This window comes from Ruegeria sp. P8 (assembly GCF_056534665.1).
Genome location: NZ_JBQERC010000003.1, coordinates 220,797 through 276,753 on the forward strand (window position 1 = coordinate 220,797; position 55,957 = coordinate 276,753).

55 protein-coding genes and 2 tRNA genes (1 of these 57 running past the window's edge) are annotated in these 55,957 nt (G+C 58.9%); 31 read left to right on the top strand and 26 right to left on the bottom strand.

The genetic code is table 11. From position 1 onward, the window contains the following. From ACR0BZ_RS07440 to ACR0BZ_RS07465, 6 genes are all read left to right on the top strand, one after another. Nucleotides 1–467, top strand: the end of a protein-coding gene (locus ACR0BZ_RS07440) for a lysine--tRNA ligase (RefSeq protein WP_480919877.1). 1,108 nt of this gene lie to the left of the window's left edge; the window shows 467 of its 1,575 coding nt (coding positions 1,109–1,575); its start codon lies beyond the left edge, outside the window; its stop codon occupies nt 465–467. A 48-nt stretch (nt 468–515) separates the two neighbouring features. After that, nucleotides 516–917 (top strand): DUF4864 domain-containing protein, encoded by a 402-nt coding sequence (locus ACR0BZ_RS07445; protein WP_480919878.1) that lies wholly within the window; start codon nt 516–518, stop codon nt 915–917. Nucleotides 918–1,055: 138 nt separating this feature from the next. Further along, a complete protein-coding gene (locus tag ACR0BZ_RS07450) occupies nt 1,056–3,344 on the top strand; it encodes a glycosyl hydrolase family 28-related protein (protein WP_480919879.1) in 2,289 nt (762 codons plus the stop codon). A gap of 141 nt (nt 3,345–3,485) precedes the next feature. Beyond that, nucleotides 3,486–3,812: an antibiotic biosynthesis monooxygenase family protein gene (locus ACR0BZ_RS07455; protein WP_209507893.1), complete on the top strand. Its 327-nt coding sequence runs from the start codon at nt 3,486–3,488 to the stop codon at nt 3,810–3,812. Between the two features lie 64 nt (nt 3,813–3,876). Continuing rightward, nucleotides 3,877–4,284 (top strand): universal stress protein, encoded by a 408-nt coding sequence (locus ACR0BZ_RS07460; protein ID WP_209507891.1) that lies wholly within the window; start codon nt 3,877–3,879, stop codon nt 4,282–4,284. A 132-nt stretch (nt 4,285–4,416) separates the two neighbouring features. Beyond that, nucleotides 4,417–4,845 carry an excalibur calcium-binding domain-containing protein gene (locus tag ACR0BZ_RS07465; RefSeq protein WP_480919880.1) on the top strand — a complete coding sequence of 143 codons (429 nt, stop codon included), beginning with the start codon at nt 4,417–4,419 and terminating at the stop codon, nt 4,843–4,845. 21 nt (nt 4,846–4,866) lie between these two features. Here ACR0BZ_RS07465 and ACR0BZ_RS07470 read toward each other — a convergent pair whose 3' ends face one another. Next, entirely contained in the window at nt 4,867–5,574 is a 708-nt protein-coding gene (locus ACR0BZ_RS07470) for an ORF6N domain-containing protein (RefSeq protein WP_480919881.1), read from the bottom strand. Between the two features lie 110 nt (nt 5,575–5,684). Then, on the bottom strand, nt 5,685–6,512 hold the full coding sequence (locus ACR0BZ_RS07475) for a formate/nitrite transporter family protein (protein WP_480919882.1): 828 nt from the start codon (nt 6,510–6,512) through the stop codon (nt 5,685–5,687). Between the two features lie 220 nt (nt 6,513–6,732). Here ACR0BZ_RS07475 and ACR0BZ_RS07480 point away from each other — a divergent pair, with 220 nt between their 5' ends. Beyond that, nucleotides 6,733–7,023, top strand: coding sequence for an antibiotic biosynthesis monooxygenase family protein (locus tag ACR0BZ_RS07480; protein WP_209507883.1), 291 nt, complete (start codon nt 6,733–6,735; stop codon nt 7,021–7,023). 286 nt (nt 7,024–7,309) lie between these two features. Here ACR0BZ_RS07480 and ACR0BZ_RS07485 read toward each other — a convergent pair whose 3' ends face one another. Continuing rightward, a complete protein-coding gene (locus tag ACR0BZ_RS07485) occupies nt 7,310–7,840 on the bottom strand; it encodes a hypothetical protein (protein WP_480518571.1) in 531 nt (176 codons plus the stop codon). Between the two features lie 2 nt (nt 7,841–7,842). After that, nucleotides 7,843–10,029 (bottom strand): excinuclease ABC subunit UvrB, encoded by a 2,187-nt coding sequence (gene uvrB, locus ACR0BZ_RS07490; RefSeq protein WP_480919883.1) that lies wholly within the window; start codon nt 10,027–10,029, stop codon nt 7,843–7,845. Nucleotides 10,030–10,299: 270 nt separating this feature from the next. Between uvrB and ACR0BZ_RS07495 the strand changes: the two genes are divergently transcribed. The 12 genes from ACR0BZ_RS07495 (at nt 10,300) to ACR0BZ_RS07550 (ending at nt 21,350) form a co-directional block, all read left to right on the top strand. Then, nucleotides 10,300–10,611, top strand: a complete 312-nt coding sequence (locus ACR0BZ_RS07495; RefSeq protein WP_209507877.1) for an ETC complex I subunit — start codon at nt 10,300–10,302, stop codon at nt 10,609–10,611. Then, nucleotides 10,612–11,088 carry a GNAT family N-acetyltransferase gene (locus tag ACR0BZ_RS07500; protein WP_480919884.1) on the top strand — a complete coding sequence of 159 codons (477 nt, stop codon included), beginning with the start codon at nt 10,612–10,614 and terminating at the stop codon, nt 11,086–11,088. 21 nt (nt 11,089–11,109) lie between these two features. Continuing rightward, nucleotides 11,110–11,186 (top strand) — tRNA-Arg (locus ACR0BZ_RS07505). A gap of 388 nt (nt 11,187–11,574) precedes the next feature. Beyond that, nucleotides 11,575–12,588 carry an inositol 2-dehydrogenase gene (gene iolG, locus ACR0BZ_RS07510; protein ID WP_480919885.1) on the top strand — a complete coding sequence of 338 codons (1,014 nt, stop codon included), beginning with the start codon at nt 11,575–11,577 and terminating at the stop codon, nt 12,586–12,588. 124 nt (nt 12,589–12,712) lie between these two features. Further along, a complete protein-coding gene (locus ACR0BZ_RS07515; protein WP_267364100.1) occupies nt 12,713–13,633 on the top strand; it encodes a sugar ABC transporter substrate-binding protein in 921 nt (306 codons plus the stop codon). 68 nt (nt 13,634–13,701) lie between these two features. Continuing rightward, entirely contained in the window at nt 13,702–14,808 is a 1,107-nt protein-coding gene (locus tag ACR0BZ_RS07520; protein WP_480506793.1) for an ABC transporter permease, read from the top strand. Nucleotide 14,809: 1 nt separating this feature from the next. After that, nucleotides 14,810–15,631, top strand: coding sequence for an ATP-binding cassette domain-containing protein (locus tag ACR0BZ_RS07525; protein ID WP_267364097.1), 822 nt, complete (start codon nt 14,810–14,812; stop codon nt 15,629–15,631). 151 nt (nt 15,632–15,782) lie between these two features. Continuing rightward, the gene (gene iolD / locus ACR0BZ_RS07530) at nt 15,783–17,615 is read left to right on the top strand and encodes a 3D-(3,5/4)-trihydroxycyclohexane-1,2-dione acylhydrolase (decyclizing) (RefSeq protein ID WP_480919886.1); all 1,833 of its coding nucleotides are present in this window, start codon (nt 15,783–15,785) and stop codon (nt 17,613–17,615) included. Continuing rightward, on the top strand, nt 17,612–18,511 hold the full coding sequence (gene iolE, locus ACR0BZ_RS07535) for a myo-inosose-2 dehydratase (RefSeq protein ID WP_480773279.1): 900 nt from the start codon (nt 17,612–17,614) through the stop codon (nt 18,509–18,511). The genes iolD and iolE overlap by 4 nt, the downstream gene beginning before the upstream one ends. 47 nt (nt 18,512–18,558) lie before the next feature. Continuing rightward, nucleotides 18,559–19,740, top strand: a complete 1,182-nt coding sequence (locus ACR0BZ_RS07540) for a phytanoyl-CoA dioxygenase family protein (protein WP_480483299.1) — start codon at nt 18,559–18,561, stop codon at nt 19,738–19,740. Nucleotides 19,741–19,788: 48 nt separating this feature from the next. After that, complete coding sequence (gene iolB, locus ACR0BZ_RS07545; protein ID WP_480919887.1) at nt 19,789–20,595, top strand: 5-deoxy-glucuronate isomerase; 807 nt, start codon at nt 19,789–19,791, stop codon at nt 20,593–20,595. Continuing rightward, nucleotides 20,592–21,350: an SDR family NAD(P)-dependent oxidoreductase gene (locus ACR0BZ_RS07550; RefSeq protein WP_480870002.1), complete on the top strand. Its 759-nt coding sequence runs from the start codon at nt 20,592–20,594 to the stop codon at nt 21,348–21,350. The genes iolB and ACR0BZ_RS07550 overlap by 4 nt, the downstream gene beginning before the upstream one ends. Nucleotides 21,351–21,365: 15 nt before the next feature. Here ACR0BZ_RS07550 and ACR0BZ_RS07555 read toward each other — a convergent pair whose 3' ends face one another. From ACR0BZ_RS07555 to iolC, 3 genes are read right to left on the bottom strand one after another with little or no spacing between them, the layout of a single operon-like run. After that, nucleotides 21,366–22,205 (bottom strand): class II fructose-bisphosphate aldolase, encoded by an 840-nt coding sequence (locus tag ACR0BZ_RS07555; RefSeq protein WP_480919888.1) that lies wholly within the window; start codon nt 22,203–22,205, stop codon nt 21,366–21,368. Further along, nucleotides 22,202–23,038: a 5-deoxy-glucuronate isomerase gene (locus ACR0BZ_RS07560; protein ID WP_480919889.1), complete on the bottom strand. Its 837-nt coding sequence runs from the start codon at nt 23,036–23,038 to the stop codon at nt 22,202–22,204. Before ACR0BZ_RS07560 ends, ACR0BZ_RS07555 begins: the two co-directional genes overlap by 4 nt. A gap of 9 nt (nt 23,039–23,047) precedes the next feature. Next, entirely contained in the window at nt 23,048–24,016 is a 969-nt protein-coding gene (iolC, locus tag ACR0BZ_RS07565; protein ID WP_480870031.1) for a 5-dehydro-2-deoxygluconokinase, read from the bottom strand. A 124-nt stretch (nt 24,017–24,140) separates the two neighbouring features. Here iolC and ACR0BZ_RS07570 point away from each other — a divergent pair, with 124 nt between their 5' ends. Next, nucleotides 24,141–25,244 carry a Gfo/Idh/MocA family protein gene (locus ACR0BZ_RS07570; RefSeq protein WP_480919890.1) on the top strand — a complete coding sequence of 368 codons (1,104 nt, stop codon included), beginning with the start codon at nt 24,141–24,143 and terminating at the stop codon, nt 25,242–25,244. Between the two features lie 37 nt (nt 25,245–25,281). Next, a complete protein-coding gene (locus ACR0BZ_RS07575; RefSeq protein ID WP_480919891.1) occupies nt 25,282–26,415 on the top strand; it encodes a Gfo/Idh/MocA family protein in 1,134 nt (377 codons plus the stop codon). On the opposite strand, the gene ACR0BZ_RS07580 is transcribed toward ACR0BZ_RS07575, so the two are convergent. The 5 genes from ACR0BZ_RS07580 to ACR0BZ_RS07600 all read right to left on the bottom strand — a co-directional run bounded on the left by ACR0BZ_RS07580 (nt 26,416) and on the right by ACR0BZ_RS07600 (nt 31,864). After that, nucleotides 26,416–27,414 (bottom strand): LacI family DNA-binding transcriptional regulator, encoded by a 999-nt coding sequence (locus tag ACR0BZ_RS07580; protein WP_480919892.1) that lies wholly within the window; start codon nt 27,412–27,414, stop codon nt 26,416–26,418. A 225-nt stretch (nt 27,415–27,639) separates the two neighbouring features. Continuing rightward, entirely contained in the window at nt 27,640–28,422 is a 783-nt protein-coding gene (locus ACR0BZ_RS07585) for a dimethylarginine dimethylaminohydrolase family protein (RefSeq protein WP_480773273.1), read from the bottom strand. A gap of 3 nt (nt 28,423–28,425) precedes the next feature. Beyond that, nucleotides 28,426–30,030: a 5-guanidino-2-oxopentanoate decarboxylase gene (locus ACR0BZ_RS07590; protein ID WP_480919893.1), complete on the bottom strand. Its 1,605-nt coding sequence runs from the start codon at nt 30,028–30,030 to the stop codon at nt 28,426–28,428. Then, entirely contained in the window at nt 30,027–31,211 is a 1,185-nt protein-coding gene (locus ACR0BZ_RS07595) for a pyridoxal phosphate-dependent aminotransferase (protein WP_480919894.1), read from the bottom strand. Before ACR0BZ_RS07595 ends, ACR0BZ_RS07590 begins: the two co-directional genes overlap by 4 nt. Beyond that, nucleotides 31,208–31,864 (bottom strand): TetR/AcrR family transcriptional regulator, encoded by a 657-nt coding sequence (locus ACR0BZ_RS07600; RefSeq protein ID WP_480475304.1) that lies wholly within the window; start codon nt 31,862–31,864, stop codon nt 31,208–31,210. Before ACR0BZ_RS07600 ends, ACR0BZ_RS07595 begins: the two co-directional genes overlap by 4 nt. Nucleotides 31,865–31,941: 77 nt before the next feature. On the opposite strand from ACR0BZ_RS07600, the gene ACR0BZ_RS07605 reads away from it, so the two are divergent. From ACR0BZ_RS07605 to ACR0BZ_RS07620, 4 genes are read left to right on the top strand one after another with little or no spacing between them, the layout of a single operon-like run. Continuing rightward, entirely contained in the window at nt 31,942–32,739 is a 798-nt protein-coding gene (locus ACR0BZ_RS07605; RefSeq protein ID WP_480483321.1) for an ABC transporter ATP-binding protein, read from the top strand. Between the two features lie 44 nt (nt 32,740–32,783). Continuing rightward, nucleotides 32,784–33,548: a transporter substrate-binding domain-containing protein gene (locus ACR0BZ_RS07610; protein WP_480475308.1), complete on the top strand. Its 765-nt coding sequence runs from the start codon at nt 32,784–32,786 to the stop codon at nt 33,546–33,548. A gap of 9 nt (nt 33,549–33,557) precedes the next feature. Further along, nucleotides 33,558–34,310, top strand: a complete 753-nt coding sequence (locus ACR0BZ_RS07615) for an ABC transporter permease (RefSeq protein ID WP_480475310.1) — start codon at nt 33,558–33,560, stop codon at nt 34,308–34,310. Next, complete coding sequence (locus tag ACR0BZ_RS07620) at nt 34,307–35,104, top strand: ABC transporter permease (RefSeq protein ID WP_480538898.1); 798 nt, start codon at nt 34,307–34,309, stop codon at nt 35,102–35,104. Before ACR0BZ_RS07615 ends, ACR0BZ_RS07620 begins: the two co-directional genes overlap by 4 nt. Before the next feature lie 327 nt (nt 35,105–35,431). Here the strand turns inward: ACR0BZ_RS07620 and ACR0BZ_RS07625 are convergent, their stop codons facing one another. The 4 genes from ACR0BZ_RS07625 to ACR0BZ_RS07640 all read right to left on the bottom strand — a co-directional run bounded on the left by ACR0BZ_RS07625 (nt 35,432) and on the right by ACR0BZ_RS07640 (nt 41,053). Continuing rightward, nucleotides 35,432–36,847 (bottom strand): FAD-binding oxidoreductase, encoded by a 1,416-nt coding sequence (locus ACR0BZ_RS07625; protein WP_480919895.1) that lies wholly within the window; start codon nt 36,845–36,847, stop codon nt 35,432–35,434. A gap of 103 nt (nt 36,848–36,950) precedes the next feature. Further along, the gene (locus ACR0BZ_RS07630) at nt 36,951–37,208 is read right to left on the bottom strand and encodes a DUF4242 domain-containing protein (RefSeq protein WP_267366859.1); all 258 of its coding nucleotides are present in this window, start codon (nt 37,206–37,208) and stop codon (nt 36,951–36,953) included. A 26-nt stretch (nt 37,209–37,234) separates the two neighbouring features. Beyond that, nucleotides 37,235–40,831: an adenylate/guanylate cyclase domain-containing protein gene (locus tag ACR0BZ_RS07635; protein WP_480919896.1), complete on the bottom strand. Its 3,597-nt coding sequence runs from the start codon at nt 40,829–40,831 to the stop codon at nt 37,235–37,237. Nucleotides 40,832–40,977: 146 nt separating this feature from the next. After that, nucleotides 40,978–41,053: transfer RNA gene (locus ACR0BZ_RS07640), tRNA-Val, on the bottom strand. Nucleotides 41,054–41,296: 243 nt separating this feature from the next. Between ACR0BZ_RS07640 and modA the strand changes: the two genes are divergently transcribed. The 3 genes from modA to modC are packed head-to-tail and all read left to right on the top strand — an operon-like array spanning nt 41,297 to nt 43,871. Next, on the top strand, nt 41,297–42,076 hold the full coding sequence (gene modA / locus ACR0BZ_RS07645; RefSeq protein WP_480919897.1) for a molybdate ABC transporter substrate-binding protein: 780 nt from the start codon (nt 41,297–41,299) through the stop codon (nt 42,074–42,076). A gap of 5 nt (nt 42,077–42,081) precedes the next feature. Next, nucleotides 42,082–42,774 (top strand): molybdate ABC transporter permease subunit, encoded by a 693-nt coding sequence (modB, locus tag ACR0BZ_RS07650; RefSeq protein WP_209507842.1) that lies wholly within the window; start codon nt 42,082–42,084, stop codon nt 42,772–42,774. After that, nucleotides 42,771–43,871, top strand: coding sequence for a molybdenum ABC transporter ATP-binding protein (gene modC / locus ACR0BZ_RS07655; RefSeq protein ID WP_480919898.1), 1,101 nt, complete (start codon nt 42,771–42,773; stop codon nt 43,869–43,871). The genes modB and modC overlap by 4 nt, the downstream gene beginning before the upstream one ends. A gap of 2 nt (nt 43,872–43,873) precedes the next feature. Here the strand turns inward: modC and ACR0BZ_RS07660 are convergent, their stop codons facing one another. Together ACR0BZ_RS07660 and ACR0BZ_RS07665 are read right to left on the bottom strand one after the other, a co-directional pair. Then, nucleotides 43,874–44,761 (bottom strand): Hint domain-containing protein, encoded by an 888-nt coding sequence (locus ACR0BZ_RS07660; RefSeq protein WP_480919899.1) that lies wholly within the window; start codon nt 44,759–44,761, stop codon nt 43,874–43,876. 39 nt (nt 44,762–44,800) lie between these two features. After that, the gene (locus ACR0BZ_RS07665; RefSeq protein ID WP_480919900.1) at nt 44,801–45,313 is read right to left on the bottom strand and encodes a toxin-activating lysine-acyltransferase; all 513 of its coding nucleotides are present in this window, start codon (nt 45,311–45,313) and stop codon (nt 44,801–44,803) included. A gap of 140 nt (nt 45,314–45,453) precedes the next feature. Here ACR0BZ_RS07665 and ACR0BZ_RS07670 point away from each other — a divergent pair, with 140 nt between their 5' ends. Then, a complete protein-coding gene (locus tag ACR0BZ_RS07670; RefSeq protein WP_480483337.1) occupies nt 45,454–45,903 on the top strand; it encodes a hypothetical protein in 450 nt (149 codons plus the stop codon). A 3-nt stretch (nt 45,904–45,906) separates the two neighbouring features. On the opposite strand, the gene hemF is transcribed toward ACR0BZ_RS07670, so the two are convergent. Genes hemF through clpS form a run of 4 tightly spaced genes read right to left on the bottom strand, consistent with a single transcriptional unit; the run spans nt 45,907 to nt 48,986 of the window. Continuing rightward, nucleotides 45,907–46,791 (bottom strand): oxygen-dependent coproporphyrinogen oxidase, encoded by an 885-nt coding sequence (gene hemF, locus ACR0BZ_RS07675; RefSeq protein ID WP_480919901.1) that lies wholly within the window; start codon nt 46,789–46,791, stop codon nt 45,907–45,909. Nucleotides 46,792–46,796: 5 nt separating this feature from the next. Continuing rightward, a complete protein-coding gene (locus ACR0BZ_RS07680) occupies nt 46,797–47,597 on the bottom strand; it encodes an SDR family NAD(P)-dependent oxidoreductase (RefSeq protein WP_480910124.1) in 801 nt (266 codons plus the stop codon). Nucleotides 47,598–47,634: 37 nt separating this feature from the next. Continuing rightward, a complete protein-coding gene (locus ACR0BZ_RS07685) occupies nt 47,635–48,600 on the bottom strand; it encodes a class I SAM-dependent methyltransferase (protein WP_480483343.1) in 966 nt (321 codons plus the stop codon). Nucleotides 48,601–48,644: 44 nt separating this feature from the next. Continuing rightward, nucleotides 48,645–48,986 carry an ATP-dependent Clp protease adapter ClpS gene (clpS, locus tag ACR0BZ_RS07690; RefSeq protein WP_209598551.1) on the bottom strand — a complete coding sequence of 114 codons (342 nt, stop codon included), beginning with the start codon at nt 48,984–48,986 and terminating at the stop codon, nt 48,645–48,647. 93 nt (nt 48,987–49,079) lie between these two features. Here clpS and ACR0BZ_RS07695 point away from each other — a divergent pair, with 93 nt between their 5' ends. Together ACR0BZ_RS07695 and ACR0BZ_RS07700 are read left to right on the top strand one after the other, a co-directional pair. Beyond that, on the top strand, nt 49,080–49,781 hold the full coding sequence (locus tag ACR0BZ_RS07695) for an HAD family hydrolase (RefSeq protein ID WP_480538886.1): 702 nt from the start codon (nt 49,080–49,082) through the stop codon (nt 49,779–49,781). A gap of 279 nt (nt 49,782–50,060) precedes the next feature. Further along, nucleotides 50,061–51,455: a D-alanyl-D-alanine carboxypeptidase family protein gene (locus tag ACR0BZ_RS07700; RefSeq protein ID WP_480919907.1), complete on the top strand. Its 1,395-nt coding sequence runs from the start codon at nt 50,061–50,063 to the stop codon at nt 51,453–51,455. 55 nt (nt 51,456–51,510) lie between these two features. Here the strand turns inward: ACR0BZ_RS07700 and ACR0BZ_RS07705 are convergent, their stop codons facing one another. The 4 genes from ACR0BZ_RS07705 to ACR0BZ_RS07720 form a co-directional block, all read right to left on the bottom strand. After that, complete coding sequence (locus tag ACR0BZ_RS07705) at nt 51,511–52,758, bottom strand: hypothetical protein (RefSeq protein WP_480919902.1); 1,248 nt, start codon at nt 52,756–52,758, stop codon at nt 51,511–51,513. 150 nt (nt 52,759–52,908) lie between these two features. Then, the gene (locus ACR0BZ_RS07710; RefSeq protein ID WP_480919903.1) at nt 52,909–53,670 is read right to left on the bottom strand and encodes a LamB/YcsF family protein; all 762 of its coding nucleotides are present in this window, start codon (nt 53,668–53,670) and stop codon (nt 52,909–52,911) included. A 12-nt stretch (nt 53,671–53,682) separates the two neighbouring features. Continuing rightward, on the bottom strand, nt 53,683–54,681 hold the full coding sequence (locus ACR0BZ_RS07715; RefSeq protein ID WP_480773259.1) for a 5-oxoprolinase subunit C family protein: 999 nt from the start codon (nt 54,679–54,681) through the stop codon (nt 53,683–53,685). Then, nucleotides 54,678–55,427: a 5-oxoprolinase subunit B family protein gene (locus ACR0BZ_RS07720; RefSeq protein ID WP_480919904.1), complete on the bottom strand. Its 750-nt coding sequence runs from the start codon at nt 55,425–55,427 to the stop codon at nt 54,678–54,680. The genes ACR0BZ_RS07715 and ACR0BZ_RS07720 overlap by 4 nt, the downstream gene beginning before the upstream one ends. Nucleotides 55,428–55,957 lie beyond the last annotated feature (530 nt).

Consider the following 55,957-nt stretch of genomic DNA (forward strand, 5'->3'; position numbering starts at 1 on the left):
CGACCCTGATCGTACCCTTTGCAATGCTGCTGAATTTGGCATCGGTTTCCGGTGCCGAAGACAAGGAGGCGCTGTGGGGCTTTATCCGCCGCTATGCGCCCGAGGCAACGGCAGAGAGCCACCCCGATCTGGACAAGGCAGCCGGTTTCGCCGTGCGGTACTTCAACGATTTCGTCAAGCCGACGCGCAAGCATCGCGCGCCGACGGATCAGGAGCGCGAGGCGCTGGAAGCTCTGAAAGCGGCGCTTGAGGCCTATGATGGCCCGACCGAGGATGAAGCGTTGCAATCGGTGGTCTATGCCATCGGCCGCGAGCGGTTTGATCCGATGAAAGGGTGGTTCTCGGCGCTTTATGAGGTGCTGCTGGGGGCCTCGCAAGGGCCGCGTTTCGGGGGCTTTATCGCGCTTTACGGCGTGCCCGAGACCATCGCGCTGATCGACAAGGCACTGGCCGGAGAGCTGGTCTGATTTGACCTGAACCGGCATGGGGCTATCCTTGGAACAGGAGGTGGCCCCATGCGTCGACTACTGCTTGCATTGTCCCTGAGCGCCGGGCTGGCTTCGGGCGTATTTGCGCAGAGTGCCGAGATCGAGGCCAATATCGCGGCGCAGATACAGGCCTTCCGGGCGGATGACTTTGCGACCGCCTTCACCTTTGCCAGCCCCAACATCCAGCGTCTGTTCCGAAACCCCGACAATTTCGGCGCGATGGTGCGCAATGGCTATCCCATGGTCTGGCGTCCTGCCGATGTGCGTTTTCTGGAACTGCGCGAGGTTGACGGCGCGCTGTGGCAGAAGGTGATGATTACGGACGGTAACGGGCGGGTGCATCTTCTGGACTATCAGATGATCCCGCTGACGGAAGGCTGGAAGATCAACGGGGTGCAACTGTTGGGTGCGGCTGACCCTGCGGCCTGAGGCAACACCACCGTCACGGTGAGATGAACCGTGGTTAATTCCTTTTCGATATCCAGACTGTCGCGTTCGGGGCGGACCTGAACACGGGGTTTGAACGCGTCGCCGGATTTGCGCGGCGCGATTGGGAAAGGGTTTTCAATGAACAAGGCAATCACCGACGGCATCGTGTTCATGCCGCCTCAATTCGCGAATGGTCTGACCGTCTGGTCTGCGGGGGACGGAACGCCCGGGTCGCCCACATATGGCGGGTCCGGCACCGGGGTATTTGTTCCGGCGGATGCGGATTTTGCCGGTTGTCTTGAGATCCTGAAGGTCAACACAACCCAGCAATTGCGTTACATGGGGCAGACGCCGATCCTGCCCGGTTGCTATTTGCAGATCAAAGCCCGGGTCAAGGCGATCAGCGGCCCGTTGCCGTCGGTGCGCATTGCAGCCTGGGCCGGTGGCGCGGGTGATGTGCATGTGGCCGGTGTTGTGGAACAGGGGCCGGCCACCCAGCTGTCGGGCTATGGCACCGTTCACGAGATCACCGCGATTGTCGGCACTGGCCAGCGCCCGGGCGTGGACATGCCCTGGGGGCTTGCCGCCCTTTACGGGCATTTCGGCCTGGATATCGAAGGGGCCAACGGCGCGCTGGTGCGTGTCGATGATCTTGAGATCACCGATGTCACCGGGTTCTTTCTGCGCGAGATGATCAGCCTGGTCGATGTGCGCGACTTTGGTGCCGTTGGTGACGGTGTGACGGATGACTCGGTTGCGTTTGAGGCGGCGGATCAGGCGGCCGGTGGCCGCCGGGTCTTTGTTCCGCAAGGCATCTATCACCTTGCGGAAAACACCAGCATCGATGCGGAGATTGAATTCGAAGGCACCGTCACCATGCCGGATGACAAGATGCTGTTGCTGACCAAGGATTTCCATCTGCCCGCATATATCGAGGCGTTCGGAGATGAGGAGCTGGCCTTCAAGAAGGCGTTTCAGGCTCTGCTGAACAATTCGGATCATGACTCGCTGGATCTTGGCGGACGCAAGATTTCCGTTTCCGCGCCGATCGACATGGCCGCTGCGGTTCCCAACAAGCAAAGCGGCTTTTCCACGCGCCGCGTGATCCGCAACGGGCAGTTCGATGTCAAAAGCGGTACCGCCTGGGACACCGAAACCTTCACCTCTGTCGCTACTTATGACCCCTTGGACAAGACACGCCTGACCAATGTCGCCAATGTGGCCAATATTCCGGTAGGATCGCTGGTTGAGGGCAGTGGTGTCGGGCGTGAGGTTTACGTGCGCTCGAAGAACATAGGCGCCGGTGAGATAACCCTGAGCGCGCCCATCTATGACGCCGCCGGTACCCAGACCTTTACCTTTCAGTCGTTCAAATACCTGCTGGATTTCAGCGGTTTCGATACGTTGCGGAAATTCGGCATGGAACAGATCGAGTTTCAGTGCAACAGCCGGTGCAGCGGTATTCGTCTGGCGGCCTCGGGCAGTACGTTTTCGTTGAAAGACTGTTTTATCAGTCGCCCGAAGGATCGGGGTCTGACCTCGACCGCGACGGGGTGCAAGGGGCTGCTGATCGACAATTGCCAGTTCTTGTCCTCAGAAGAAGCGCTCGACGTGACGGACCGGAACTCCATCGGGCTGAACACCAACTCGAACGATGTGAAGCTGCGTCACAATCAGGCGGTGCGGTTCAAGCATTTTGCCGTTCTGGGCGGTGGCACCAATTTGGTTCTGGGCAACCATTTCTTTCAGGGCGACGGCATCCCGCAGGGGGTCCGTACCGCAGGGTTGATCATGATCGGCACCTACAACACCTCGACCATTGCCGAGAACTATGTCGACAACTGCTTTATCGAATGGACCAATGAACGGGATGCGGCGCCCACCTATACCAGCGGGTTTTCGTTCAGTTCGATGAGCATCACGGACAATATCTTTTTCTCGAGCGATGCACCGGCCTGGTTCAGCTATATTATCATCCGCCCCTATGGTGCTGGTCATTACCTGAATGGCGTGACGGTGACCGGCAACAAGTTCCGCGCCACCAGCGGTTCGATTGAGCGGGCGGAACGGGTCGATACGTCTTTTGCCGATCTGGACAATAACAGGCATTCGAACGTGACCTACGAGAACAATACCTATCACGGGATTGGCAAGAGATCCTCGAACCCGCTGCGCATCCGCAGCCAGCAGAACTCGGTCGCGAATGTCTGGACTGTTTCGGCAAACGGCGAATTGCCATTTGGCGGCAAGGCGCGCGGCTGCGACGGGGTCACTGCCATCGGGTCGCTGACCGGGGTGTTCAACAACCTTGTCTATTCGGCCCCTCATGTTCTGACCGAACAGGGGGTCAGTGGCGACAGCCTTATTCTGCGCTGGCCGGATCACCTGAAAGGCGAAGTCTCGGTCACGATGCGAATGGAGCGTTGAAACAGCGGCTGGCCGCCCATTCCGGGGTGGCCAGCCGCCTGACAAACGGGCGCAGAAAAGCGCCGATTGGCGCATCGGCAAGGAAATAGGCGACGTTTCAATCTGATGTGCTAGGCTTGGGTAAAGAAATGGAGAATCCCGATGCCGAAAATCGCCAAAAACGCCAGTGTTCAGACAGTTATCACCACGTTTGAAATGACGCCCGGCACCTGTCAGGACCTTTTGGAAGCGCTGACCGACGCCTATTCCGAGTTCATCTCAAAGCAGCCCGGCTTTGTTTCTGCGGGGCTTCATGTGAATGATGCGCAAACCCGGATTGCCAACTATTCGCAATGGCAACGTCGCGAGGATTTCCTGGCCATGCTGCGGACCCCCGAGATGCGCGACCGCAACCGCAAGATCAACGAGCTGTGCAAGAGCTTTGAGCCGGTCATGTATGACGTTGCAGAGACATTTGGCTCTACCTGACCTGAATCAAAGCCTGCGGTGCATGTCTGTTTCAAAGTAAGTCTGCAAAACGGAGGCGCATGCTATGTATCACAACATTCTCGTTCCGATTTCTTTCGATGCTGAAAGAGATACGTCCGGGCCGTTGAAACTGGCCCGGGTTCTGGCCACGCCGGACGCGCAGGTCACATTGCTGCATGTGGTTGAGCATATTCCGAATTATGCAATCTCGTACATGCCGGCGGAATATCTGTCCGAGGCCCGAAAGGCGATTCAGTCAGAGCTTGATACGCTGGCGTCGCAATTGCCGAATGCCACGGGCGTGGTGGTCGAAGGGCATTCCGGCCGGACCATTCTGGATTGGGCCGAGGCGCATCACCCGGACCTGATCATCGTGGCCTCGCACCGGCCGGGGATGCAGGATCTGCTGCTGGGGTCAACCGCGTCCCATATCGTACGCCACGCCCCTTGCGCGGTACATGTGGTCCGGTAACGGTCGGACATCATCGGCAGTAAGCAAAATTGTGCCTGTGCGGGCGGTGGTTTCAGGCCGGGCCAGATTTTTTGAACCCGGTGGAACTGTGTTGCCTCGGCTTTGCCACATATTGCCCTTATGGGTCGGGGCATGTTGTTCAAGAAACCCTCGCAGGAAGCACCTGATCTGAACCCGCGCTCGGCCAAACGGCATCTGCGCGCCGAGGCGGCGCGGCGGCAGGCGCTGTCCCCGCTGCGGATCCTGATCATGGTTCTGCTACTGCCGCTGACGACCGTGCTGATTGCTACGGGCGTCTTTCTGCGCACCTCGGGCTATGAGCGGGACGAGGCGGTGATCCACCTGATCGCGCTGGCGGGGTGTGATGCGACACAGGCCATGGGGATCGGTCCGTTCCGCGCTGGGCAGCCGGGATATCATGAGCGCAACGACCCGGATGGTGACGGGGTGGCCTGCGGGTATGCCGAGCTGGAGCTGCCACGCGCGACCACCGTGCAGGCACAGGACCAGCCGAAGCCGCGCGAACGGTCGGTGGGAAGCGCCAAGTTCGTGCGCCCCTGATTTTCGGAGGGCGGGAAGGGGCTAGCCTTTCATCGCCTGTAGCAATTCCAACAACCCTTTGCGATCGTCGTCACTGGCATAATCGCCGGTGGCCAGCCGTTCGGCGATACGCAGGCGCAGGCGTTCCTGTTGAGTGCGGACCTCTTCCCCGGCGGTTTCGGCCAGCGTCTTCATGATCACGGCCACGGCCTGTTGGCGCTTGGTGGTGGGGTTGGCGATATAATCGACAAGGCTCTGCTGGCCGGAATCGAGGATGTTTTCGGCCAGTTCGCGCAGTTGGTCGCCATTGGGCAGCAGCGGGGTGGGGGCCTGTTCGGGGGGCAGGATTTCCGGCAGGTTGCGCGGAACCTCGGCCAGAGCGTTCGCGCCATCGACAAAGGCTTCGGTGATCATCCGCGTGATCTTGATCGCGCGCGGGTCCTTGAACAGGGCCGAGGCGATGGCCACGCCGTAATCGGTATAGACCCACGGATTGACCCGCCGCCCGCCGCGGCCTTTGGGTTTTGAGATCACAAATTGTGATTCCAAATCAGCGACCTCGGCATCGGTCAGCTGAAATCGGTAGCCTTCGAACAGGTCGGTGTTTCGCGAGACGGCCTGATTGAAGGCACTGACGGATTTTCCGTAGAACTGCGCCAGATCCTCGGCCAGCACCACACGGGTGCCGCGCACCCTGTGAATGGCACTTTGCACCTCATGCGTGCTGGGCAGGTTTTTCGGGTTCGTCATGGCAGCCGTTTGGAATCACAATTTGTGATTTCAAACGTGGAGGAGGGTGGGGCGGGGTGCAAGGGTGGAGTGTGGGGATCTCCTTGCCCAAAACCTGATAAACCGCGTGCTCAGCCGGGCGTATTGCGCAGATAGGCAAAGCGATAGGCAAGCGCGACGCCGCCTGCGCCGCCGACAATATTGCCGATCGTGACCCAGAACAGGTTGCCCATGGCCGCGCCCAAACCGAAATCGGCACCGGCAAGCGCGCCCTGCGGCAGCAGGTACATGTTGGCGACCGAATGTTCGAGCCCCAAGAGGACAAACGCCGCTATGGGCCAGAGTACCGCCATGATCTTGCCCGCCGCTGTTCTGGCCGCGAAGCTCAGCCAGACGGCAAGGCAGACCAACGCGTTGCACAGAACGCCGCGGGCAAACGCCTGGGTGGCAGAGAGGTCGGCCTTGCCATTTGCGATTGCTGATGCGGTGGCCCCCATGGGCCCGTCCAGCAAGCCGGTTGCAGCGAAGGCCAGAGCCAGTGCGATGGCCCCGACCAAATTCCCAAGGTACACGAGGCCCCAGTTGCGCAGCAGGGCGCGCGGCGAGATTTTCCGATCCACCGCCGCTATGGTCATCAGGGCGTTTCCGGTGAACAGCTCGGCCCCGCCGACGATCACAAGGATCAGGCCCAGCGAGAACACGACCCCACCCAGAAACCGGGCCGGTCCAAACCCCGGGTCAACGCCGGTCATGACCATAGTATAGGCGGCCCCGCCGAAGCCGATGAACACGCCCGCGAGTATCGCCAGAGTCAGCGTCTGGCCGACCGTGAGATGTGCCTTGGCAACACCGGCGGTTTCAACCAGCTCGGCGATCTGGGCGGGTTTGTAGGCGTCAATTCCGGTTGGGTTCTGTGTTTGCATGGGACCCACTTTGCCGACGCATTTGCGTTTCGACATTGATTGGGATCAAGCATCCATCGGTGCAAAAACAACCGCACTGGGGGCGAGGCTGCAACCCTGAAGGGACAGCCGCCCGGATGCAGTGCGGTGTATGGTTGAAAATCGGCGCAAATCGCCGGTATCAATGCGAGATTTCTGGCTGCCGTGCTAGAGTACGCGCGGCGGGGCCGTTCCGGCCGTGTTACATGGCAATTTTGCCAGACGACGGAGGAAAGTGATGTTTGCACGAATTACCCAATACAAAATGAAGCCCGGTACGCGCGAGGCGGCGACGGCGAAGATGAATGAATTGAAATCCGACATCATGGGTATGCCCGGCATGCACAGTTTTACCAATGTGATGAACGAGGATGGTTCGGGCTATGTGATTTCGGTGGTCGAAAGCGAGGCGACCTCGAACGCGAATGCGCCCAAAGTGGCCGAGCTGTGGGGCCATTTCGCCGAATTCATGGAAGGCCCGCCGACGCCGGTTGGGTACGACGTGATTGCCCATTGGGATAAGGGGTAACGGTTCGGGCGGGGGTTCCCGCCCTTCTCTTTACAAAAGAACCTTCGCCACATCTTCGGCCAGCACCACGCGGGTGCCGCGCACCCGGTGAATGGCGTTTTGGACCTCATGCGCGCTGGGCAGGGCGTTGGGGTTCGTCATGGCAACCGTTTGGAATCACAATTTGTGATTTCAAACGTGGAGGAGGAGGCGCTGGGCTGCAAGGGTGGAGTGTGGGGTGGAGTTTCCAGTTCACACTTTGGAGGCATCCAGCCGCTCTATCAGGTAAAATCCCATCCCATGCGAACTAAATACCGCCGCCGCAATCAGGTGCAGTCCGATAGCTGGCCTCGTTTTCAGCAACAGCATTGGCGTCAAACTGTAAAATAATATCTCTTAGAAAAGGTGGATGGCACGAGATATCTCTTGCATAAAACTGCCTTCGATCAATCGCAATTATGGAGAACCGTTTTTCGGCTTCTTTAAATTTGATCGAGACGTTGATAATAAACGGATTTTCACCAGCTTCAGGCGCAAATTCATCGCCCAAACCCAGTTGCTCGACTATCCCTAGTGCGGCTGCCTCTTCGAACTCATCCACAAAAATCACGAGCATATCGAAGTCAGACAACTTGTCTGATTTATAGTTGAAATCAATTTCACCTAGATCACTTAATTCCAAGACTTGCCTTAAGAGCACACCGGACATTCCCTCGGCGAGCACCCTCAAAGGTCGCCCCAGTTCGGTCGATCGGTTTTCAGTTTCGGAAATCGCTGGCCCACTTGGCAAAGTCACAAGGACGCTCGAGAACGCAAGCAATATGAACTTTTTAAGCATAGCTATCGTTTTCTCCGCTTCACATTCCCACCCCTTTGCCCCGGCCTTCCAGCCGTTGACCGCCCACGCGATTTCACTGCATCCTCAGACGCTTTCTCGACCGCCCATTGGCGGGCCATAGGGTCGTCGGCGATGGCCAGATCGACCGCTTCCAGGCGTTTGATTTCATCGCGGATGTTGGCGGCCTCTTCAAACTCCAGGTTCTCGGCGGCTTTTCGCATCTGGTCGCGCAGCCCGTTCAGATGCGCCTCGAGGTTGGCGCCATGCATCGGTTTGTCGATGGTGGCGGTGACGCGGTTCATGTCCACGTCGCCCGCATACAGCCCGGCCAGAACATCCTCGACATTCTTTTTCACTGTCGCGGGCGTGATGCCGTGTTCCAGGTTATAGGCCATCTGCTTGGCGCGGCGGCGGTCGGTTTCGGCCAGCGCGCGTTCCATCGAACCGGTGATCTTGTCGGCATACATAATCACCCGGCCATCGGCGTTGCGCGCGGCGCGGCCGATGGTCTGAACCAGCGAGGTCTCGGACCGCAGAAAGCCTTCCTTGTCGGCGTCCAGAATGGCGACCAGCCCGCATTCGGGAATGTCGAGCCCTTCACGCAGCAGGTTGATGCCGACCAGCACGTCGAACGCGCCCAGACGCAGGTCGCGCAGAATCTCGATGCGTTCCAGCGTGTCGATATCGGAATGCATGTAGCGCACCTTGATGCCCTGTTCGTGCAGGTATTCGGTCAGATCCTCGGCCATGCGTTTGGTCAGCGTTGTGACCAATGTGCGATAGCCATCGGCGGCGACCTTGCGCACCTCGTCCAGCAGGTCGTCGACCTGCATCGACACGGGGCGGATTTCGACCTGCGGGTCCAGCAGGCCGGTGGGGCGGATCACCTGTTCGGTGAAGACGCCGCCGGTCTGGTCCAGCTCCCACGCGGCGGGGGTGGCCGAGACGAAGACGGATTGCGGGCGCATGGCATCCCATTCCTCGAACTTCAAAGGCCGGTTGTCCATGCAGGACGGCAGGCGGAACCCGTGTTCGGCCAGCGTGAACTTGCGCCGATAGTCGCCCCGGTACATGCCGCCGATCTGCGGCACGCTGACATGGGATTCGTCGGCAAAGACGATGGCGTTGTCGGGGATAAATTCGAACAGGGTCGGGGGCGGCTCGCCCGGTGCGCGGCCGGTCAGATAGCGCGAATAGTTCTCGATCCCGTTGCAGACGCCGGTGGCCTCGAGCATTTCCAGATCGAAATTGGTGCGCTGTTCCAGCCGCTGCGCCTCGAGCAGCTTGCCTTCGCCGACCAGTTGGTCGAGGCGCATCCGCAGTTCTTTTTTGATCCCGATGATCGCCTGCTGCATCGTCGGTTTCGGCGTCACATAGTGGGAATTCGCATAGACCCGGATATGGTCCATCGTGTCGGTCTTTTCGCCGGTCAGCGGGTCGAATTCGGTGACCTGTTCCAGTTCCTCGCCGAAGAAGGACAGCTTCCAGGCGCGGTCTTCAAGGTGGGCGGGCCAGATTTCCAGACTGTCGCCCCGCACCCGGAACGAGCCGCGCTGAAACCCCTGATCGTTACGGCGGTATTGCTGGGCCACCAGATCGGCCATCACCTGCCGCTGGTCGTATTCGTGACCGACCTTCAGATCCTGTGTCATCGCCCCGTAGGTTTCGACCGAACCGATACCGTAGATGCAGCTGACCGAAGCAACGATGATCACGTCATCGCGTTCCAGCAACGCCCGCGTGGCCGAGTGGCGCATCCGGTCGATCTGTTCGTTGATCTGGGATTCTTTTTCTATGTAGGTGTCAGAGCGCGGCACATAGGCCTCGGGCTGGTAATAGTCGTAATAGGACACGAAATATTCCACCGAGTTTTCGGGGAAGAAGCCTTTGAATTCACCGTATAGCTGCGCCGCCAGCGTCTTGTTGGGGGCCAGGATGATGGCGGGGCGCTGGGTTTCCTCGATCACCTTGGCCATGGTGAAGGTCTTGCCCGTTCCGGTCGCGCCCAGCAGCACCTGATCGCGTTCCCCGTCCAGTACGCCGCCCGCCAGTTCCTTGATCGCCGTTGGCTGATCGCCCGCCGGGTTGAATTCGGTATGCATCACGAATTGCTTGCCGCCTTCCAGTTTCAGGCGCGCGCGCACGTCTTCGGCGGTCAGTTGGGTCTTGTCGGAATGGGCGTATGGCATAGGCAGGCTCCCGGCGTCAGGCCCTTACATTTGTTCTTATTTTGTCCAACTGCAAGGGCCGATCCGGATTCATTGCGCGCTATGCGGTCTGAGGCCGTGCGACGGGTGAGTCGTTGTATTGTTCTTGCGTTTGTTTGGCGCGACCTTATCCCAGCCTGATGACAGTTTCTGGCATGAGTTCGAGGGCGAGGGCCGCGACAATTGCAATCTTGCCCCCAGGCGCGCTCTGACGCATAAACGGGCTCAGCCAAGTGAGTACGGAGAGGCGACATGCGCGCACGGATCTACCAGCCCGCAAGAAATGCGATGACCTCGGGGATGGCCAAGACCCGCAAATGGGTTCTGGAATACGCCCCGGCCTCGGCGCGCGAGGTTGATCCGCTGATGGGCTGGACGTCGTCCAGTGACACGCAGGCTCAGGTACGCCTGAAGTTCGACACGCGGGAAGAGGCGCTGGATTATGCCAAGGCCCACGGTATCGATGCGCAGGTCAGCGAGCCGCACAAGCGCAAGCCCAATCTGCGCGCGCGGGGCTATGGCGAGAATTTCGCAACCGACCGGCGTGGCCCCTGGACGCACTGAATGATCGAAATCCGCGAGGCTGACCCGACATCGGACGTATTGCGCCCGATAGTGGAGGCGCATTTTGCCCATGGCGAAACTGCGGGACCTGCGGATAGCAACCACACGATGGACGCCGAAGCATTGGCCGGGCGGGGGGTGCGGTTCTGGGCCATTTTTGACGGACAGCAGCCATTGGGATGCGGTGCGCTGAAAGCGCTGCCCGACGGAACCGCCGAAGTAAAATCAGTGCATATTCTGGCGCAGGCAAGAGGGCGCGGGCTGGCGCGCGTGCTGATGGTGCATCTGGCTGAACAGGCTGGCGCAGAGGGGTGCGAGGCTTTGGTTCTTGAGACCGGGGCGAGCCATCTTCGCGAATATGATGCCGCCCGCAAGTTGTATGAGTCGCTGGGATATTCCTATTGCGGGCCTATCTTTGGGTATGTTGACGATCCCAACAGCGCATTCATGCGCTTGCCTCTTGAACCCCGCGGGTAAAAACCGCAAGAAGGGCGCAGCGGTCCCTTAGCTCAACTGGATAGAGCAGCTGACTTCTAATCAGCAGGTTGAGGGTTCGAGTCCTTCAGGGATCGCCATTTGCAAACCAAATCAATACCGGACATGTGCCTGCTTTGGTCGGCGCGTCGTGATCTTGTGGCTGTTTGGTGTGGTATGAGGGGCTGGACGAGGGGGTCATGCCAGCCCCTCTAAGGGGGTCACAGAGTGGTAGTATGTGTTCCTTACGTACAATCTAACGTGATTCACCGTGCGGCGATATTGGGGGATTCCCGTAGGTTGGTATTTGCGCGGAAATATGCGTGTCAGGCAGTACAATCCTGTTGAGATCAGACCGGTTTTTTGCGCGGTATTCGTGTTGAGGCTGCGGGAACCGCTGGCAAAACCGAGGGTGATGTAAAAAATATATTGCAACCGGTTGCAAAGAAAATCATTGTTACGCACAACAACAAGATTCGGGAGAGTTGCATGTTGAGGGTCGGATTGCTGGGTGCCGGACGTATCGGGCGCGTTCATGCGCAGGCCATATCTTCCCATCCGGGAAGCAGGCTGTGTGCGGTATCCGATGCGCTGCCCGAGGCGGCGAACAACCTCGCGGATGAATATGGGGCCGAGGCGCGCAGGTCAGAAGAAATTATCGCTGATCCCGAGATTGACGCGGTTCTGATAGCAACGCCGACGGATACGCATTCCGACCTGATCGAGGCGGCCACGGGCGCTGGCAAAGCCGTTCTGTGCGAAAAGCCCGTCGATCTGAGCCTTCAGAGGGCACAGGACTGTCTGACAGCCGTCGCGGGGCGTGGCAAACCTGTCATGATCGGGTTTAACCGGCGGTTCGATCCTAATTTTGCAGCTTTGAAGGCCGGTTTGGACGCAGGTGAAATCGGCAAGGCCGAACTGTTGTCGATCACGTCATTTGACCCGGCCCCGCCACCGGTCAGCTATGTAAAAGTGTCCGGAGGACTGTTTCGGGACATGATGATCCACGATTTCGACATGGCGAACTTTCTGATGGGGGATGTGCCGCAGACCGTCACGGCGGTGGGATCGTCGCTTGTAGATGCAGAGATTGGCGCGGCAGGCGATGTGGACACGGCCGTGGTCACAATGACTTACGCAGACGGCCGGATTGCGGTTATCAAAAACTCGCGCCGGGCGGCCTATGGGTATGATCAGCGGGTCGAGTTGCTGGGTTCGGAAGGGTTGTTGCAGGCGCATAACATGCTGGAAAACACCGTCGTGAAATCGACGGCGGATGGCGTTGTGGGCGCAAAGCCGACTTATTTCTTTCTGGAACGCTATATGCCGGCCTACCGCGTGGAATGGGCCGCATTTGTTGATGCTGTCGGCGGCGGTTCCGACGTTCCCGTCACGTTGCAGGATGGTGTGGCGGCGCTGGCAATGGCCGAGGCCGCGACCCTGTCAGCGCAGACGGGAAAGCCCGTTCGGATGGAGGAAATTTTGAAACCGGTTGCAAAATGACCGAAATTCTTCAAACTAAAGACAGCTCGGCTTTGCGCCGCAGCCACTGAGATTCGGCACTGCCGGATGATTGGGGCCGGTACCCCAACAGAAGATCAGACTGAACCAATGGGAGGAAACTGAAATGAAGAAATTCGTTAAGGGTGCACTTGCCGCGGGGGCACTGGCCCTGGCTACGCCCGCTCTTGCGCAGGACATCGTGGTCGTATCGCATGGCCAGGCCAATGACGCATTCTGGAACGTCGTGAAGAACGGTGTTGAACAGGCTGGCAAGGATGTCGGTGTGAATGTGGAATACCGCGCACCGGAAACTTTCGACATGGTGGCCATGTCGCAGCTGATCGACGCTGCCGTGAACCAGGAACCCGATGGCCTGATCGTTTCGATCCCGGATGCGGATGCGCTTGGCCCGTCAATCGAACGTGCCGTTGCCGCAGGCATCCCGGTGATCTCGATCAACTCGGGGTCGGATGTGTCGAAACAGCTGGGTGCGTTGCTGCACGTGGGTCAGGACGAGTTTGACGCAGGTAAAGCTGCGGGTGAACAACTGGCTTCGATGGGGGGCAAAACCGCGATCTGCGTAAACCACGAAGTGGGCAACGTTGCGCTGGACCTGCGCTGTGCAGGTTTCGCGGAAGGCTTTGGCGGTAATGTCGAAGTTCTGCCGACCTCGAACGATCCGTCGGAAATCGAGTCGAAAGTCTCGGCTGCTCTGGCCGCTAACGAAGCCGTCGATACGGTCATGGCGCTGGGTGCAAGCTCGGCTGGTGAGCCGACTGTTGCCGCTGTCAAAGCATCGGGCCGTGACGTGAATGTTGCGTCCTTCGACCTGTCGGCCAACTTCCTGCAATCGATTGCGGATGGCGACGCGGCCTTTGCCATCGACCAGCAGCAGTATCTGCAAGGGTACCTGTCGGTGAACTTCATGGGCCTGCACGCCAAATACGGCCTGATGCCCGGTGGTAACGTTCCTTCGGGTCCGAACCTGATCACTCAGGACAAGGCCGCGCAGGTGATCGAGCTGTCCGCGCAGGGCATCCGCTGATCCATACCGCAACCTGAACAAAACGGGGCGGCGCGGTGGCGCCGTTCCCACCCAAGTGGGAGGAAACGATGAGTGACTCAGCACAAATCGCCGGGGACGAAAGGGTCAAGAAAGAACCTTTCATGACCAAGCTCATGAAACGGCCCGAACTCGGTGCGATGGCGGGCGTCGTTCTGGTGGTCATCTTCTTTGCCATCACAGCAGACGATTCGATGTTTACCCTGGCCGGGGTCATGAACTTCATGACACCTGCGGCACAGCTGGGCATTCTGGCAATCGGTGCGGCCCTTTTGATGATCGGTGGCGAGTTTGATTTGTCCATCGGTTCAATGGTGGCGTTCGCGGGCTTGTTTTTCGGCGTCTGTGTGGTGACATGGCAGTTGCCACTGATCGTTGCGATCCCCATGACATTTGTATTCGCGGCATTCGTCGGGGCGGTGAACGGCAATATCGTCATAAGATCCGGCCTGCCGTCCTTTATCGTGACGCTGGCTTTCCTGTTCATTCTGCGTGGCTTGTCCCTTGTTGGCCTCAAAGCGGCGACCGGAGGGTCGACCCAGTTGCGCGGTGTGCGTGACGTGGTCGAAAACGACTGGCTGGCGCCGTTCTTTTCGGGCGAAGCCTTTGGCAGCCTGTTTGCCTGGCTGGCGGCCAACGGCATGATTGATACCTTCAAAAGCGGAGCACCCAAGGTACCCGGCGTCCCGGTCGAAATCCTGTGGTTCATCGTGCTGGCATTGGCAGCCACCTACGTGTTGCTGCGGACCCCGGCCGGAAACTGGATTTTCGCGGCGGGCGGTGACAGCACTGCGGCATCGAATTCAGGTGTTCCCGTGAGCAAGATCAAAGTGTCCCTGTTCATGCTGACCGCCTGCTGTGCTGCACTTGTTGCCATCATTACGGTGATCGACGCGGGCTCGACCGACGCGCGGCGCGGTTTCCAGAAAGAATTCGAGGCGATCATCGCCGCCGTGATCGGAGGTTGCCTGCTGACGGGCGGATATGGCTCGGCCATCGGGGCGTTCTTTGGGTCGATCATCTTCGGCATGGTTGTCATCGGACTGACCTATACGGATTTCGATCAGGACTGGTTCCAGGTGTTCCTGGGCGCGATGCTGCTGATTGCCGTTCTGTTCAACAACGCGATCCGCAAACGCGTAACCGGGGAGCGCTGATATGACCGAAGATACCAAGTTCCACCACGGCGATGCGGCGGGCGATCAGGCCCCCATCGTGGAAATGAAGGATATCGAGAAGCACTTTGGCAACATCATCGCATTGGCGGGAGTCAGTTTCGACGTCAAACCGGGTGAATGCCACTGCCTGCTGGGCGATAACGGCGCGGGCAAGTCGACCTTCATCAAGACCATGTCCGGGGTACATAAACCCACCAAGGGCGAGATCTTTTTCGAGGGCAGGCCGCTGCATTTCGACACCCCTCGGGATGCGATGGAGGCAGGCATTGCGACCGTGTTCCAGGACCTTGCGATGATCCCGCTGATGAGCGTCACGCGCAACTTTTTCATGGGGCGCGAGCCGACCAAGGGTAAAGGTCTGCTGAAGCGGTTCGATGTTGAACACGCGAATGAGGTCTGCATGGAAGAGATGCGCAAGATGGGCATCAACCTGCGCGGGCCGGATCAGGCGGTTGGCACCTTGTCTGGGGGGGAACGGCAGACCGTTGCCATTGCCCGCGCCGTGTATTTTGGTGCCAAGATCCTGATCTTGGACGAGCCGACCTCGGCCCTTGGTGTGCGCCAGACTTCGAACGTTCTGGCCACCATCGACAAGGTGCGCAGTCAGGGCGTCGGCGTGGTTTTCATCAGCCACAACGTGCGTCACGCGCTGGCGGTGGGTGACAGGTTCACCGTTTTGAACCGGGGCAAGACGCTGGGCACAGCAACGCGTGGCGAGATCACGCCAGAGCAGTTGCAGGACCTGATGGCAGGCGGTCAGGAAATGGCCGAGCTAGAAGGATCGCTGGGCGGTACGGTTTAAAGTACAGAACTTGGATGCCCCAATGGGGCATCCATCGGGCGGTGGCACGTGACGCCACTCTGTTTTCAGGCTTTGATACAAAAGCTGGCACCTTCGCAAATGAGAAAACCCGCAGGCCGCCAAAGGCGGGGCTGAGTTGAAAGGGATCATGATGAGCAAGACAGTCCGACTGACCGCGGCGCAAGCTCTGGTGCGCTATCTGGGCGCGCAGATGAACGAGGCCGGAGAGCCCTTTATCGCAGGTGTCTGGGCGATCTTCGGCCATGGCAATGTGGCTGGTCTGGGCGAGGCGCTGCACGGTGTGAAAGACAGCCTGCCCACCTATCGCGGTCATAATGAACAGACCATGGCACATTGTGCGATTGCCTATGCCAAGCAGTTGGGTCGCAGGCGGGCGATGGCGGTCACTTCGTCCATCGGGCCGGGGGCCACCAACATGGTTACCGCTGCTGCGCTGGCCCATGTGAACCGCCTGCCGGTTTTGTTGCTGCCCGGTGACGTGTTCGCCACGCGTGGCCCTGACCCGGTTTTGCAGCAACCCGAAGTGTTCTCGGACGGAACTATTAGTGCGAATGACTGTTTCAGACCGGTCAGCCGCTATTTCGACCGCATCACCCGGCCGGAGCATCTGTTGACGGCGCTGCCGCGTGCCTTCCGCACCATGACGGACCCGGCGGATTGCGGTCCCGTGACGCTGGCCTTTTGTCAGGATGTGCAGGCCGAGGCTTATGATTATCCCGAAAGCTTTTTTGAGCCGCGCGTCTGGTATCAGCGCCGCATTCGTCCGGATGAAGGTGAATTGGCACGGGCCGTGGCCGCAATCAAGGCAGCCAGGCGCCCTGTGATCGTGGCTGGGGGCGGTGTGCATTATTCGGATGCGACCGCCGCGTTGCAGCGCTTTGCCGAAGCGCACAACGTGCCGGTGGCCGAGACGCAGGCAGGTAAATCCGCGCTGGCCTGGGATCACCCCCTGAACCTTGGTCCGATTGGCGTCACCGGCGGTGAGCCTGCCAACGATATCTGCGCCGAGGCTGATCTGGTGCTGGGCGTCGGCACCCGCTTTCAGGATTTCACCACCGGGTCTTGGGGATTGTTCGCAAACCCCGAGCGGGAGTTGATCAGCCTGAACACCGCCGCCTATGACGCGGCAAAGCACGGCGCGATGCCGCTGCAGGCTGACGCCCGCGTTGGGCTGGGTGAACTGAGCCACGCGTTGGGCGGTTACCGCGCGCCTGATATGCCTGCAACGCTGAAGTCCGAATGGTTTGCCAAGGTCGACGCATTGACCGACGCGCCCGCGGACAGCAATGCACTTCCCACGGATATGCAGGTGATTGGCGCCGTGCAGCGGGCGGCCAATGAAAACACCGTTGCCATGTGTGCCGCGGGCACGATGCCGGGTGAGTTGCACAAGCTGTGGAAGGCACCGCGCCCCGGTGCCTATCATATGGAATATGGCTTCAGCTGCATGGGGTATGAGATCGCCGGTGCGATGGGCATCAAGTTGGCCCAGCCCGACCGCGACGTGATCTGCTTTACCGGTGACGGTACTTACATGATGGCGAATTCCGAAATGGCGACGGCGGCGATGATGGGGATTTCGTTCACCGTTGTGGTCACCGACAATCGCGGCTTTGGCTGCATCAACCGTTTGCAGATGGGAACCGGCGGGGCCGAGTTTAACAACCTGCTGGATCACGCAATCGGCGGTGAAAATTCGGTGATCGACTTTGCCAAACATGCCGAAGCAATGGGGGCGACGGCGGTCAAGGTCAGCTCGATCGCCGAGCTTGAGGAGGCACTGGCCAAACGTGGCGAGGTCAAAGGCCCCTATGTGGTGGTGATCGACACCGACCCGTACCCATCGACCGAATATGGCGGAACGTGGTGGGAAGTGGCGGTGCCCGAGGTCAGCATCCGCCCGGAAGTAAACGAAAAACGTGCGGCCTATGAGGTCGCCATCAAGGAAAGAAACACGAAATGAGCGTGAAGATCGGTATCTCTCCGATTGCCTGGCAGAATGACGATTTGCCGGACCTGACCGCAGCCTACACGATGGAGCAGGCGCTTAAAGAAGCGCGCGAGATCGGCTATACCGGTGTCGAGCGTGGCCAGCGGATGCCCGGCGACACCGAAGGGTTGCGCGCCTATCTGGATGCCAGTGACATCGCGCTGTGCGGCGGCTGGTGCTCGGGTAGTACTCTGGTCAATGACCTGGACGCCGAAATCGCCATCGTGCGTGAACAGGTCGAACAGTTTGTTGCGCTGAACAGCCCCTGCATCGTTTACGCCGAGTGTTCAAATACCGTTCAGGGGCAGATCGGAACGCCGGTCAATGACCGCCCGAAGCTGTCCAAAGACGATGTGTTGGCCTATGCGGGCAAACTGACAGAGCTTGCCAAATGGATGGCAGATCAGGGTATGCCGATGGCCTATCACCATCACATGGGCACGATCATCGAAAGCGAAGAGGATGTGAACTGGTTGATGGAGGGTTCCGGCCCCGAATTGAGCTTGTGCTTCGATACGGGCCATCTGCTGTTTGGTGGCGGCGACGTGATGGCCACACTGAACCGTTGGGGCGACCGTGTGCACCATGTCCACTTCAAGGATATCCGCCCGGACATCGTGCGGGACACGCGCGAGAACAATCGCAGCTTTCTGGATGCCGTAATTGCCGGCGCGTTCACCGTGCCGGGTGATGGGTGCATCGACTTTCAGGCCGTAGCCAACGCGTTGAAAGCAATGGATTACAGTGGCTGGATCGTGGTCGAGGCCGAGCAGGACCCCGCCAAGGCGCCGCCCTATGAGTACTCCAAATTGGGCTATGACCACATCGTCGAGGTTTGCGGCAAGGCAGGGTTGGAGATCACCGTTTAATCACCGCCCCTCGGGGCAACACCGAAGCCATGAAAGAGGAGTTTGTCATGGTACATCAAGAACTTGGATATGTCGGCTATTTTGACCGGGAATCCTGCGATCTGGATGAGTTCAAGGTGTTGACCTCGCAAAACCTGACAACCGGTGCGGTGCCTCATGCCGCATCGGTACAAAAGAACGTTCCGATCTATGATATGCACGCCCTGCGCCCGGCGCTGGAGAATGCGGATCAAAGAAAAGCGCTGCTGGCAGAATGGGCAGGCGTGTTGGACAAATCTGCGGGTGTGATCGTTCTAAAAGGCGCATTTGCGGATACGTCCGTGATCGACCGGGCGACCGCTGTGTTCCATCAGATCATCGAGGAAGAACGTCAGGGCGGGGCCGGGGAAGGTGACCACTTCGCGGCCTCGGGCGCGAATGACCGGATATGGAACGCATTGCAGAAACAGTGCTTGCGCGATCCCGAGGGCTTTGCGCTCTATTTCGGGAATGTGGCCATTGCAGCGGCTTGCGAGGCGTGGCTGGGGCCGAACTATCAAATGACCGCGCAAATCAATCAGGTGCGCCCCGGCGGCAAGGCACAGCAGGCGCATCGGGATTATCATCTGGGCTTTCAAACCGCCGACAGCGCCGCCCGGTATCCGGCCCATGCCCATCTGGTGACGGCTTCGCTGACCTTGCAGGGGGCGGTTGCGCATTGTGACATGCCCGTGGAAAGCGGCCCAACCAAACTGCTGCCGTTTTCGCAGCTTTATGCGCCGGGATATCTGGCCTTTCACGATGCGGCACACCGGGCGTTTTTCGAAGAGAACTACATTCAGTTGCCCCTTGAAAAGGGGGATGCCGTTTTCTTCAACCCGGCGCTGTTTCACGCTGCCGGGGAAAACAGCAGTGCGGATATTCAGCGGATGGCGAACCTGTTGCAGGTCTCGTCTGCCTTCGGTCGTGCGATGGAGATGGTTGACCGGCAGTCCATGTCGCAGGCGGTGTTTCCGTCGCTGGCCGCCCTGAAACAACGGGGGGCGCTGAGTGCGCCAGAGCTGATTGCGGCGATTGCCGCAACGGCTGAGGGCTATCCGTTCCCGACCAATCTGGACACCGACCCGCCGATTGGTGGCAATGCGCCCGAAAGCCAGGCTGACATATTGCACCGGGCCGTATCGGAAGGGTGGGCCGAGGCCCGACTGTCCGAGGCGCTTTCGGCCCTGCAAACACGGCAAGCGGCCTGAGGGCGATACAGGCGGGCCGTTTAGGCCCGCCCAATAAGGAGAACAAGAATGGCAGACCTGCTGAAGAAGCCTATTGGAACCCGTGGCAAGGTACATGACATCACTCCGGACAGTGCCGGATGGCGATATGTGGGTTTTGGGCTGTATCATCTGCAAGCAGGCGACAGGGCGGCCGAGGCGACAGGAGACCGCGAAGTCATTCTGGTGATGGTCGAAGGCAAGGCGCGGATCACCGGGGCCGGGCAGGACTGGGGCGTATTGGGCGGTCGGATGAACGTGTTCGAAAAGACACCGCCGCATAGCCTGTATCTGCCCAACGGAACCGAGTGGGAGGCTGTGGCGGAAACCGATTGTGTTGTGGCGGTCTGCTCGGCCCCGGGCAAGGGCGGCCACAAAGCGCGCCGGATCGGGCCAGATGGCATCACGCTGACCGAACGCGGCAAGGGTGTGAATACGCGATATATCAACAATATCGCGATGGAGAACGAGGATTATGCCGACAGCCTGCTGGTGACCGAAGTCTTTACGCCCAATGGGCACTGGTCCTCTTACCCCAGTCATCGACATGATGAGGATGATTTCCCCCGCATCACCTATCTGGAAGAAACATATTATCATCGCCTCAACCGGGCCAACGGGTTCGGAATTCAGCGGGTCTATACCGATGACGGCCAGTTGGATGAGACGATGGCCGTCTCCGATGGCGATGTTGTGATCGTTCCGCGTGGCCATCATCCTTGCGGCGCGCCCTATGGGTTTGAGATGTATTACCTGAACGTCATGGCGGGCCCCCTGCGCAAATGGCGGTTTGCCCTGGCCCCCGAGGTCGAATGGATCATGGAGCGTGACGGATGAGCCAAGACTTCGCCAATTACCCTAGCCTTGCGGGCAAAACGGTTATCATCACCGGCGGGGCCGGGGGAATTGGTGCGGAAACCGTTCGCGCCTTTGCCGCACAAGGGGCGAAGGTCGGGTTTCTGGATATCAATGCGGATGCGGGCCTTGCTTTGCTGGCGGAACTGGACGGTGAACACACCTTTGCGCAATGCGACCTGCGCGATATCGAAGCGATGCGGGCTGCGCTGGAGCAACTGGTCGAGGAACTGGGCGAGGCGGATGTGCTGGTCAACAACGCTGCCCAAGATGACCGCCATGATTGGCGCGAAGTCACGCCTGACTATTGGGATGAGCGGATGGCGACCAATATCCGTCACATGTTCTTTGCCATTCAGGCGGTGGCCCCGGGTATGATCGCCAAGGGCGCAGGTTCGATCATCAATATCGGATCGAACTCCTGGTGGGAGGCCGGGGCAGGTTTCCCGGCCTATGCCACCGCCAAATCTGCGGTGCATGGCCTGACCCGCACCATGGCGCGCGAATTGGGGGATCACCGCATTCGCGTGAACACGGTGGTGCCGGGCTGGATCATGACCGATCGCCAGAAAGACCTGTGGGTCACGCCCGAGGCGCTGGCCAAACAGGTCGACCGCCAATGCCTGCCTGATCCGATAGAGCCCGTCTATGTCGCGCGCATGGTTCTGTTTTTGGCCTCGGACGACGCCGCCATGTGCAGCGCGGGCAACTTCATGGTCGAGGGCGGCTCGATCTGAAGGCGAAAGCGCGCGTTAGCGTTGCAGGGGTGCACCAAAGGCACGGATGACCATGCGCGCGGCAGCTTCGACCGGGTTGTGGGTTTCCTTCAGGATGGTCACGCGGTCAAACCGTTCGGGATCGCGATTGACAGCATCTCGCAGGGCATTGCCGAAGGCCATGCGCAGCTCGGTCCCGATGTTGAACTTGCAGATTGAGGTTTCGCGGGACAGCTTCATGCGCTGATCTACCGGCACGCCCGACCCGCCATGAATGACCAGAGGCACTGTGGTCATGGCGTCGATCTCGGCGATGCGGGCTTCGTCCAGACCGCCTTCCTTGTTTTGTTGCAGATGGACGTTGCCGACCGATATCGCCATCGCATCCACACCGCTTTCACGTGCGAACTGGGCCGCTTCTGCCGGGTCGGTGCCGTTCGATCCTTCACCGCCCGAGTACCCGACAAAACCAATCTCGCCCTCGCAGGAAATCCCTGCCGCATGGGCCATCTCGGCAATTGCGGCGGTTTCATCGATGTTTTGCCGCAGGGGTTTGCGCGACCCGTCGAACATCAGCGAGGTGAACCCGCTGTCCAGCGCGATCTTGCAGTCCTCGAAGGTATAGCCGTGGTCCAGATGCGCCACGACGGGCACCGAGGCGTTTTCGGCCAGATACCGGAACATCTTGCCCAGGATCGGCAGTGGCGTGTGCTCGCGGCAGCTGGGTCCGGCTTGCAGGATCACGGGCGCATTCTCGGCCTCGGCCGCGGCTACATAGGCGCGCATGTCTTCCCAGCCGAGTGTGACCAGCCCGCCGACGGCATAGCCCTGTTCATACGCGGGTTGCACGACGTCTTTCAGTGTGACGAGGGTCATTTGAATTTCGCAATCATGTCTTTGATGCCGGGAATGGTCTCGATCTGATAGGCATGTGTGGGCTGGAAATACTGCACCAGAGAACGCTGGGTCAGGCCGCCGAGGATGGTGAAATAATACATCTCGTACCCCGGCAAAACGCAGCAGGGGTGATAGCCCTTGTCGATGCAAACGGTCGATCCATCCACGATGTGATAGGCGTCACCCGGCTGGTTATCCTCGCGCTGCAACATCTGAAGGCCCGAGCCCCAGTTGGGTTTGAACCGGAAATTATAGGTCTCATCGTGGCGGGTTTCGTCCGGCAGGCGGTTGGTGTCATGCTTGTGGCTGGGAAAGCCCGACCAGCCGCCCTGACCGACGGTGAACAGCTCACTCACCAATAGGCGGCCGACCTTGTCGTGTTGCTTTTGGCCAAGGATGTGTTTGATTTTGCGGTGGGTTTTGGTGTCGTCGCTGCCATATTGCACAAGGTCGTGTTCGCGCACATCGAACGGGTCCAGCACCTTGTCATATTTGGCACCGGCAATGAACACCTCGGTCGCGTCAGAAACGCAGACCATCTGTACCTTTGCGCCGACGGGCACATAGACGCTCTCGGGCTCGCCATCCCAGACATCTTCGCCCCGGTTGCCCAGACTGGGGAAGGAAACGCCTTCGACATCCACATCGACGCTGCCGGTTGCAGGGACGATGCAGGTCTCGTAGCCCGGCACCTGGTATTCGAACGCCTCGCCTTTTTTCAGTTTGACGATGTTGAAATAGTTCAGCGGAACGGACGGATCACCGGCGTCAACGATGGGCTTGTTCTGATTGTCATAGGGCGCGATATGCATGGGATACTCCTATGTGGTCGGGCCAGGGTGAGAGGCGAGGAACGCGTTCAGTTCGGGGGTCGTCGGCATGGCGGGGGCGCAGCCGGGTTTGGAAACGACAATGGATGCGCAGGCGGAACCGCGCATCACCGAGTCTTTCAGCGAGTGCCCCGCCGCGATCGAAGCCAGAAGCCCTGCCATGAAACTGTCACCAGCCCCGACTGGCTTGATGGCGTCCACTGGGTAGATCCCGGTTCTGATTTCCTGCCCATCCGCCAGCGTCACGGCGCCTTTTTCGCCCATCTTGTAAATGACAACCCGGCCCGGTTTCCTAGCTAGGTCCTGTGCCTTGGCAAAGCCCTTTTCCAGACCTCCGGCCATGAACCCGAACTCTTCATCATTGCCGACAATCAGGTCACAGGCTTCGCCCGCACGGGACAGAACGTCAGCGGCAACTTCCGGCGACGGCCAGCTGTAGGGGCGGTAATCAACATCGAAAATGATCGGAAGACCAGCTTTGCGCGCGTTTTCAAACCCTTGGAACGTGGCGCTGCGCGAGGGTTCCGACGCAAAGACAGTGCCAGCCGAGATCAGGGCCGAGAAGGATGAATAGTCAACCCTGTCGACATCCGCGTCAGTAACCTGAAAATCGACCGCACCGTTGCGGTAGATGACATTCTGAAAGTTCTCGGTCCGGCTTTCATACAGGGCCAGAGAGGTGCGATACTCACCCCCCAACACGCGGATGTAAGAGGTATCCACCCCGTAATGTTGCAACCGGTTGAGGCAGAACCGACCAATAGCATCGTCCGAGACGGAGGTGATCAAGGATGCCTGACTGCCCAGCTTGACCAGACCGGTGCAGATATTCGCGGACGAGCCGCCAAGATCGGCATGGAACGTATCGGCCTCTTCGCTTTTGACACCGATCGGGTCTGCGTAAAGGTCCATACCCGCACGCCCCAGAACGGCAAAGCGGTTTCCTTTGATACCCTCCATCAAAGCGCTCACGTCATGTCCTCCGGCAAAGTGGGGTGGGCAAAGTTTGGACCTTGCGTTGAATCGATTCACACGATACTGATTTTGCAACCGGTTGCAAACACAATGTGCGAGGCCATGGCAGATGCCTGAAATCGGAGTGGGAATCGTGGGTGGCGGTTATATGGGCAAGGCCCATTCCGTTGCCATGTCGGCCGTCGGTGCGGTGTTCAACACGGCGTTGCGCCCCCGGCTTGAGGTCATCTGCGCGTCGAGCCCGGACAGTGCCGAACGCTACCGGGCGGCTTATGGTTTTCAGCGGGCAACCGATGACTGGCGCATGTTGGTTGAAGACCCCAGGGTCGAGGCAATCGTGATCGCCTCGCCTCAGTCAACACATCGTCAGATTGCCGAAGCGGCTTTTGCATTGGGCAAACCGGTCTTGTGCGAGAAACCATTGGGCGCATCGCTTGAAGACAGTCGGGCGATGGTTGCCGCGGCAGAGGCTTCGGGGGCGGTGAACATGGTGGGGTTCAACTATATCCGCACACCCGCCAGCCAATATGCCCGCCAGTTGATTACCGATGGCGCGATTGGTGACATCACGTGGTTCCGGGGCGAGCATACCGAGGATTTCTATGCCGATCCGCAGGCCCCGTCCACCTGGCGCACAACCGGTAGGGCCAACGGCACAATCGGCGATCTTGCCCCGCATATGGTCAACGGCGCATTGGCGCTGATCGGGCCCATTGCGCAGGTGATGGCAGATGTTGAGACCGTTCACAAAACCCGCCCCGGTGGTGAGGTAACAAATGACGACCATGCCCAGATGATGTGTCGGTTTGAAAACGGGGTTATGGGAAACCTGTATTTCAGCCGCGTCGCGACGGGTCGGAAAATGGGCTATGCCTATGAAATTTCGGGCACAAAAGGCGCGCTCCGATTCGATCAGGAGGACCAGAACGCGCTGTGGCTGTACAAGCGCGAAGGGCCCGAAGCCGCGCGCGGCTTCACCAAGATCCTGACCGGCCCAGCACACCCGGATTATGAGCCCTTCTGTCAGGGTCCGGGTCACGGAACCGGCTATCAGGATCAGATCATCATCGAGGCCAAGGACTTTCTACAGGCCATCCACACCGGCGAGGCGATCTGGCCCACGTTCCGCGACGGGCATGAGGTCAACCGCGTGCTGGCCGCTGCGCTGGCCTCGTCCGATCAGCGGCAGTGGCAGGACATCAGCGATTTCTGATCGCTCTACGAGACAATTCCAATGAGAGACAATGACCATGGCTAAGTTGAGATGGGGCATGATCGGGGGTGGTGAAGGCAGCCAGATTGGCCCTGCACACCGCCTTGGGGCGCAGGCGGACGGGTTGTTCGAATTTGCAGCTGGCGCGCTGGATCACCGGCCCGACGTGGGCCGCGAATACGCGCAGCGATTGGGTGTTGCTGCCGATCGTGCCTATGGTGACTGGCAAGAGATGCTGGCTGGCGAAAAAGACCGCGAGGATCGGGTTGATCTGGTAACCATCGCGACGCCCAACTCGACCCATTTTGAGATTACCAAGGCCTATCTTGAGGCAGGTTTTAACGTGTTGTGTGAAAAGCCGATGACCATGACGGTGGAAGAGGGCGAAGAGATTGTGCGCGTGGCCGAAGCCTCGGGCAGGATCTGTGCGGTGAACTACTGTTACTCTGCCTATCCGATGGTGCGTCAGGCCCGTGCGATGGTGCGTGCAGGCGATATCGGCAAGGTGCGTCTGGTGGTGACCAATTTCAGCCACGGCCATCATGGCGACGCCACAGATGCGGATAACCCGCGCGTACGCTGGCGCTATGACCCTGCGATGGCCGGTGTTTCGGGGCAGTTTGCCGATTGCGGCATCCATGCGTTGCACATGGCCAGTTTCATCTGTGGCGATCAGGTGAAAACCCTGTCTGCTGACATGGCCTCGACCATCGCCAGCCGTGAGTTGGAAGATGATGCAATGATCAATTTTCGGATGGAGGGCGGCACGGTTGGACGCCTTTGGACATCATCGGTGGCGATCGGACGGCAGCATGGCTTTGACATTCAGGTTTTTGGCGAAACCGGTGGGCTGCGCTGGGCGTCCGAACAGCCCAACCAGTTGATCTATACTCCGGTCGGGGGGCGTACTCAGATCATCGAAAAGGGTGAGGGCGGTTTGCACGACGAGGTGCAACGCCTGTCGCGTGTCGCCATAGCGCACCCCGAGGGGTTCCCGCTGGCGGTCGCCAACATCTATTGCGATCTGGCGGATGCGATCCGCGGTGAAAGACGCGACGGTCTGCCCGGTGCGGCAGATGGGCTGCGGTCCATTGCGGCCGTTCACGCGGCTGTTGCATCGGGCAAGGCCGATGGCGTATGGAAGGACGCGCGGCCGCCGATGTTTCGCTGATCAGGGGCGGGGCCGCAATGTGCCCCGTTCAATCACGCGGCAGGGGAAAATACGGGCCTCGGGATAGCGCTGAGGCTCTTTCAGCATCTCGACAACCAGATCGACGGATGAGGTGATGATCTGCTTGATCGGCTGGTGGATCGTTGTCAGGTTAACGCTTTCCCAGCGCGACATTTCCATGTCGTTCAGGCCGATGATTCCAATGTCCTGACCCGGTTTCAGCCCGTGATCGGCCAGTGCGGACAATGCGCCAACAGACAGGATGTCATCGCCGCAGAAATACGCCTCGGACGGGATGTTGGCCAACAGGCGCAACATTTCGGCGCGACCGGCCTCGAAGGAATAAGCCCCTGCGAAACAATGGCTTACTTCGATATCGGGATGATCTGCCAGCTCCTCCATGAACCCGCGATACCGGTCGAGCGCCGAGGTTGCATCTTCAGGCCCGCCCAGATAGCCGACACGCTTGTATCCGCGCGCCAAAAGCTCGCGTGCGGCCATGCGCCCGCATTCGACGTTGTCGATTCCCACCACATGCACCTCGGGTGAGGTTGCCGAGCGCCCGAACGTGTGCACCACCGGTACGCCCGCATCGTGGAACGCCTTGGCAAAGCTGGGCGGCAGCGTCGAAGAGGCAACGATGGCCGCGTCAACCGAATACTGGCGCAGCATGCGGACCGAGTTTGCGGGCTCGGTCTCGTCCGTCAGGTTCACGATCAAAGGGCGTAGCCCGCGTTCCTGCAAGGCGCGGGTAAACTGATCGAACACCTCAAGAAAAATCGGGTTGTGAAAGTTGTTCGAAATCAACCCGATCAGTTTGGTGCGCCCGGTGGTCAGAGAAGAGGCGAGGGCGTTGGGACTGTAGCCAAGCTCTCGCGCGGCCTTTTCGACCTTGCTGCGTGTTTTTGCAGAGACCGAGGCACCTTCGGTAAAGGTGCGCGACACGGCAGATCGCGATACACCAGCCAAAGCGGCGACGTCTTTCAGGGTCACGCTCACGCAGTGCGGCTCCGGTCGTTGATGGTCAGAGATATCAAGGTGTTTTGCATCAGAGATTCATTATGCACCATCGCAAAAGTCTTGCAACCGGTTGCAGGTCGCACTAGGCGGACGAGATCATCGGCGGCCACCTATGTTTATGAGCGAATGGCGGGAAAGGAAAGACCGGTACAGGCGACGGTTCTCGCAAGAAACACCAAGGATCGAACGCTACCGGTCACGCCCTTAGAACCTTAACGAAAGGCAGGACATTCCACCATCCAGCTTTGCGCAGTCGGTGTTGTCGATTTCTACGACCTCATACCCTTCGCGATCCAACATCTCAGCGGTGCGTGGGAAGCCGGCGGCCATCAGCACCAGATTGTTGAAGCGGATCGCATTGGCGGCAGCTTCCTCTCCGTCCGCAACATGCAGCACCCGGTAGCCCTCAAAACAGCCCGATGCATCCAGCCGTCGGGTCGACAGTATTGTCTCGGCGTCCATCAGCGAACAATCTGTCTTGAAGTGTAGGACGCCCTCGGGCGTGAAAACTTCGCGCAGTTTGTGCCCCCACTCCGAGGTGATTTTCGCCAGCTCGGCGACACCTTCCGCGTCAGTCCGGTCTGACCGGCCCACCAGAATTTCGCGACCGGTAACAAGGATATCTCCACCCTCGACATGGCCGGGTCCCTGAATTTCCAGAACCGTGTCGTAGCAGTCGCGAAGGGTCGGCGCCATTTCAGCCACTTCACCCATCCGCGAAGGTGCGCCGGGCCGCATCAATATCGCACCTTGCGGCAGGCAAAGGGCTGTATCCTCGACAAATTGCGCGTCGGGAAACGCGTTCAGGGGATCCAGTTCGATCACCTCTGCTCCGGTGCTTTTCAGTGCTGCCACATATGCCTTATGCGCCGCTGTCATCCCGTCGAAATCCGGGTTTCCGATATCTTCTGCACGCAACCCGCCTGCAATTGTCGGAGCCGGACGGCGGGTGATGGCGCGGGAAAACTCAAAGGTTGGGTCTGACATGTTTCAATCTTTCTGAGCTGCGAATTTCGGAGCGGTGACTTCGATCATAACCGGCCCGTTCTGGGCGGAAGTTTGGCGCAATGCCTGCGCGACAGCCTGCGGTTCAGCTGGAACCGAAGCGAATGGAATGCCGTATGACTTGGCCGTTGCTGAAAAATCGGGAGGCGAGGGATCACATCCTATGACTGTTACGCCCGCATCCTGCATTGACGTGGCAATTTCCTGGTATCCATGATTGTTCCAGATCACGAAGGTGACCGGCAGGTCTTCGTCGACTGCTGCCATAATCTCAGGCAGAGAAAACTGCGCGCCTCCATCGCCCGCGATGCATATCACACGTGCTGTGGGATCGGCGACCGAAGCGCCGATGGCTGCGGGGATTCCATAGCCCAGCGCGCCGTACCCGGTTGCCGCGTTAAACCAGCCTCCGGCCCGGTCGTGATCGTAGAAAAGATTGCCGGCATAGATCGGTTGGGTGGAGTCTCCGACCATCAGGGTGTTCGGGACCGCAGAACGCATTGCGTTGAGGATTTCCACCTGTTTGCGATAGTCCGGACCAATTTCCGCCCAGGCGGCGTCACGTGTTTTGCCTGCACGTTCCGCGCCATCGCTTTGCTTTGGCTTGTGCGGCAAGGCGTCAACCAGCGCTGATACAGCCAAGTTGACGTCACCTTGAATGATGAGCGCTGCCTCATGTCGCGCCAGTTGGTCGCCGCACCGATCAATCCGTATCAACCCTGACATTTTAGCAATTTGGCCGGTGGCATACATATCATAGTCGGTTGGGCCCAGCTCGGTTCCCAGTGCAAGGACGCAATCGGCGCTTTCTATCAAGCCGCGTACGGCGTTCAGGCTGGGGCTTGCCGGAACAGTCAGCGGATGCCTGTGCATCAGGCCGCGCGCGTTGACCGTTTGCACCACGGGCGCATCGAGAGCTTCGGCCAGGGCCTGCAATCCAGCCTCGGAACGTTTTGCGCCGCCGCCCGCCAGAATGACAACGTTCTTCGCTTTGGCCAGTTGCTGTGCGGCTTGTGTAATCAAAGCCGGGTCAATCGGAGAGGCTGAGACAAGCGGTTCGACCTGTGTTTCCTGATAATCAGCCGCTGCGATATCCAACGGAACTTCGATATGCACCGGTCCGGGTCGACCGTTGGTGAGGGTGTGGAACACGCGGTCCAAGGCCGGATCCAGAGCGTTGGTGGCGGAAACCTGTTCGGACAACAACGCAACGGTCCTGGCCAGTCCCGACTGGTCTGGCAATTCATGCAGATGCCCTAAACCCCTGCCAAGCGACGCGGTTTTGTTGACCCCAGACACCACCAGCATTGGTATTGAATCCGCGCGGGCCTGCGCCATCGGCGTCAATGTATTGGTTAATCCGGGCCCGGTGATCACAAAGGCCACACCCGGTTTGCCTGACACGCGCGCATAGCCGTCGGCCATAAATCCTGCGCCCTGTTCGTGTCTGGGTGTAACGTGACGAATGCCCGAGCCTGCAAGCCCGCGGTAAAGCTCGACCGTATGAACGCCCGGAATTCCGAAGACGCAGGTCACATCCCTTTGGCGAAGCCTGGCAACCAATGCTTCGCCCACGGTCATTTCACTCATGCAACCTCGCGTGATTTTCTGTTGGCGTGATCGATTATGCGAGAGACCGCGGTGGCAAAGTCGGTGTCACTGATCGTCAGTGCGACCCGTACCCAATCTTTCAAGCTGTCCCCAAAGGCGGAACCCGGCATGACAGCCACCCCGGTCTGCAACAGGTCCCAGGCATAGGCTTCGCCGTCCAACCCGGTGGCGGAGACGTTGATCATGGCGAACATTCCCGCCTGAGGCCGGTGAACGGTCAGATCCGTTTCTGCTTCGAGGCGATCAGCCAAAAGCTTGGCGCGTGCCGAAAAACGGGCGGCCATGCCGGAGGCAACCTCGGACCCGTCACGGATCGCTTTTTCGGTCATATCGGCGATGAAGGGCTGATTGCCAAAGAGCATGGTCTCGGAATAGGGCAGCAGCGCTTCGCAAAACGCGGCTGGCCCGACACACCAGCCACTGCGGAACCCCGGCGCGGCATGTGATTTCGAGATGGATGATACGCCTATTACACGATCCGCCAGTTCCGGGTCTGCCAGTGGCGACACAAATCTGGCCCCGTCAAAGATCAGTTCTTCATAGACCTCGTCCGAGATAATCCACAAATCATGTGCAATCGCGAGCTGTCCGATCTCGGATAGCTCTTTGGCCGTCAGGATCGCGCCCGTTGGGTTGTGTGGCGTTGTCAGAAGAATGGCGCGGCTGCGCGGCGTTATGCGTGCGGCGATATCTTTGGCCTGTATGCGAAACCCGTGATCCGGGCGCAGCGGTACAGGCACTATTTCCGCCCCGGACGCACGAACGACCCCTTCATAGGTTGCATACATCGGATCACCGACCAGAACTTCGTCACCGGCCTCGGCAACGCCAGCCATGGCTGCGAACAGAGCGGTCTGCGTTCCGGGAAAGCACAGAAAATTCTCGGGCCCGAAAGCCCGTCCGCGGGAGGCCGAGTAACGGGCGGAAAGCGCGTCAAGCAAGCCAGCTTCGCCACGGCCATTGGAGTAGCCCGTTCGCTGGGCCCGCAGTGAGGTTACGGTGGCTTCGACCAGCGCGTCCGACACCGGCACGTCCGGTTCACCTATCGTCATTTCGACGATGTCCGCTCCGGCCTTGATAAGGTCGCGCGCTTTCAGATGTACGCCCCATTTGGCGCCACCCAAGCCCGCTAACCGTTCTGTCACAGATGTGGTCTTCATGGTTGTTCCACCTCTTTGATCAATGGGATACCGACGATAGCACTGACGGAATCCAATCCGATCTGCGCCAATTGACCTTCGGAAAATTCATCTGGAAGCGCACCGCCTTCCAGCCAAAGACCATCGATAACCGCGTTGCAGGCAATGGCCAGTTGCACGGCTTGCGGCGTGGTGACTGGACGTCCGGTTTCTTGCAATGCGGCGACGATCAGCTTTTCAAGCTGATCCCGGAAATAGTTATAGGTTTGCTGGTGGATGCGTTGCATTTTCGGATCACGCTGCACCTTGTTCAGGAAGCCGGCCCACAAGGCCACAGCGCTTGGATCAACGATTGGCGGTCGCAGCGACGCATCAACGAAGTTGGTCAACTGAGATACTGCGCTGCCTTTCCCTGACGACGCAGCTGTCTGATCGGTCAGCGTATTCATGTGATGTTCGTACGCAGCCTGAACCAGTTCCTCCTTGGATGAGAAATAGTGCCGGATCAGCCCTTGGGTCACGTTCGCGCGGGCCGCGATCTGACGCACAGTGGCACCCCGAACGCCCATCTCGGCAATCAGGTCCAAAGTCGCCAGGATCAGCGCCTCGCGCCGAAACTCGGCAGATTCACGTGTAAATTTACGGCTGTCGTCCTGCACGTCCGGGCCATCCATGGTACGGAATTATTATACACTTGCATAATTGCGAGATTCGAGGCTTACTGCAAGCTGAAATCAGAAGATTCTTGGATATGGACACAGCCAAAGCAGCAACACCCGCACGCGAAGCAACCACGTCTGAAGAGGCGATAAGGGTTGAGGACCTGCACAAGTCTTTCGGCACGCTGGAGGTTTTGAAAGGTGTCTCGCTGACAGCGAACAAGGGCGATGTCGTTGCCATCATCGGGGGTTCAGGCTCGGGCAAATCCACCATGCTGCGCTGTATCAACTTTCTGGAAACACCAAGCTCGGGAAAGATCACCATCGGCGGTGAGCTGGTTGAAATGCATGCCGACGGCAGCCCCTCGAACCGCCGCCAGATAGAACGTATCCGTACGCGGCTTGCGATGGTTTTCCAGCAGTTCAACCTGTGGACACATCGAACGCTTCTGGAAAACGTGATCGAGGTACCGGTACATGTCCTTAAGGTACCAAAGGCCGAAGCTGTCGCGCGGGCGCATGACCTGCTGAAAAGGGTGGGGCTTGGTGACAAGGCCGACACCTATCCGGCCTATCTTTCAGGCGGTCAGCAACAGCGCGCCGCCATCGCACGCGCGCTTGCGGTGGATCCTTCGGTGATGCTTTTCGATGAGCCAACTTCAGCGCTTGACCCAGAGCTTGTCGGCGAGGTTCTGACCGTGATCCGGGATCTTGCAGCGGAAGGGCGCACCATGCTGCTTGTGACCCATGAAATGAAGTTTGCGCGCGAAGTCGCGAACCATGTCGTCTATCTTTTCGAGGGCCGCATTGAAGAGCAGGGTCCACCTGCCGAGGTCTTCGGAAATCCAAAATCAGAACGATTGAAGCAGTTCCTCAGCTCGGTCGCCTGATCCACTACAAAAAACAACAAAATAAACCTAAAGGGAGTAACAAAATGAACGTCAAAAAACTGCTCGCGTCCGGTCTTGCCGCCGCTGTCCTTTCGGCTGGTGTTGCCAGTGCAGAAGAGGTCAAGATCGGCATCGCGGCCGAGCCTTATCCGCCCTTCGCGTCGCTGGACAGTTCAGGCAACTGGGTTGGTTGGGAGATCGATGTCATCAATGCAGTTTGCGCCGCTGCCGAACTTGACTGTGTTATCACGCCAGTGGCCTGGGACGGCATCATCCCATCGCTGACCGGACAGCAGATCGACGCCATCATGGCCTCGATGTCGATCACCGAGGAACGGTTGAAAACCATTGATTTCAGCGATCCTTACTACAACACACCTGCGGTTATCGTTGCCGATAAATCGATGGATATCGAAGCAACCCCGGAATCGCTGGCGGGTAAAGTTATTGGCATTCAGGCTTCGACGATCCACCAAGCCTATGCGCAGGAATACTTCAAGGATTCCGAACTGCGCGTCTATCAAACTCAGGATGAGGCCAATCAGGACCTGTTTGCCGGTCGGATCGACGCCACACAAGCTGACAGCATTGCGATGGCCGATTTTGTGAATTCGGATGCCGGTGCTTGCTGCGAAATCAAAGGTGCCGTGAAGGACGATCCCGCCATTTTGGGGCGTGGTGTCGGTGCGGGCGTTCGTAAAGGGCAGGATGACCTGCTTGCGGCGTTGAACAAGGGCATCGCGGCAATTCTTGCCGATGGCACGCATGAGAAGATCACGTCGAACTATTTCTCGACCAGCATCTACTAAGCCGTTGCCGTGACCGGATTTCTGGAATCACTTGGTTTGGCGCAGAGCGCAGAGCTTCTGTCGCTCTCGCCGCCGGGGTGGGGGGCCAATCTGCTACGCGGATTGTCTCACTCCTTGCAGATCGCTTTTGGCGCATATGCGCTGGGCCTCGTGATCGGATTGTTCGGAGCGTATGGCAAACTTTACGGCGGGAAGGTCACGCGCGACCTTCTTGCCATTTATACGACCGTGATCCGCGCCGTGCCGGAACTGGTCCTGATCCTGATCCTGTATTACGTGGGATCCGACATTATCAACAAGATATCTGCTGCCATGGGTGGTGGCCGCGTCGAGATCAACGGCGTTGCCGCAGGCATTTGGGTGCTGGGCGTCGTTCAGGGCGCGTATGCGACCGAGATTCTGCGCGGTGCCATTCAGGCGGTTCCGCCCGGTCAGATCGAAGCGGCGAAATCCTACGGGATGCCGGCCTTCATGACCATGCGGCGCGTCACAATCCCCGCCATGATGAGCTTTGCGGTACCGGGTCTGGCCAACTTGTGGCTGATTGCAACCAAAGACACCGCATTGCTGGCCGTTGTCGGCTTTAACGAGCTGACGCTGGAAACGCGCCAGGCGGCCAGCAGCACGCGGGCCTACTTCACCTTTTTCCTGGCGGCGGGCTTCCTTTATCTGATGGTTACGCTGTTTTCGGGTGGGATCTTTGCGCGGATTGAGAAATGGGCCCGTCGCGGCCAACCCGCTCTGAACGGAGGCAGCAGATGATCGACCTCAGATCTCTGATGCAACCTCATCGTATCGTGATGATGCTGATCTTTGCCGGGATCGCGGTTTGGTGCGCGATGACATTGCGGTGGGACTGGATACCCAATTATGCGCCGCTTGCATTGAAGGGTATCTGGACCACGCTTTGGTTGCTGGTTGTCACGATCGTTCTTGGATTTTTACTGGCTGTACCGCTTGGATTAGCGCAGGCCGTTGGGCCATGGTATCTTGCGGCACCCGCAAAGGCGTTCTGTACCATCATTCGCGGCACACCGCTGCTTTTGCAGCTTTGGTTGCTGTATTATGGCCTCGGCTCTCTGTTTCCGCAGTTTCCATGGATACGATCATCTGAACTTTGGCCGTACCTGCGTCAGGCTTGGCCCTATGCGGTGCTGGCGTTGACACTTTCTTATGCGGGTTATGAAGGCGAGGTCATGCGCGGAGCCTTCAAGGGCGTTGCCAAAGGACAGCTGGAGGCGGCCAAGGCATTTGGTATGCCAAGGCTGACGATGTTTCGCCGCATCTGGTTACCGCAGGCAATCCGCAATGTCCTGCCGACTTTGGGCGGTGAAACTATCCTGCAACTAAAGGCAACACCGCTGGTCGCCACAATAACCGTGGTTGATATCTATGCCGTGTCGTCCCGTGTGCGTGCCGATACGTTTATCGTCTACGAACCGCTTATCCTGTTGGCTGTATTCTACATTCTCGTAGCGGGCGTAATTGCATTGGTGTTCCACTGGCTCGAGGTGAAGGTTCTGGGAACCGGACGCCGCAATGGGCTTGTCGGATAGTTTCGGCCAGTAGTCGAAAGAAACTTGCTCCGCGAATTCCGAGGCGGTTATTCGATGAATTGTTCCTAGCGACCCAGATTGCAGGCTTAAGCGTAAAACAGGTGTTTGAAACGGGATCAGGAAAGTTGGTTCGGTCGCGCCCTGCAAGTTCAACACTCAAATGATACAGCATCTAGGGTAGCTGCACGACAAGAGGGCATGAGTGCCAGCGCGGCCATAGGTGAGAGGAACCGCTTGGCGCGATAGCCGAACAGCGAGACAAATTGAGTGGTGCTAAGACAGCGGTCCCAACATCAATGCAGTTCGGGAATTGCCACTCTGGTTGTCTTACGTTGGTAGGATATTGTGGTTCATCCTGAACAAGTTGGTGGGATCGTACTTTCCTTTGATCTTAGACAGCTTTTCGCCGTTCACACCATAAGCGCCTTTCATGTGATCGGATTGGTCTTCAGGCATGAAGTTCACATATGCACTGCCTGTTGAGTATGGTTTCATCTGTTCGTACAGCTGGCGTGCCCAACCGATGCAGGTGTCATCCTTGTCAGGGTCTTCCCATCGCGTGTGGACATTCATGATGAAGTGCGCAGATCTTTGCGGGTAGGCGGTAGAAGCAGGCTCAACGCGGGCCATCGCGCCACCGACATGAGCAATGAATACCTCGCAAGCGGGATCAGGAAGGGTGGAAATCGCATCCAGCAGGTCCGCGATGGCGGCCGGGGGCAACGTGTTGAAGTCATGACTTTTCCAATAGTTGCGGACGCCCGGCGACAACAGGGGATCAAAAGCCGCCTGCCAGTCCACGAACCTGTGCGGTGAAATGACATCCACAATCGGCTCACCCAGCGCGCGCAAGGCCGACATCGCTTTTTCACCTTCATCCATCGGGCCGCTATAACACGCTGCGAAAATCAGCACCTCGCGCCCGTGCCACTCTTCCGGCAGGAACGGGAGCGGCGGCGCCTTTCGCATCACGCTCCAGACGGTGAGCTCATCGGGGGACGTGTCCGCAATGGCCACAAATTCGGAAAGCAATTCTGGTGCCTTTTCGATCGGGTGCACGATCAGGCCGGACAGGACATCCGGCCCAAGATCATGCAACTGGAATTCGAATGAGGTAACGACACCAAAGTTTCCGCCACCACCACGAATGGCCCAGAAAAGTTCCGGGTGGCTCGTGGATGATGCGGTGACAATCGCGCCATCCGCGGTGACGACTTCTGCTGACAGAAGGTTGTCGATCGTCATGCCGAATTTCCGCGTCGTCCAGCCGAAACCTCCGCCCAGGGCCAGCCCGGCGATGCCGGTGGTCGAATTGATGCCTGTGGGGACGACAAGACCATGGGCCTGTGTTTCGCGATCAACGTCGCCAAGCAACGCACCGGGTGCAACGCGGACAGTTTTGCGGGCAGGGTCCACGTGAACCGAACGCATCTGGGACAGGTCCAGCATGACGGCCTTGTCCGCGACGGCGTGCCCTGCAATCTGGTGCCCACCTGATCGAACGGTCATCATGAGGCCTGCTTGTCGGACGAAGTTAATTGCCTTCTGGGCGTCGCTCGCCCCCATCGCACGGATCACGAAGGCGGGGTAACGCTCGAACATGCTGTTCCAGGTAATCCTGGCTTCTTCGTATTCCGGGGTTCCCGGCAGGTAGACCCCGCCGCGCAGTGAGGCATCAAGCGCGTCCAAATCGCCTTGATCCACAGTTGCGATATGTCCGTCGAGTGCTTTCAGGTCAAACATGCTTTGGCCTCCCTTGTTTCAGGAAAGGTTTCGCGCACGGCTGCCTCGTGAGTTTGTTATTGCCCTGAGAAGGGGATACTTGGTTGTGGGGGAAAGCTGGTCGTCAGGCAAATAGTCCCGGATCGATCCGATCTACCGGCGTGATGACATCGGCAGGAATGTTCAGACGCTCGGCCGCTTTTCGCAGGCTTTCTTCATCCGGGGCTTCGTAAAGGCAGTATGTTTTGCGCTTATCTGCGCTGAGGAAGGAAAAGATCCATTCAATGCCGACTTCGTCGTTGATTTCTTTGATGTGAATTTTGTCGTTGTCGCTGATATTCAGCTGCTCGGCAAAATTCCGTTCAATGATGTATCGTGGCATTATGCCCCCCAAGCATTTTCCGGGCCTTAACTGGCTACCCCTTCGAGCTTTGACTTAAGGGAAACCATACTCAATTTCTGTGATATTGCCAACGCTTCCCCTTCCAGTTGAAACGCCAGTTCCAAATCGCTGGGGCGGCCCTGTTGTCTGAGTGCGGATGCATACGCTGCCTTGGAATGCGCAATCCAGGGTGGGCAAATCATCCGCGTGTCAATCTCGATGGCTTTTTGGAACATCTTCCCGGCAATTTCCCAGTCTTTCAGCACCGTTGCCAGGTTCCCCAAGCGTCGGGCTGCGGCACCTGTGCAGACTGTGGTTGCCCCTGCGGTGATCGTCAGGTCCTCGTAGGGTTGCAGCATACCGTAAAGCGTCTGGGCATGATCCGGATGCCCGACAGCCACGCAGATGTCGGCAAGATAGGACAGAGTTGTTGAATACATGGCATCTGGCGGTAGGTCGAAGCCATTTTCCGCCATTTCATTCAGTATTTTTTCGGCCGGTTCCGTGTACCCCAGCTCGGCCGCGATAAGGCCGAAACCCGGCTTCCACGAGATGTCTTCGGGGCTGTCGGTCATCAGTTTCTTGATCACAGGCGCGACCTCGTGCAGGCGGTTCTGCTCGCGCCGGATGGTAAACATCTGAACGCCGAAAACACCCTCGACATGTTCGCCGTGCGTTTTTCGACCGATCTTGACCGCTTCGGTGGCGTGCTTTTCAGCCTGAACAAAGTCGCCTTCCATGATTGCAACCATGGCGCGTGCGTGTTTCTGAACCCAATAGAGTTGCAGATGATTGTCCTTTTCTGAAATCGCTGTCAGCAACTCGAGCGAGTTGTCCATCAGGTCACGGTCGGCCATTTCAGCGCCGACAAACAGGCTGAGCGTCCGGTCGCGGCCTTGGTCTATGGTGCCAAGCTTTTCTGCCACCCGATGCATGGCGTCCAGATTTTCACGCCAATGGCGCGCCTCTCGCCCGTTGCGCGCAACGAAGGGCGCCCCAAAATGCATCATCATTACCGAAAACTGGGATTTATGATCCCCAAGTTTCGCCGCCAGTTCCATGGATTGCTGACCAAAGCGCGTACCCTCGGAAAACTGGCCGACAAACATATACGCCCGTGCTAGTTGGCTCATCAACCGGCACCGCCTGACTTCGTCACCGTCAGACAGGTCTTTCAGCGCCTTGTCACAAAGGTCAATGGCCTCGTGATGTCGCGTGCTTGTCATCATGCACGAGTCAGCAAAATGATTGGCTGCATCGGCTGCCAGCTCCACGTCATGGAGTTTCCGTGCAGCGTTAGATGCAGTTTTCAGAACCGCCATCGCCTCGGACAACTGACCCTGGCTGTCATGGCTGCGGCCAACCAGGATCATGCCCCTGACCATTTCCGGGCTGGTTTCCGAGTTCAGCCGCTTAGCCGCTTTGAGCGTCTCCTGGGCATTGGTCATCGCTTCCTGGCTGGCTGACCGGGCCAATGCCATTTCAGCCGCAGCTTCCCATTTGTCGAATGCGGCGCGCCAATCTTCTGCTTCTGACAGATGGCGGGCCACCAGTTCGGGTCGGCGTTCGATTTCAGCTGATCGCATCGCGATCAGTGCTCGGGCAACATCTGAATGTTGCTGCCTGCGGGTAGAACTTAACATGGATTGATATGCCGTATCGCGGATAAGGGCATGGCGGAACACAAAATGCCCGCGGTTGTTTCCGCTTTCAAAGATCAGTCCCGTTCGCGACAGTTCTTCGAGACGAAGATTGATATCCGCGCGTTCCAGCCCCATCGCGGCCCTCAACAAATCTGGTTCAAATTCCCGCCCAATGACTGACCCCGTCAACGCGACCTGTTTGGCCTCGGGTGAAACCGCATCAAGCCGCGCCATCAAGGCGCCCTTCAATGACGACGGTATGCGGACTTGTCCCTGCTCATCAGCGTTCACGATTGCCTGGGTCAATTCTTCGACAAACAGGGGCACACCGTCCGTTTTTTCGATGATCGTCGCGATCAAGGCATCGTCCGGGTTCTTGCCAGTGATATTGCGGACCAGATCCGAGACATCAGCAGAACCGAACCGGCGCAGCAGGAGTGTTTGAACATGCGTGTCCCCGTCATCGCGGGCCAGGTCCCACCCGGGTCTGTGGGTCATCAGGACCATCAGGGGAAGATCGGTGCAAATCGCCTTGAACCGCTCCAGCAGGGCTTGCGTCGAGGGATCGATCCAATGTGCATCTTCAACACACAGAATAACCGGGCGTACACTTGCCCGGACCTGCACCGCATGGATCAGGGTTTGGATCGTTATGTCGCGTTGCTCCTGCGGCGACATCTCGAGAACTTCACGAGCCAGCGCGCTGCGCGGCGCAACCAGCGCTGCAAAGACAGGCAGAACCTGTTCCCAGTCCAGACCTTCCCGGCCTTCCAGCAGCTTCCTGACATGTTCCAGAATTTGATTGTCGTCAAAATCCGGTTCAACGCCCGCATCCTGTGAAATTCGCTGGGTGACCGGATGAAAGGGGCTGCTGGTCAGATAGGGCGAGCAGTTCAGCCTTATCACATCGGCCTGTCCGGTCGCTGTAACGTCCGCAAGAAACCCCTCAGTCAGGCGCGATTTTCCAATCCCCGCCTCACCCGACAGCAGAACGACCTCACCATGACCGTTTTGGGCACGTTGCCACGATTGCAACAGGATACCCTTTTCGTAGTCCCGGCCAATCATGGTGCTGCCAGCGTCATCCTTGTATGACGCGCGAAACCGGCTTTCCGCGCTGCGTTCCGATACGACCTTCAACAAGGTCCGAGGGTCTTTGAACCCCTTCAACTGAGTTGATCCAAGGGTCTCGAACTCGAATATCCGGTGCAAGGCGGCTTCGGTTTCTTCTGCAGACAAAACCACCGAGTTTGGCAGGGCGTGTTCCTGTATCCGCGCCGCCAGATTGACCGCCGGCCCGGTCATGGCACCTTCTTCGTACGAGTTTTCGCCAATCGTGTCACCGACCACGACATCGCCGCTGGCAATACCCAGTCTGGCTGACAAACGCTCACCGTCAGGGGCGTTGAGCTCTTCAACCCGACGGACGCACTCAAGCCCCGCCTTTATCGCGCGAATGGCGTGATCTTCGTAGGCTGTTGGCCAGCCGAAAAACACAAGAAGACCGTCGCCAAGATATTTCGCGACATAGCCACCATACCTGCTCACTGCCCCCGCGACGGTATCCTGATAGTTCTGTAGCAGATCCCGCATGTCTTCGGGATCAAATCGGTTGGTCAACTCCGTCGAGCCGACCAGATCAGCGAACAAGACTGTCAGATGACGCCGCTCAGCCGCAGGTGCGATGGGCTTTTTTGCTGGTGCAGCTTCGCCATGCACATCATCAAGGGCGGATGGCTGAGTTTTCTCGCTGGTTGGCTCCCCTGCGGCTGGCGCTGATGAAGACAGGCGCCCAGAGCCAACCAAATCCTGAACCGCCGCAAGGATGATCTTTCGGTGACCAAGGCTTACCCCAAGCTCTTTCAGGTCGTCGCCTGTCAGCAATGGCAAAACCCGCGCATCAATGTCGTTTTCCGCAAAGGCACTTGCGTACTGACCCAATCCGAGGTCGTTTAGCCACGTGTCCATTTCAACCGACATATCCGGATCATGCTGAGATACGCGTCACTAATCAAGAAAACGCTATTTACTCAGCGGGGCGATCAATGCGCAGCGGACACAGTTTCACGCGCAGCACAGCAAAATGTGCCAGTCACGTAAGACCTTGATAAATTGTGGGGAAAGGATGGTGGGTGATGAGAGACTCGAACTCCCGACATCTTCGGTGTAAACGAAGCGCTCTACCAACTGAGCTAATCACCCGTGACGCTGCATGTAGCCAAGCCAGCGGGCGGGCGCAAGAGGGTCTGTGAGATTTTTATTCCGCGATGGGTTGCGGATAGGAAATGCCGCCCTCAACAACGCCAGCCTCGGTGAGCATGGGCTTATGAGGCAGGTCTGCGTGGGTTTCAGGCGTGTGGCCTGGAAAAGATCAAAGGCGCTTGCAAGCGCCCTATGGCCTCCGATATGCCCGAAGAGACTGCAACTTTCCGGTCGGGAGCACACATGATCCTACCCTTCGCCTGCCGTATCTGGATGGTGGCACTGGTCCTTGGCGCATTTGTGCTGGCTCCGGTCCGGGCCGGGGCAGAAGGGGTTTTGGTTTTCGCCGCGGCCAGTCTCAAGACCGCTTTGGACGAAATCGCAACGGAATACACAGAGCGGACGGGGCAGGATGTCACCGTGTCTTACGCGGCGTCTTCGGTACTGGCGCGGCAGATTCAGCAGGGTGCGCCTGCGGACGTGTTCATCTCGGCCAATGCCGACTGGATGGATTTTCTGGAACAGCAGGGCTTGTTGCGGCCAGAGACACGGTCGGATTTGCTGGGCAACAGTCTGGTTCTGATCGGCGCTGCGGGGCGTCCTGATCTGGGTGACATTCGGGTGGTTCATGACCTCAGGGCCGAGCTGGGCGAAGGCTTTCTGGCCATGGCGCTGGTCGATGCGGTGCCCGCCGGTATCTACGGCAAGGCGGCTTTGCAGGGGTTGAACCAGTGGGAGGCGGTGCAGGAGCGTGTGGCGCAAACCGATAATGTGCGCGCTGCGCTGGCCCTTGTGGCAACCGGTGCCGCGCCTCTGGGGATCGTCTATCGATCGGATGCGCAGGCGGAACAGCGGGTCAGTGTTGTGGCCAGTTTTCCGACCGACCTGCACCCTCCGATCATCTATCCGGCGGCGATGACAGGTAATGCCACAGGTGCGGCGCGGGCTTTTCTGGATCATCTGCACAGCGATGCGGCTTTGGCTATTTTTCAGGAGCAGGGATTTTCCCTGCCGGGCGGGTGATCGCGTTGGAGTGGTTGGGCCCCGCCGAAGTCGAAGCGCTGAAGCTGTCGCTGCGCGTGTCATTCTGGGCGACGCTGGCGACCTTGCCGGTCGGGATTTTCGTGGCCTACATACTGGCCCGCTGGCGGTTCCCCGGGCGGCAGGTTCTGAATGGTCTGGTGCATTTGCCTTTGATCCTGCCGCCGGTTGTGACGGGGTATCTGCTGTTGCTGACCTTCGGCGTTCAGGGACCGTTGGGGCGGTTTTTGGCCGAGTTCGGCATTGTGGTTGCCTTTCGCTGGACTGGAGCCGCGCTGGCCGCTGGTATCATGGCCTTTCCGCTGATGGTCCGGGCGATACGTCTGTCGATCGAGGCGGTGGACCCGAAGCTGGAACAGGCGGGGGCGACGCTGGGGGCGTCGCGGCCTATGGTGTTTCTGACCGTGACCTTGCCGATGATCCTGCCCGGTGTCATCGCCGGGGCCATTCTGGCCTTTGCCAAGGCCATGGGTGAGTTTGGGGCCACGATTACATTCGTGTCGAATATTCCGGGGCAGACGCAGACATTGCCATCGGCTGTATACGCCTTTTTGCAGGTGCCGGGGGGCGAGGCTGCTGCAACGCGGCTGGTCCTGATCTCGATCGTCATCGCCATGGGCGCGTTACTGCTGTCGGAATATGTGGGACGGCGCGCTGCCGCGCGGGTGGCCGGATCATGAGCCTGTCCGTTCGCTTGCATCATCAGCTGCCGGGGATCGATCTGGAGGTCAGTTTTGACGCGCCACCCGGTGTGACCGTGCTGTTTGGGCGTTCCGGGTCGGGCAAGACCACGATTGTCAACGCGGTGGCCGGATTGCTGCGGCCGCGCGCGGGCAGGGTGGCCGTGGATGACTGGGTGTTGTTTGACACCGAACGCGGGCATTGGCTGCCACCGCACCGGCGGCGGTTGGGCTACATCTTTCAGGAGGGGCGGTTGTTCCCGCATCTGACCGTGCGCCAGAACCTTGCCTATGGCCGGTGGTTCGCCCCCAAAAGCGCGCGGCGGGAAGACCCGGAAAAGGTCATCGAGATGCTGGGGATCGGCCACCTTCTGGATCGCCGTCCAGCCGGGTTGTCAGGGGGCGAAAAACAGCGCGTGTCGATAGGCAGGGCGTTGCTGGCCAGCCCGCGGCTGATCCTTGCGGATGAACCGCTTGCGGCGCTGGACGAGGCCCGCAAGGCGGAGATCCTGCCCTATTTTGAGCGTCTCCGGGATGAGGTATCTGTCCCGATCCTGTATGTGACCCATTCAGCCGACGAGGTGGCCCGTCTGGCCACATCGGTTGTCGCTTTGCAGGATGGCAGGGTCGTCCGCCATGGCCCCGCGTCCGAGGTTCTGTCCGACCCGACCGTGGCGCCCGCAGGTGTGCGTGCGGTTGGTGCCGTGCTGGAGGTGCAGGTGCTGAAGCACCACGCAGACGGGTTGACCGAGCTGAACGCAAATGGCGCGCGTCTGTTTCTGCCACGTATCGGGCAGGAGGTCGGCGCCCATCTGCGAATTCGCATTCCGGCGCAGGAGGTGATCCTGTCCGTCCAAAAACCCGAAGGTCTGTCGGCATTGAACGTGCTCAGCGGGACGGTCGACTCGATCCGGTCGGGCGAAGGTCCCGGCGCGATTGTGTCGGTCAGGACCCCAGCGGGTAATGTTCTGGCGCGGGTCACGCGCCGGTCGGTGGCGGCGTTGAACTTGCAGCCCGGCAGCACATGCCATGCCGTGATCAAGACGGTTGCGCTGGCCCCGCAGAATGTCGGTGGCCGCATCGGGACCGGCACCTGACCTCAGGCAAGTGCGCGGGCTTCGTGTTCCAGCAGGATAAGGCGCGCGGCGCGTCCAAACCCCTGATGGCCGGAGGAGGGACGGTCGGGAAATATTGCGGCCAGTTCCTGGAGCGCGTCGGATGAAAGGGTATGTAGCGCCTCTTCCCCCAGAAACAGGCTTTCCGCCTGTGCCCCATCCGCCGAAAGGATTTCGTGCCGATCCAGCAGGATGTGCAGATACTCGACCGTCTCAACCGAGGTATCGAGCCCTATTCCGGGCCATCGGCACAGGTGCTTGGCGGCAACCAGTGCTTCGGTGGTTCCGAAAAGCAGCTCAACCCGGGGGCCCTTCACCAGAATACGGTGCTGCTGAGACACCAGCAGATCCCGCGAGGGTGTGTTGGGGCCCAGACTGCCTGCCGAGATGCGAACGGGCCACATTGAGGGTTCGTTTCGCAATCGGTCGGGTGGGATCGTGCTGCTTTCAATCCAGCGAACAGGCTGCAACCCGTGATCGGCTGTCGCCACCTTGTCCCCGACCTTCAGGGTCTCGATGGCGCGGGGGCCGTTTTCGGCCTCGATCAGGGTTCCGGCTACGAAACACACGCCTTCGATCCTGATGACCACCTCTACCGGGTCCGGAGAGCCGGTAAACGGAAGTGTAATCGGACCGGCTTGCGTTGTTCCCGAGACGCTGATGAAGAAGGAATCAAAGACAACTTCACCATTGTCGAGGCTGTCGAAATACGTCGGATCGACCGTATAGGTCCACTCTCCGGTATTTGGGTCGATCGTGGCTGTACCGTTGGCAGGGGGTGTCGCAATCGTCCAGGTTTGGGTCAGCGGTGTAAAGTTTCCGTTGTTCAGCGTGGGTTGCCCAATCGCCACATTGGGTGGGGACCCGGTCACGTCGCCGGTCAATTCACCAGTGATCGGAACTGAAACCAACTAGACCTCGCCTTGTTGCAACACCCGTTCAAATTCCTTCTTTCGGTACAGGCGCAAATGAACCTCGCCTGTTGCGTCCCGCGTCCATTCGACAATCCGGTTGCGTGTCATGTCGCTGTCCATTCGGTTGGTGCGCACGCGCGGATGCGGGATCTCTTGCTTGAGGATATCAACAATCTGGCTGGTCTGTCCAAACGGCGCGACAAGGTCGATGATCCAGAAGGAAGACCCGCTGGTAAAATCCTTGTCTGTCAGTGACGTTTCTTTCACCGCATAGCGATATTCGGCGTCGGGGCTGAGACCGGCAAAAGTGACGAACCCGCGGGGAAAGCCATTTTGCCTGAAGATCTGGTATTGGCCCAGACGGAACGGGGTTTCGAACGCATAAAGAACTTGCGCAAGGTTACGTTTCTGGTGCGTTTTTGTCAGACCTGCGAGATAGAACATCGCCCCCAGATCCGCATATTTCTCGGGTGGGAAATCGAACCAGTCTTTTGGAAAACTCTTGTTCAACGGAACTGCCGACAGTTTGATGCGTTATTAATTCTTTCGGGTAGTGTACTTGTTTCCGGCGATATGAATAGTGGAATTTCCCCGGATAACTGTGCCGGCGCAGCTGGTGTGCCCCACTTTACTCGCAGGGTGTCGTGGTTATGCTATCGGTATTGGTGCCATTGTTTCGGGATATCTGGATCATGCGTTTTCTCAAGCCATTCATCGCTGCCACACTTGTTATGACGCCTGCGGTGGCCGGGGCCGTTGGGTTCGGCCTGTCAGTCCGGCCGCAGTTCCGAACCGAGATCACGCCCTTGCCGGACGGGGTTTACGAAGTAAAGGCTGTCGGTTCATCCGCGCCGGTCAATTATTGGTGCGGGATCGGAGATTATGCCATTCGCACACTGGGCGTTCCGAACTCGCAGAGGATCTATATCTGGCGGGCGTATGAACCCGGCGTGCGAACGGTGCAGTTTTCCATGACTCCGCCGCCGGGGGCCGATACGAAACCCGGCTATTCGATCACGGTCAAGAAAGTCGGAGCAAACATGTCGGCGGTGTCGGCGCAGAACTATTGCTACGACAATTTCATCATGGACACGTTCTGATCGTCAGACCCATTTTGCCATCGGCGGCAGGCTCATCAGAACGGCATCCGGGTCATGCCCGGTTTCCAGACCGAATTTTGTGCCCCGGTCATAGACAAGGTTGTATTCTGCATAAAGGCCGCGATGCACCAGTTGGGTGGTCTTGTCCGCCTCTGAGAAGTTCTGAACGCGGCGTCTTTCGACCAAGGGCAGGAAGGCGGGCAGAAAAGCCCTGCCAATGTCCTGTGTCAGGGCAAAATCCGCCTGCCAGTCACCGGTGCAATAGTCGTCCATGAAGATCCCGCCGACGCCGCGCGCGCGTTTGCGGTGAGGGATATAGAAATACTCGTCAGCCCATTCCTTGAGGCGCGGGTAATGGGCGGGTCCGTGCGGGTCCAGATGCGCCTTTTGCGTGGCGTGGAAATGCGCGGTGTCCTCGTCATACTCGATGCAGGGGTTGAGGTCCGAGCCGCCACCGAACCACCAGGCATGGGGTGTCCAGAACATGCGTGTATTCATGTGGACCGCGGGGGCATGGGGGTTCTGCATATGGGCCACAAGGCTGATACCCGACGCCCAGAAGCGCGGGTCTTCGGTCATTCCGGGGATGCCTTTGCGCGCCGCCATCGCTTGTTGCGCACGTTCGCCCAGCGTGCCGTAGACAGTCGAGACATTGACACCGACCTTTTCAAACACACGCCCGCCGCGCATGACCGACATCAGCCCGCCGCCCGTGTCTGACCCATCGTCCGACTGGCGTTTGGTTTCCTTGACCTCGAACCGTCCGGGTGCGGCATCGGCAAACGGCCCGTCGGTGTGGCTGTCTTCAAGGGCTACGAACGCTGCAACGATGTCATCGCGCAATTGGCGAAACCAGGCGGAGGCGGTAGATTTTTCTGTTTCGAACATGGGTCTTAATGTGCAGGGGCTGCGACCGGGTCAAGCAAGGTACGGCCACCATCGATTGTCAGGATCTGTCCGGTGACGAAACCAGCTGCATCAGACGCAAGATATTGCGCGGTTTCCGTCAGTTCCGTGGCCGAGGCGATGCGGGCCAGGGGCGTGTGCTTTTCGATATCGACGCGGTAGTCGCGATTGTCCTTGAGGGTCGATTGCAGCGATGCGCTCATGACCGAACCCAGCGCAATCGAGTTAACGCGGATACGTTTCGGAGCCAGCGCAACCGCAAGGGACCGGGTCAGCTGATCCAGCGCTGCGGTCGAGACGGAATAGGCCATCAGATCGGGGTGGGTCCGCCGGGCCGCGATCGAGGACAGGTTGATGATCGTCCCCGCCGGGTTTTCGACATCGCCGTCGGCCTGTTTGATCATGCGCTTTGCAACCAGCTGGCTGAGCCGCAGGGCGGGCATCAGGTTCTGGTTCAGCAGGGTGCGCATCGAATCGTCATCCGGATCCAGCGGATCAGACGGGATCACCTGCCGTGCGCCGTTGACCAGAATATCCACCTGATCGAACGCATCCAGCGTCGCAGATAACAGGTTGGCTATGGTCAGCTTTTCCCGCAGATCGCCCGCAAAGTACCGGATATTGCTGCCTTCGGCCTGTTCTCCAAGCTCGTCGATCAGGCGTTTTTCATCTATGTCGGCAAACATGACATTTGCGCCCGCATCCGCGAAATGCCGCCCGATGGCCAGGCCGATGCCACTGGCCCCGCCCGTTACGATTGCTGTCTTGCCAGCGATGGAAAAGGACATCCGAATCCTCCTGAATTGGGGCGCAGGTTAACGGGCCTTAACGCCGAGGGCGAGAGGCCTGGAATACCTTGAACCGGTTGTCGCCGGCAATTTCACCGACCTGAGCGAAATGTTCGTTCAGTGTAGCTTCGTAAGGAAGGTGCCGGTTGGCGACCATCCAAAGGGTTCCGTTGCGTGTCAGATTGCGGGCGGCGGAGGTTATAAACCCTTGCCCCAAGGCGGGATCCGCGCTGCGAGACGTGTGGAATGGCGGGTTCATCACAACGGTGTCGATAGGTTCCGGGGCGGTCCAGGATACGGCATCGCTCCAGTGGAAATGCGCCTGGGATTGAGTGACATTAAGCCGCGAGCAGGTCAGGGCCGCATGGTCAGCTTCTACCAGATGCAGCGAGGTTATCCCGCAGCGCTTCAGGATTTCCGCAGACAGATACCCCCATCCCGCACCCAGATCGGCCACGCAGGGACCAAGCCGGTCAGGCAGAGTCTTCAGCAACAGGGCTGAGGCAGGATCAATCCCGTCCGCTGAAAACACACCCGGCGCTGTGTGGTATCCGTCAACCATCTGATGTTTCGGCGCGGCCCAGTCCGCAAAGGCCTGATCATCGGCCTGAAACCAGAAAATCTTGCCATGTGCTTTGGAAAGCGGTCCCTCGACCGGAACCCGCTTGCGCACATCCTTCAATATGCTGTCCACACCGTCCGTCTTGGCACCGTCGACGACAACCAGGCCGCTCGCCCGCGCACAGGCCTGATGAATGAGCGACCGGGCCAGTGCCTTGGCGCGGGGCAGAAAGACAATGGCGTCCTGACAGGGGCCATCTGCGTCGGGCACCGTTTCAAAACCCTGCGCGGCGAAATGGTCGTGAAATGGTTTGAAAGGCTGCACAACTTGTGCGCCGCCCGCCAGCGCAGACAGATCATGGTCGGGTGTGGGGCAAATCACGCTAAGAGGGGGGGACAGCGTCAGGCCGTTTTGCAAGGCAAGTTCCAGACGAGGGGACATGGGCAATTCCGGCTGAGAGAGGCGCGCGCGTCAGGCCAAAGGCCTTACTCTTCGCGTTCCATTGTGCATTGCAAAGGGTGCTGGTGCCTGCGGGCAAAATCCATCACCTGACCAACTTTGGTCTCGGCAATTTCGTGGCTGAAAACACCGACTACGGCCACGCCTTTCTTGTGAACGGTCAGCATGATCTCGAACGCCTGCGCATGGGTCATGCCGAAGAAGCGTTCAAGCACATGCACCACAAATTCCATCGGTGTATAATCGTCGTTCAGCAACAGGACCTTGTATAAAGGCGGACGCTTGGTTTTTGGGCGTGTCTGTACCAGGACGGACGCGTCACTGTCGTCGTCCGGCTTGTCAGACATCATCCAGATCATTTCAAGCATCGTGTGCAACTGTCCGATTCAGGCTTGGGGTTTATCTTGGCGCTTATATAACGTGTGCATGGCCAGTGAAAAGAGCAAGCGGACGTAAACGGGATGACGACCAAGCTGACGACAATCGGGTTTGATGCAGACGACACCCTTTGGCATAACGAACGGTTTTTTCAGATGACGCAGGCTCGTTTTGCTGAACTCTTGGCCGATCATGCCGATCGTGATCACCTGATGGACCGTCTTCTTGCGGCAGAAAAACGAAACATTCAGCGCTATGGGTACGGCATCAAAGGATTTGTTCTGTCGATGATCGAGACGGCGATCGAAGTTACCGAAAGCCGCGTTCCGGCCTGGGTCATCCGGCAGCTGATCGAAGCGGGGCAAGAGATGCTGGCCCATCCGATCGAGCTGTTGCCCCATGCCCGCGAGGCCGTCGAAGGTGTTGCCGATGCGTATCGGGTTATCCTGATCACCAAGGGCGACTTGATCGATCAGGAACGCAAACTGGCCCAGTCCGGGCTGGGTGATCTGTTCGATGGGGTGGAAATCGTTTCCGAAAAGACCCCCGAAACCTATCGGTTCGTGTTCGACCGTCATGGTGATGGCCCGACTGCCGCAATGATGATCGGCAATTCGATGCGGTCAGATGTCGTAGCCCCGATTCAGGCCGGGTGCTGGGGTGTCTACGTGCCCCACGGTCTGGTCTGGGAGGTGGAACATGCAGAAGCCCCGGTCGAAAGCACCCGATTCCGCGAGTTGAGAGATTTGGGTGATCTGGCCGATCTGTTGCGCGACCTGAAGTGATGTTGCCTTTTCGCCTCAGTTTCACATAAACCCTGCCGCAACCGGGCGCAGTTTTGCCTTTATCGCGCATCTGGTGGTTCTGACGGGGAAATTCGCAAGATATAGCCTCAGCCCAGACGCAAAACGAAACTGCGAAAACCTCAGCTTTCGGTTTATTTCATTGGGTCGCTGTGATAGCCTTGGGCACAATAAAATAAATTTTGCTGACCGGGAAAACCCGGCGGCGCGAGGCAGACAGAGGCAAAGATCGTGCAGATTCGGCGGACAGTTCCGGCCCGAATGGGCTTTTTCCTTATAGCGTTGCTATGTGTGCTGGCGTTTGCGCCGCTCAGGTCAATGGCGGCGCCTTATGCAGCTATGGTGATTGACGCCCGAACTGGCGAGGTGCTGCATTCCCGAAATGCGGATGCGCGGCTGCACCCGGCCTCGCTGACCAAGATGATGACGCTCTATATCGCGTTTGAGGCGGTGCGAAACGGCGAGATCACACTGGATACACCCGTTCGGATTACCCAGAAGGCAGCAGCCGAGCCCCCGTCGAAGCTGGGCCTGCGCGCGGGCCAGACGATTGCGTTCCGCTATCTGATCCGCGCCGCTGCGGTAAAATCGGCTAACGACGCCGCCACGGCGATCGGCATTGCCATCAGTGGCTCGGAAGCGGCCTTTGCCCGCCGTATGACCCGAACCGCCAAAGCGATGGGGATGAGCCGCACGACCTTCAAGAATGCGCATGGTCTGACCGAGGCAGGGCACCTGTCCAGCGCGCGCGACATGACCACGCTGGGACGGCATCTGCTGTATGATTACCCGCAGTATTATAACCTGTTCTCGCGTCAATCGACGGATGCCGGTATCAAGACTGTTCCCAACACCAACCGCCGCCTGCTGGCTGCCTACAAAGGCGCGGACGGGATCAAGACCGGATACACACGTGCGGCGGGGTTCAACCTGGTGGCGTCGGCCAAACGCAAGGATGAGCGTATCATCGCAACTGTCTTTGGCGGTAAATCCGGGGCGTCGCGGAATGCCAAAGTTGCGGAACTGCTGGATCTGGGGTTTCGCCGTGCCCCGTCTCGTGCACCTATCCGCAAACCTGAGCGCCCGGTCTATGCGGGCAATGTCGGGTTGGGGGGCGATACCCAGGTCGCAGCGCTGAGCGGAGCACCGAAATCCAGCCTGCGCCCGCTTGGGCGCCCGAGTGCCGGGACACAGGTTGCAAGTGCGGTTGCTGCATCGGCAGACCAGAACAGCGACCGTATCAGCAGCGGCATTGCCGCAGCGATTGCCGAAGCGGATGTTGCCCCAACCGCCCCGCCGGTTGAAACGTCGGACACCCGCCCGGCATTGCGCCCGGACAATCTGGTGCTGGCCTCGACCGAGCCCGCCAGCCCACCAGAGCCCGAGCAGGAAGTGATTACCCGCCTGTCCTCGTCCGGTGGGCATCTGTGGGGGGTCAATGTGGGCCGCTACACCACACGATATGAGGCCGAGAAGATCCTGCTGAAAACGGCGCTGTCGGAAATGACCACGCTGGATGGCAGTCTGCGCAAGGTCAGTCAGAGCTCGCGCGGATTTGATGCGACATTCCAGGGCATGACGCGGGAACAGGCCGATCTGGCGTGTCGTCGTCTGCAAGCCCGCAATGTCACCTGTTTCATGATCGGGCCATCATAAGGTCCGGCATAATCTCTCCTGTTGGGTCTGGGCTGCGGTAATCCGCGGCCCTTTTTTAATCGAAGACGTGACCGTGCTGATATTGCTCGTCCTGTCCCGCGGCGGCGGTCAGGGCGGCGACATTGTCCTTGGTGAAGAACCCGTCATACTTGTGACACCGTTCGATATATTCAGTGATCAGCAGCGTATTCTGCGAGTGTTTCGAGAAGATCTGTTTCAGGTTCGGGTCGTCTTTGCATTCGCCCACCACATGGGCCAGGAACGGCACGCCCTTGTCTTTAAGCGTGTTCACGACAAAGTCGACATTCTTTTCCCCGGCACCATGGTCGCCATCCTTGATCTCGACGGCCATGTGATGCAGGCGACGGCCAAAATTGCGCACAAAATCCTCGGTCGGCATCGGCAGCTTGGCGAATGAGTTGACGAAGGACGGCGTGTTGTTGGCGGTGAAAACCTTGGCCGGAGATTTCTTGTCATCGTCCACATTGGCGTTGCGGTTCACATTGGTGGACGAGTTCATGTCGAAGATGTTGTAAGCCCCCCAGAAATAGTAGGGCACCATGGTCAGGAATTCGAGGATCGCATCCTCGCGCTCACCCGCCAGCACGCGCGTCGCCAGATGATCGATGCCCAGCATCAAGGGCGCTATTTTGCTGTCCGATCCGAACGCGGCTGCCTGATCCAGCCGCGCTTGTTCCGCGTCGCTCAATAACACACGATCACCAAGGCCCAGGCTGTCTGTGTCGTTGAAATCAAGTGTCGAATACCCGACCCGGTTACAGGTGAAATCGGACGGGGTCGTAAAGCGGAAGCCGTCCAATGTGTAGAACGGGTTTTCTGTGTCTCCCGCATATTCGAAGCGGATATTCTGATCCTCAAGCGTCCCGGTCAGCGCCTTCAGATCACAGGCGCCGAAAATCTCGCCAACATACCGCGTTTGCGGCGTATTGCGGGCCAGCGGGTACATGCGATTGATGCGGGGGATGAAGTCTTCGAAACCGGGGCTGAGCGGGGCCATCACGATCAGCGCGGGATAATCGGGATGCGAATGCAGGACCGAAAATTTGTGGGTCTGCCCCAGATAGCTGGCTGTGTGGCGATAGGGTGTCATCACGTACAGTTCGACCAGCGTATCGAACAGCGCGTCGGTTTCGACCTGCATACAGATTGCGCGCATTGGCCCGACCTGCCCGGCGATGCCCGAGCTTGTCCGGCGCTCGTAGATTTTCGGCAGGTATTCCGCAAAGAAGTCCGAGTTCTTCTTGTCGCCCCGGGGTTGATAGGACATCAGATCAAAGGACATTCGACTACCTCCTTGCGCGACACCCCAACCGGGGCGAGCGATCGTTTGAAATTGTAGGTTTCAGAACATGTGCTTGCCCGTCATGCTAGGCGCTGAGACCTGTACGGGCAACAGTCGTGAAATTGGGTTGCCGACGTTAACGCATGATGGTCAGCGGGTGAATTTCGTCACATCGACGCCGCCCCCGATCAGGTTGTCGCGAACCGAGCGGGCGATTTGAACCGCGGTCGGGCCGTCGCCGTGCAGGCAGATTGTGTCGATGGACGTTTCCAGCCGCTTGCCGCTTTCGGTGATGATCGCACCTTCGCGGACCATGTTCAGGATGCGAGGTCCGGCGACGTCGGCGTCGTGGATGACGGCGCCGGGCAGGCTGCGATCAACCAGTGTTCCGTCGTCGTTATATGCACGGTCGGCGAAAATCTCGCCCACCCAATTGCACCCGAGTTCACGCACGGCCTCTTCCTGTTTTGTCGCGGCCAGCACCATGACGATGATATCGGGATCAACATCCAGTGCACCCTGATAACAGGCGTGCGCCATATTGATATCGGCTGAACACATATTGGCCAGCGCCCCGTGCAGTTTCAGGTGCCGTACCTTGGTACCAACCGCCGTGGCCATGCCGATTGCGGCCCCCAACTGATACCGGACCAGATTGCACAGGTTGTCATGGGGCAGCTTCATGTTCCGCCGGCCAAACCCCTGCAGATCTGGAAAGCCGGGATGCGCGCCGATGCCTACGTCGTTTTCGGCCGCCAGTTTCATCGTTGATGCCATCACATCCGGATCACCGGCATGAAACCCACAGGCGATGTTGGCCGAGGTGATGATTTTCAACAGGCTTTCGTCATCGCCCATTTTCCAGGGACCAAAGCTTTCCCCCATATCGGCATTCAGATCGACGCTTGGCATTGGCACATCTCCTTAGTCGGTGGCAGAGATCACTCCGCCGATCAATTGGTAGGACAACAGGTCCGGTATGTCATGGGGATCACGCACCAGTGCCTCGACTTTTGAGGGCAGGCGCGCAAGGTCTGACAGGAACGCTTTGTGCATTTCTTCAGCCTGTTCCATGCTGACAAATTCGAACCGGATGTCGCCGCCTGCGGGTGTCTGTGCCGCGCGGGACATATCGCATGGCAGAACGGTCGCGATACGAGGGTACCCGCCCGTGGTCTGACATTCCGGCAACAGGATGAACGGATCGCCAGTGCCGGTCATCTGGATATCGCCGGGGGTGATCACCTCGGACAGGATATTCAGCTGGCCCGAGGCGGCAAAGCCGTCACCGTCGCTGTCCACCTGCATGCCCATCCGGTTGGCGCGTGCGCCGCGCCGGAAATTGGTTTGGGCAAACCGTTCAAGCGTCGCGCCGTCAAACAAAGATGTCTGAAAACTGGCAACCACATGCAGCACCCCGCCCGAAAACCGCTCGACAGCAGCCAGTTTCATCCCGCTGTTGCCTGCATCCGGTCCACAGGTCAGCCTGTCACCCTGCTGTAACGCCCGGCCAATCCGCGCTGTCAGATGGGTGGAGCGGGACCCCAGAAAAACCTCGGCATCAATACCGCCGCCCAGATGCAGATAGCCGTAGTTTCCAGCCAGCGTCGCCCCGATGACCAGCCTTTGCCCGGCGCTCAGTTGGTGCGAGGCGTTCCAGGCGACAGGGCTGCCATCAATGCTGGCCTGCATTCGTGCGCCAGTCAGGGCGATGCGTGTGTTATGCGTCGCCTCGAACTCGCCCCCCATCCCGGCCATCTCCAGCGCCGCAAGGTTTGGGCTTTGATCCAGCAACGCCGCCCCTTCGTGCAAGGCCAGAATATCCGCGGCCCCTGATCGGGACAGCCCCTGATCCAGAAAACCTGTGCGCCCCTGATCCTGAATGGTGCAGGCCGGGCCAATCCGGTGGACGATCAGGCTCATGGCGCAATCTCCTCACAGGTTGCGCCGCCTGTGCCGTCCTCGTTGTTGGCTCTGATGTGTTCCAGAACGTCGCGGGAAACGGGCTCGAACAACAGTTCATCGCCAGGTCTAAGGGTAAAGGCCTCGACCCTTTCGGGACGGAAACACCGAAAGGCGGTCTGCCCGATATGCCGCCACCCGGTTGGTGTCGGCCCGGAAAACAGAACAAATTGCGAGATCGCCAGAACCAAAGCCCCTTCCGGCACCATGGGGGTCAGGCTTTGCAGCCGGGGAATGTTGAACTCGGGCCCCAGAGGTCCAAGGTAAGGCTGCCCCGGAGCGAAGCCGATGGTCAGAACCCGCACGCGGGACTGTCCAAGCCGACGTATTGCTTCTTCCGGCGACAGGCCGGCAGCAGCGGCGGCATCGTCAAGCTGGGGGGCAAGGTCGGTCCCGTAAACTGTCGGAACGCGCCACAACCTGCGACCTGCGGGCAGGGGTGTAGTGTACCAGTCTTTCTGGTCAACCAGATCCCGAAGCTTTTGCAGCATTTTCTGATGAGAGATGCGCTGCGTGTCGAACCGAACAAAGGCCGAGCCCAGGGAGGCTGACGACTCGGTCACCTCATCCCAGTGCAGACGATCCACTTCTGCCCGAAACGCCAGCGCTGCCCGGTTCGCGGTGTCGGTCATCTTGTCTGCAAAGGTCACCAGCGCGCCATCAAATCCGACGGTTCTGACCAAAGGAAACTGAACATTGCGCGCCATTGCTGATCTGCTTTCGGATCGAAGAGTGAATTGGTGGAACCTGACCGCATCTTTAGGGGATGCGCAAGACAGGGCGTTCAATAGCCGACATTGTGCCTGATGCGTCCACATCCCGGCAGGGAGCGACCCGCAGTACAAGGCGTCCGACGGGGGTGAGAGGATTTTGACCGGATTCTGGCCGCAAATCCGACTCGTTTTCCCGTTTCGAGTCGCCCTGACTTGTATCTTGAAATTGCGGAGACTCTATATCTTGTGTCGGCCCCTTTTGTTTTTGGGGGCTTGCCGGTCAGATCATGCCTAATAGCACCCGGACGGAAGGGTGGCGGGCAATTGTGATTGAGTATAAGTTATTGAAATAAAATAATAAACAAAGAAAACTCAAAAAAAAGATCAATATCGTCATTTTCCGCTTGCGGGTAGGGATTCTAATCCGTAAATACCCCTTCACCGGCGCAACAGAGGTTGGCCTGACGGACTGGAAAGACGGTTGAGACGCTCAGGAGAGACTGGGGGCATCTGAGGTTGAGTTT

Bases quoted from the DNA above. Each gene is read 5' to 3' on its own strand.
- ACR0BZ_RS07445 (WP_480919878.1), top strand. From the start codon at position 516: ATGCGTCGACTACTGCTTGCATTGTCCCTGAGCGCCGGGCTGGCTTCG.
- ACR0BZ_RS07450 (WP_480919879.1), top strand. From the start codon at position 1,056: ATGAACAAGGCAATCACCGACGGCATCGTGTTCATGCCGCCTCAATTC.
- ACR0BZ_RS07455 (WP_209507893.1), top strand. From the start codon at position 3,486: ATGCCGAAAATCGCCAAAAACGCCAGTGTTCAGACAGTTATCACCACG.
- ACR0BZ_RS07460 (WP_209507891.1), top strand. From the start codon at position 3,877: ATGTATCACAACATTCTCGTTCCGATTTCTTTCGATGCTGAAAGAGAT.
- ACR0BZ_RS07465 (WP_480919880.1), top strand. From the start codon at position 4,417: ATGTTGTTCAAGAAACCCTCGCAGGAAGCACCTGATCTGAACCCGCGC.
- ACR0BZ_RS07470 (WP_480919881.1), bottom strand. From the start codon at position 5,574: ATGACGAACCCGAAAAACCTGCCCAGCACGCATGAGGTGCAAAGTGCC.
- ACR0BZ_RS07475 (WP_480919882.1), bottom strand. From the start codon at position 6,512: ATGTCGAAACGCAAATGCGTCGGCAAAGTGGGTCCCATGCAAACACAG.
- ACR0BZ_RS07480 (WP_209507883.1), top strand. From the start codon at position 6,733: ATGTTTGCACGAATTACCCAATACAAAATGAAGCCCGGTACGCGCGAG.
- ACR0BZ_RS07485 (WP_480518571.1), bottom strand. From the start codon at position 7,840: ATGCTTAAAAAGTTCATATTGCTTGCGTTCTCGAGCGTCCTTGTGACT.
- uvrB (WP_480919883.1), bottom strand. From the start codon at position 10,029: ATGCCATACGCCCATTCCGACAAGACCCAACTGACCGCCGAAGACGTG.
- ACR0BZ_RS07495 (WP_209507877.1), top strand. From the start codon at position 10,300: ATGCGCGCACGGATCTACCAGCCCGCAAGAAATGCGATGACCTCGGGG.
- ACR0BZ_RS07500 (WP_480919884.1), top strand. From the start codon at position 10,612: ATGATCGAAATCCGCGAGGCTGACCCGACATCGGACGTATTGCGCCCG.
- iolG (WP_480919885.1), top strand. From the start codon at position 11,575: ATGTTGAGGGTCGGATTGCTGGGTGCCGGACGTATCGGGCGCGTTCAT.
- ACR0BZ_RS07515 (WP_267364100.1), top strand. From the start codon at position 12,713: ATGAAGAAATTCGTTAAGGGTGCACTTGCCGCGGGGGCACTGGCCCTG.
- ACR0BZ_RS07520 (WP_480506793.1), top strand. From the start codon at position 13,702: ATGAGTGACTCAGCACAAATCGCCGGGGACGAAAGGGTCAAGAAAGAA.
- ACR0BZ_RS07525 (WP_267364097.1), top strand. From the start codon at position 14,810: ATGACCGAAGATACCAAGTTCCACCACGGCGATGCGGCGGGCGATCAG.
- iolD (WP_480919886.1), top strand. From the start codon at position 15,783: ATGAGCAAGACAGTCCGACTGACCGCGGCGCAAGCTCTGGTGCGCTAT.
- iolE (WP_480773279.1), top strand. From the start codon at position 17,612: ATGAGCGTGAAGATCGGTATCTCTCCGATTGCCTGGCAGAATGACGAT.
- ACR0BZ_RS07540 (WP_480483299.1), top strand. From the start codon at position 18,559: ATGGTACATCAAGAACTTGGATATGTCGGCTATTTTGACCGGGAATCC.
- iolB (WP_480919887.1), top strand. From the start codon at position 19,789: ATGGCAGACCTGCTGAAGAAGCCTATTGGAACCCGTGGCAAGGTACAT.
- ACR0BZ_RS07550 (WP_480870002.1), top strand. From the start codon at position 20,592: ATGAGCCAAGACTTCGCCAATTACCCTAGCCTTGCGGGCAAAACGGTT.
- ACR0BZ_RS07555 (WP_480919888.1), bottom strand. From the start codon at position 22,205: ATGACCCTCGTCACACTGAAAGACGTCGTGCAACCCGCGTATGAACAG.
- ACR0BZ_RS07560 (WP_480919889.1), bottom strand. From the start codon at position 23,038: ATGCATATCGCGCCCTATGACAATCAGAACAAGCCCATCGTTGACGCC.
- iolC (WP_480870031.1), bottom strand. From the start codon at position 24,016: ATGGAGGGTATCAAAGGAAACCGCTTTGCCGTTCTGGGGCGTGCGGGT.
- ACR0BZ_RS07570 (WP_480919890.1), top strand. From the start codon at position 24,141: ATGCCTGAAATCGGAGTGGGAATCGTGGGTGGCGGTTATATGGGCAAG.
- ACR0BZ_RS07575 (WP_480919891.1), top strand. From the start codon at position 25,282: ATGGCTAAGTTGAGATGGGGCATGATCGGGGGTGGTGAAGGCAGCCAG.
- ACR0BZ_RS07585 (WP_480773273.1), bottom strand. From the start codon at position 28,422: ATGTCAGACCCAACCTTTGAGTTTTCCCGCGCCATCACCCGCCGTCCG.
- ACR0BZ_RS07590 (WP_480919893.1), bottom strand. From the start codon at position 30,030: ATGAGTGAAATGACCGTGGGCGAAGCATTGGTTGCCAGGCTTCGCCAA.
- ACR0BZ_RS07595 (WP_480919894.1), bottom strand. From the start codon at position 31,211: ATGAAGACCACATCTGTGACAGAACGGTTAGCGGGCTTGGGTGGCGCC.
- ACR0BZ_RS07600 (WP_480475304.1), bottom strand. From the start codon at position 31,864: ATGGATGGCCCGGACGTGCAGGACGACAGCCGTAAATTTACACGTGAA.
- ACR0BZ_RS07605 (WP_480483321.1), top strand. From the start codon at position 31,942: ATGGACACAGCCAAAGCAGCAACACCCGCACGCGAAGCAACCACGTCT.
- ACR0BZ_RS07610 (WP_480475308.1), top strand. From the start codon at position 32,784: ATGAACGTCAAAAAACTGCTCGCGTCCGGTCTTGCCGCCGCTGTCCTT.
- ACR0BZ_RS07620 (WP_480538898.1), top strand. From the start codon at position 34,307: ATGATCGACCTCAGATCTCTGATGCAACCTCATCGTATCGTGATGATG.
- ACR0BZ_RS07625 (WP_480919895.1), bottom strand. From the start codon at position 36,847: ATGTTTGACCTGAAAGCACTCGACGGACATATCGCAACTGTGGATCAA.
- ACR0BZ_RS07630 (WP_267366859.1), bottom strand. From the start codon at position 37,208: ATGCCACGATACATCATTGAACGGAATTTTGCCGAGCAGCTGAATATC.
- ACR0BZ_RS07635 (WP_480919896.1), bottom strand. From the start codon at position 40,831: ATGTCGGTTGAAATGGACACGTGGCTAAACGACCTCGGATTGGGTCAG.
- modA (WP_480919897.1), top strand. From the start codon at position 41,297: ATGATCCTACCCTTCGCCTGCCGTATCTGGATGGTGGCACTGGTCCTT.
- modC (WP_480919898.1), top strand. From the start codon at position 42,771: ATGAGCCTGTCCGTTCGCTTGCATCATCAGCTGCCGGGGATCGATCTG.
- ACR0BZ_RS07670 (WP_480483337.1), top strand. From the start codon at position 45,454: ATGCTATCGGTATTGGTGCCATTGTTTCGGGATATCTGGATCATGCGT.
- hemF (WP_480919901.1), bottom strand. From the start codon at position 46,791: ATGTTCGAAACAGAAAAATCTACCGCCTCCGCCTGGTTTCGCCAATTG.
- ACR0BZ_RS07680 (WP_480910124.1), bottom strand. From the start codon at position 47,597: ATGTCCTTTTCCATCGCTGGCAAGACAGCAATCGTAACGGGCGGGGCC.
- ACR0BZ_RS07685 (WP_480483343.1), bottom strand. From the start codon at position 48,600: ATGTCCCCTCGTCTGGAACTTGCCTTGCAAAACGGCCTGACGCTGTCC.
- clpS (WP_209598551.1), bottom strand. From the start codon at position 48,986: ATGCTTGAAATGATCTGGATGATGTCTGACAAGCCGGACGACGACAGT.
- ACR0BZ_RS07695 (WP_480538886.1), top strand. From the start codon at position 49,080: ATGACGACCAAGCTGACGACAATCGGGTTTGATGCAGACGACACCCTT.
- ACR0BZ_RS07700 (WP_480919907.1), top strand. From the start codon at position 50,061: ATGGGCTTTTTCCTTATAGCGTTGCTATGTGTGCTGGCGTTTGCGCCG.
- ACR0BZ_RS07705 (WP_480919902.1), bottom strand. From the start codon at position 52,758: ATGTCCTTTGATCTGATGTCCTATCAACCCCGGGGCGACAAGAAGAAC.
- ACR0BZ_RS07710 (WP_480919903.1), bottom strand. From the start codon at position 53,670: ATGCCAAGCGTCGATCTGAATGCCGATATGGGGGAAAGCTTTGGTCCC.
- ACR0BZ_RS07715 (WP_480773259.1), bottom strand. From the start codon at position 54,681: ATGAGCCTGATCGTCCACCGGATTGGCCCGGCCTGCACCATTCAGGAT.
- ACR0BZ_RS07720 (WP_480919904.1), bottom strand. From the start codon at position 55,427: ATGGCGCGCAATGTTCAGTTTCCTTTGGTCAGAACCGTCGGATTTGAT.